Source organism: Candidatus Brachybacter algidus (assembly GCF_016707225.1).
GTDB classification, from domain to species: domain Bacteria; phylum Bacteroidota; class Bacteroidia; order Chitinophagales; family Saprospiraceae; genus Parvibacillus; species Parvibacillus algidus.
In genome coordinates, this window is record NZ_JADJID010000001.1 from 288,357 (window position 1) to 346,027 (window position 57,671).

General features: G+C 36.7%; 42 protein-coding genes and 3 pseudogenes (2 of these 45 cut by a window edge). 25 read left to right on the top strand and 20 right to left on the bottom strand.

Going from position 1 to position 57,671, the window contains the following annotated elements; all coding sequences use genetic code 11:
• From IPI15_RS01135 to IPI15_RS01145, 3 genes and pseudogenes are all read left to right on the top strand, one after another.
• A protein-coding gene (locus IPI15_RS01135; protein ID WP_287402637.1) for an OmpA family protein crosses the window boundary here: on the top strand, positions 1-1,181 show its 3' portion. Its footprint begins 553 nt before the window's first position; only the last 1,181 of its 1,734 coding nucleotides appear in the window; the start codon falls outside the window, past its left edge; it ends in the stop codon at positions 1,179-1,181.
• Positions 1,182-1,287: 106 nt separating this feature from the next.
• Positions 1,288-2,507, top strand: a pseudogene (locus IPI15_RS01140) (phosphoglycerate kinase).
• A 23-nt stretch (positions 2,508-2,530) separates the two neighbouring features.
• Positions 2,531-3,706 (top strand): M20 metallopeptidase family protein, encoded by a 1,176-nt coding sequence (locus IPI15_RS01145; RefSeq protein ID WP_287402640.1) that lies wholly within the window; start codon positions 2,531-2,533, stop codon positions 3,704-3,706.
• 10 nt (positions 3,707-3,716) lie between these two features.
• Here IPI15_RS01145 and IPI15_RS01150 read toward each other — a convergent pair whose 3' ends face one another.
• The 3 genes from IPI15_RS01150 to IPI15_RS01160 all read right to left on the bottom strand — a co-directional run bounded on the left by IPI15_RS01150 (position 3,717) and on the right by IPI15_RS01160 (position 7,562).
• On the bottom strand, positions 3,717-4,895 hold the full coding sequence (locus tag IPI15_RS01150) for a proline dehydrogenase family protein (RefSeq protein WP_287402642.1): 1,179 nt from the start codon (positions 4,893-4,895) through the stop codon (positions 3,717-3,719).
• Positions 4,896-5,018: 123 nt separating this feature from the next.
• On the bottom strand, positions 5,019-6,830 hold the full coding sequence (locus tag IPI15_RS01155; RefSeq protein WP_287402644.1) for a tetratricopeptide repeat-containing sensor histidine kinase: 1,812 nt from the start codon (positions 6,828-6,830) through the stop codon (positions 5,019-5,021).
• A 75-nt stretch (positions 6,831-6,905) separates the two neighbouring features.
• Positions 6,906-7,562, bottom strand: coding sequence for a response regulator (locus IPI15_RS01160; RefSeq protein ID WP_287402646.1), 657 nt, complete (start codon positions 7,560-7,562; stop codon positions 6,906-6,908).
• 135 nt (positions 7,563-7,697) lie between these two features.
• Here IPI15_RS01160 and der point away from each other — a divergent pair.
• The 4 genes and pseudogenes from der to IPI15_RS01185 all read left to right on the top strand — a co-directional run bounded on the left by der (position 7,698) and on the right by IPI15_RS01185 (position 11,739).
• Positions 7,698-8,999: pseudogene (gene der / locus IPI15_RS19725) on the top strand (ribosome biogenesis GTPase Der).
• Position 9,000: 1 nt separating this feature from the next.
• On the top strand, positions 9,001-9,552 hold the full coding sequence (rfbC, locus tag IPI15_RS01175; RefSeq protein WP_287402650.1) for a dTDP-4-dehydrorhamnose 3,5-epimerase: 552 nt from the start codon (positions 9,001-9,003) through the stop codon (positions 9,550-9,552).
• 21 nt (positions 9,553-9,573) lie between these two features.
• Positions 9,574-10,455, top strand: coding sequence for a dTDP-4-dehydrorhamnose reductase (gene rfbD / locus IPI15_RS01180; protein WP_287402652.1), 882 nt, complete (start codon positions 9,574-9,576; stop codon positions 10,453-10,455).
• A complete protein-coding gene (locus IPI15_RS01185) occupies positions 10,456-11,739 on the top strand; it encodes a glycosyltransferase (RefSeq protein ID WP_287402654.1) in 1,284 nt (427 codons plus the stop codon).
• 254 nt (positions 11,740-11,993) lie between these two features.
• On the opposite strand, the gene IPI15_RS01190 is transcribed toward IPI15_RS01185, so the two are convergent.
• Positions 11,994-12,113 carry a hypothetical protein gene (locus tag IPI15_RS01190; RefSeq protein WP_353738744.1) on the bottom strand — a complete coding sequence of 40 codons (120 nt, stop codon included), beginning with the start codon at positions 12,111-12,113 and terminating at the stop codon, positions 11,994-11,996.
• Between the two features lie 562 nt (positions 12,114-12,675).
• On the opposite strand from IPI15_RS01190, the gene IPI15_RS01195 reads away from it, so the two are divergent.
• From IPI15_RS01195 to IPI15_RS01245, 10 genes and pseudogenes are all read left to right on the top strand, one after another.
• Positions 12,676-13,665, top strand: a complete 990-nt coding sequence (locus tag IPI15_RS01195; RefSeq protein ID WP_287418886.1) for a hypothetical protein — start codon at positions 12,676-12,678, stop codon at positions 13,663-13,665.
• A 526-nt stretch (positions 13,666-14,191) separates the two neighbouring features.
• The gene (locus IPI15_RS01200) at positions 14,192-15,130 is read left to right on the top strand and encodes a hypothetical protein (RefSeq protein WP_287402662.1); all 939 of its coding nucleotides are present in this window, start codon (positions 14,192-14,194) and stop codon (positions 15,128-15,130) included.
• Positions 15,131-15,319: 189 nt separating this feature from the next.
• Positions 15,320-16,342 carry a hypothetical protein gene (locus IPI15_RS01205; RefSeq protein WP_287402664.1) on the top strand — a complete coding sequence of 341 codons (1,023 nt, stop codon included), beginning with the start codon at positions 15,320-15,322 and terminating at the stop codon, positions 16,340-16,342.
• Between the two features lie 85 nt (positions 16,343-16,427).
• Positions 16,428-17,114, top strand: coding sequence for an Rpn family recombination-promoting nuclease/putative transposase (locus IPI15_RS01210; RefSeq protein ID WP_287402665.1), 687 nt, complete (start codon positions 16,428-16,430; stop codon positions 17,112-17,114).
• 92 nt (positions 17,115-17,206) lie between these two features.
• The gene (locus tag IPI15_RS01215; protein ID WP_287402666.1) at positions 17,207-17,440 is read left to right on the top strand and encodes a hypothetical protein; all 234 of its coding nucleotides are present in this window, start codon (positions 17,207-17,209) and stop codon (positions 17,438-17,440) included.
• A 33-nt stretch (positions 17,441-17,473) separates the two neighbouring features.
• Positions 17,474-17,749, top strand: a complete 276-nt coding sequence (locus IPI15_RS01220; protein WP_287402667.1) for a hypothetical protein — start codon at positions 17,474-17,476, stop codon at positions 17,747-17,749.
• A 69-nt stretch (positions 17,750-17,818) separates the two neighbouring features.
• Entirely contained in the window at positions 17,819-18,064 is a 246-nt protein-coding gene (locus tag IPI15_RS01225; RefSeq protein WP_287402669.1) for a hypothetical protein, read from the top strand.
• 593 nt (positions 18,065-18,657) lie between these two features.
• Positions 18,658-19,951 (top strand): annotated as a pseudogene (locus IPI15_RS19730) (ATP-binding protein).
• 345 nt (positions 19,952-20,296) lie between these two features.
• Positions 20,297-21,313 (top strand): hypothetical protein, encoded by a 1,017-nt coding sequence (locus IPI15_RS01240; RefSeq protein ID WP_287418892.1) that lies wholly within the window; start codon positions 20,297-20,299, stop codon positions 21,311-21,313.
• A 250-nt stretch (positions 21,314-21,563) separates the two neighbouring features.
• Positions 21,564-22,769 carry a hypothetical protein gene (locus IPI15_RS01245; protein WP_287418894.1) on the top strand — a complete coding sequence of 402 codons (1,206 nt, stop codon included), beginning with the start codon at positions 21,564-21,566 and terminating at the stop codon, positions 22,767-22,769.
• 50 nt (positions 22,770-22,819) lie between these two features.
• Here IPI15_RS01245 and IPI15_RS01250 read toward each other — a convergent pair whose 3' ends face one another.
• Complete coding sequence (locus IPI15_RS01250) at positions 22,820-23,566, bottom strand: C40 family peptidase (protein WP_287418896.1); 747 nt, start codon at positions 23,564-23,566, stop codon at positions 22,820-22,822.
• Positions 23,567-23,901: 335 nt separating this feature from the next.
• Here IPI15_RS01250 and purL point away from each other — a divergent pair, with 335 nt between their 5' ends.
• On the top strand, positions 23,902-26,124 hold the full coding sequence (gene purL, locus IPI15_RS01255; protein ID WP_287418898.1) for a phosphoribosylformylglycinamidine synthase subunit PurL: 2,223 nt from the start codon (positions 23,902-23,904) through the stop codon (positions 26,122-26,124).
• Between the two features lie 29 nt (positions 26,125-26,153).
• Positions 26,154-27,266 carry a redoxin domain-containing protein gene (locus IPI15_RS01260; protein WP_287402682.1) on the top strand — a complete coding sequence of 371 codons (1,113 nt, stop codon included), beginning with the start codon at positions 26,154-26,156 and terminating at the stop codon, positions 27,264-27,266.
• A 141-nt stretch (positions 27,267-27,407) separates the two neighbouring features.
• Here IPI15_RS01260 and IPI15_RS01265 read toward each other — a convergent pair whose 3' ends face one another.
• Both IPI15_RS01265 and IPI15_RS01270 read right to left on the bottom strand, forming a co-directional pair.
• The gene (locus IPI15_RS01265) at positions 27,408-27,989 is read right to left on the bottom strand and encodes a Crp/Fnr family transcriptional regulator (protein WP_287402684.1); all 582 of its coding nucleotides are present in this window, start codon (positions 27,987-27,989) and stop codon (positions 27,408-27,410) included.
• Positions 27,977-28,603: a GNAT family N-acetyltransferase gene (locus IPI15_RS01270; RefSeq protein ID WP_287418900.1), complete on the bottom strand. Its 627-nt coding sequence runs from the start codon at positions 28,601-28,603 to the stop codon at positions 27,977-27,979. The genes IPI15_RS01265 and IPI15_RS01270 overlap by 13 nt, the downstream gene beginning before the upstream one ends.
• Positions 28,604-28,946: 343 nt before the next feature.
• On the opposite strand from IPI15_RS01270, the gene IPI15_RS01275 reads away from it, so the two are divergent.
• The 3 genes from IPI15_RS01275 (at position 28,947) to IPI15_RS01285 (ending at position 32,940) form a co-directional block, all read left to right on the top strand.
• A complete protein-coding gene (locus tag IPI15_RS01275) occupies positions 28,947-29,735 on the top strand; it encodes a hypothetical protein (RefSeq protein WP_287418901.1) in 789 nt (262 codons plus the stop codon).
• Positions 29,736-29,814: 79 nt separating this feature from the next.
• The gene (gene lipA / locus IPI15_RS01280; protein ID WP_287418903.1) at positions 29,815-30,714 is read left to right on the top strand and encodes a lipoyl synthase; all 900 of its coding nucleotides are present in this window, start codon (positions 29,815-29,817) and stop codon (positions 30,712-30,714) included.
• A 132-nt stretch (positions 30,715-30,846) separates the two neighbouring features.
• Positions 30,847-32,940, top strand: a complete 2,094-nt coding sequence (locus IPI15_RS01285) for a M3 family metallopeptidase (RefSeq protein ID WP_502711641.1) — start codon at positions 30,847-30,849, stop codon at positions 32,938-32,940.
• Between the two features lie 992 nt (positions 32,941-33,932).
• Here IPI15_RS01285 and IPI15_RS01290 read toward each other — a convergent pair.
• The 10 genes from IPI15_RS01290 to IPI15_RS01335 all read right to left on the bottom strand — a co-directional run bounded on the left by IPI15_RS01290 (position 33,933) and on the right by IPI15_RS01335 (position 44,525).
• Positions 33,933-35,357 carry a TlpA family protein disulfide reductase gene (locus IPI15_RS01290; protein ID WP_287402698.1) on the bottom strand — a complete coding sequence of 475 codons (1,425 nt, stop codon included), beginning with the start codon at positions 35,355-35,357 and terminating at the stop codon, positions 33,933-33,935.
• 81 nt (positions 35,358-35,438) lie between these two features.
• Positions 35,439-36,377, bottom strand: coding sequence for an aspartate carbamoyltransferase catalytic subunit (locus IPI15_RS01295; protein ID WP_287402701.1), 939 nt, complete (start codon positions 36,375-36,377; stop codon positions 35,439-35,441).
• Positions 36,374-36,931: a bifunctional pyr operon transcriptional regulator/uracil phosphoribosyltransferase PyrR gene (gene pyrR / locus IPI15_RS01300; RefSeq protein WP_287402704.1), complete on the bottom strand. Its 558-nt coding sequence runs from the start codon at positions 36,929-36,931 to the stop codon at positions 36,374-36,376. Before pyrR ends, IPI15_RS01295 begins: the two co-directional genes overlap by 4 nt.
• Before the next feature lie 106 nt (positions 36,932-37,037).
• A complete protein-coding gene (locus IPI15_RS01305) occupies positions 37,038-38,252 on the bottom strand; it encodes an NAD(P)-dependent oxidoreductase (protein ID WP_287418906.1) in 1,215 nt (404 codons plus the stop codon).
• Between the two features lie 59 nt (positions 38,253-38,311).
• On the bottom strand, positions 38,312-38,860 hold the full coding sequence (locus tag IPI15_RS01310) for an NADPH-dependent FMN reductase (protein ID WP_287402709.1): 549 nt from the start codon (positions 38,858-38,860) through the stop codon (positions 38,312-38,314).
• 30 nt (positions 38,861-38,890) lie between these two features.
• On the bottom strand, positions 38,891-39,925 hold the full coding sequence (locus IPI15_RS01315; protein ID WP_287402711.1) for an endonuclease/exonuclease/phosphatase family protein: 1,035 nt from the start codon (positions 39,923-39,925) through the stop codon (positions 38,891-38,893).
• Between the two features lie 111 nt (positions 39,926-40,036).
• Positions 40,037-40,552: a hypothetical protein gene (locus IPI15_RS01320; protein WP_287402712.1), complete on the bottom strand. Its 516-nt coding sequence runs from the start codon at positions 40,550-40,552 to the stop codon at positions 40,037-40,039.
• Between the two features lie 461 nt (positions 40,553-41,013).
• Positions 41,014-42,174, bottom strand: a complete 1,161-nt coding sequence (locus tag IPI15_RS01325) for a S1C family serine protease (RefSeq protein ID WP_287418908.1) — start codon at positions 42,172-42,174, stop codon at positions 41,014-41,016.
• 139 nt (positions 42,175-42,313) lie between these two features.
• The gene (locus IPI15_RS01330; RefSeq protein ID WP_353738759.1) at positions 42,314-43,027 is read right to left on the bottom strand and encodes an NUDIX hydrolase; all 714 of its coding nucleotides are present in this window, start codon (positions 43,025-43,027) and stop codon (positions 42,314-42,316) included.
• 25 nt (positions 43,028-43,052) lie between these two features.
• Complete coding sequence (locus IPI15_RS01335) at positions 43,053-44,525, bottom strand: glyceraldehyde-3-phosphate dehydrogenase (protein ID WP_287402716.1); 1,473 nt, start codon at positions 44,523-44,525, stop codon at positions 43,053-43,055.
• Positions 44,526-44,730: 205 nt separating this feature from the next.
• On the opposite strand from IPI15_RS01335, the gene IPI15_RS01340 reads away from it, so the two are divergent.
• On the top strand, positions 44,731-45,726 hold the full coding sequence (locus IPI15_RS01340; protein ID WP_287402718.1) for an amidohydrolase family protein: 996 nt from the start codon (positions 44,731-44,733) through the stop codon (positions 45,724-45,726).
• 93 nt (positions 45,727-45,819) lie between these two features.
• Here IPI15_RS01340 and IPI15_RS01345 read toward each other — a convergent pair whose 3' ends face one another.
• Positions 45,820-48,729 carry a S8 family serine peptidase gene (locus tag IPI15_RS01345; RefSeq protein ID WP_287418910.1) on the bottom strand — a complete coding sequence of 970 codons (2,910 nt, stop codon included), beginning with the start codon at positions 48,727-48,729 and terminating at the stop codon, positions 45,820-45,822.
• 380 nt (positions 48,730-49,109) lie between these two features.
• Here IPI15_RS01345 and IPI15_RS01350 point away from each other — a divergent pair, with 380 nt between their 5' ends.
• Both IPI15_RS01350 and cls read left to right on the top strand, forming a co-directional pair.
• Positions 49,110-49,397: a hypothetical protein gene (locus IPI15_RS01350; RefSeq protein WP_287402722.1), complete on the top strand. Its 288-nt coding sequence runs from the start codon at positions 49,110-49,112 to the stop codon at positions 49,395-49,397.
• Between the two features lie 127 nt (positions 49,398-49,524).
• Positions 49,525-51,006, top strand: a complete 1,482-nt coding sequence (cls, locus tag IPI15_RS01355) for a cardiolipin synthase (RefSeq protein ID WP_287402723.1) — start codon at positions 49,525-49,527, stop codon at positions 51,004-51,006.
• Positions 51,007-51,215: 209 nt separating this feature from the next.
• Here cls and IPI15_RS01360 read toward each other — a convergent pair whose 3' ends face one another.
• Positions 51,216-54,674, bottom strand: a complete 3,459-nt coding sequence (locus IPI15_RS01360; protein WP_287418912.1) for a T9SS type B sorting domain-containing protein — start codon at positions 54,672-54,674, stop codon at positions 51,216-51,218.
• Positions 54,643-57,671: the 3' portion of an autotransporter outer membrane beta-barrel domain-containing protein gene (locus IPI15_RS01365; RefSeq protein ID WP_287418914.1), read on the bottom strand. Its footprint extends 205 nt past the window's final position; only the last 3,029 of its 3,234 coding nucleotides appear in the window; its start codon lies off the right edge, out of view — the gene reads right to left on this strand; the stop codon is at positions 54,643-54,645. Before IPI15_RS01365 ends, IPI15_RS01360 begins: the two co-directional genes overlap by 32 nt.

Consider the following 57,671-nt stretch of genomic DNA (forward strand, 5'->3'; position numbering starts at 1 on the left):
AAGTGAACAACCAAAAAGGTGGTGCAATTATCAACTGGGAGTCATTGAATTTGAATGCAGATGATAAATATGCAGACAATGTTCAAAAAATTAAGGATGCAATGGATGATGATTATGAGACAGCTGTCGAAAACGAAAGAGGTGTTGGTGGATTTGCTGATAATGGAAAGATCGCAGTTCAAGTTCCTATTTCTATAGGAATCTCAAGAAAAATCAACAAAAGACTTAATATCGGTATCGAACATAAATTTATATGGGCTGATTATGATTCTTGGGACGGTTTTGTATACAGATCAGCACAAGATCAATCAAATGATAGTGACAAGGGTCAATATACTTCAGTAAGATTAGGTATCAATGTTGGTAGCTTTGACAAACGTACTGAACCACTTTATTGGTTGAATCCGTTAGATGGTGCTCTTAATGATGTTGCTGAACTTAAGCAAAGACCAAAATTTGACCTTACTGATACTGATGGTGACGGTGTGATCGATATGATCGATCAGGAGAAAGAATCTCCATCTGGAGCGGCTGTAGATACAAGAGGTATTACTTTGGATAGTGATAAAGACGGTATTGCTGATTACAAAGATGATGAGCCTTACTCTCCTCCTGGATACGAAGTTGACACTAGAGGTGTTGCAGTTATACCTGACAAACCGGTTACTGAGTCAAGATTAAATGAAGTATTGAAAAATGCTAAAAATGACTGGTGGTTGCCTATGATACATTTCGATTTGGATAAATATTATGTTAAACCAGAATTCTATCCTCAACTGAAATCAGTTGCTGAAGTAATGATGTCTCATCCTGATATGAAGATCGTTGCTACAGGTTTTACTGATACACGTCTAGGAGCTGATTATAATACAGTATTGTCATTTAACAGAGCTAAGGCTGCAGTTGATTACCTTGTAGGTACTTACAATATTCCAAGAGAAAGATTTGTTATCAACTATAATGGAATGGACGAGCCTATCATACCTAATCTTCCTACTTCACACAATATCACGAAGCAGAAAGAAATGCAACAATACATCAACCGTAGAGTTGAGTTTAGAGTAGCAACTCCTGAAGATAAAGATCAAGATGCTCCTACTGGACCGAATGCAGGACAAAACACTCCTGGTTCTTCTAGAAAAGGTGCCAAATATTCAGGTAATTCTAATTCAGGATATTAATCTGAATCAGATTATGATATAATAAAAAGGGAGTCTCATGGCTCCCTTTTTTTATTTAAACTACACCCTTTGTTTAATTTGATTTTACGCTTATATTTGAAAAAAAATAAAAATGTTCAAAGATATTGATCTGAAAGGCCACACAGTAATAGTTAGAGTTGATTTCAATGTACCTTTTGATGAAAATATGAAGGTGTCAGATGATACCAGAATTAAGGGTGCGATTCCAACTATTAAAGAATTGATTGATAGGAAAGCTAAAGTTATATTAATGAGCCATCTTGGAAGGCCCTTGAAAGACTTGAATGAAGACGGATCAGTTAAGAAAAAATACTCATTAGTCCATGTAGTAGATGCTCTAAAAAATAATCTGGGTATGGAAGTGACATTTATTGAAACTCCGGTTACAAATCCATCAATTTCTAAAGAGATAAGTGAGTCTAGCATTAAGAATGTTATACTTCTTGAAAATACCCGATATTATAAAGGAGAAGAAAAAGGTGATGAAGAGTTAGCAAAAACAATGGCTTCACTCGCTGATTTTTATGTCAATGATGCCTTTGGAGCTGCTCATAGAGAACATGCTTCTACTGCGACTATTGCCCGCCAATTCGATCCGACACATAAGTCTTTTGGACTTCTTATGGATAAGGAAGTAAGCAACATATCTAAAGTACTTGGCGATATTAACCGTCCTTTCTGTGCTATCGTAGGAGGCGCGAAGGTTTCTGATAAAATTGCACTCATAGAAAACCTGATGGATAAGGTCGATAAGATCATCATTGGTGGGGGAATGGCATTTACTTTCATAAAAGCTCAAGGAGGAAGTATAGGATCATCACTTTGTGAATTGGATAAGCTTGACTTGGCTTTGGAGTTATTTGCTAAAGCAAAAGTAAAAATGTCGAGTTAATTCTTCCAGTAGACTCCAAAATCACTCAGGGTTTTAGCAATGATGGACTTGCAATTACCTGCGATATTGATAAAATTCAAGACGACTGGATGGGCTTAGATATAGGTGATGCTTCTATAGCTCTTTTTGAAAAGGCAATACTGGAAAGTAAAACTATCCTATGGAATGGACCAATGGGCGTTTTTGAATTTCCTAATTTTGCTAAAGGCACATTAGCCATAGCGAACGCCTTGGCTAGAGCTACTGACAAAGGAGCCTACACATTAGTAGGAGGAGGAGATTCAGTCGCTGCAATTACTCAGGCAAAACTTGAAGATGATGTGAGTTTTGTGTCCACGGGTGGTGGTGCCATGTTGGAAATGATCGAAGGAAAAGAATTGCCGGGCATTATTGCAATGGGACAGACGAATTAGTTATAGTGTAAATCAAAACAAGATTGGATACAACAAACGATTTGCAGAAAAACTTAATTAGCTGGAGAAGACACCTTCACCGACATCCGGAATTATCCTTTGAAGAAAAAAACACTTCACTTTTCATTCAGGAATGGTTGAGAGAAAGAGATATTCCATTCACTTCAGGATGGGCAGGTCATGGAATAGTTGCTTCAGTCATCATTGATAAAGATGATCCAAAGTTTTATGCATTCCGCGCTGACATGGACGCCTTACCTATCCAGGAAGAAAACCCCAGGGAATATTGCTCTCAAACTCCAGGAATAATGCACGCCTGCGGTCATGATGTGCACACGACATGTTTGCTTGGAGCTATTGAATTGATCCTGAATAACAAAGATCAATTAAAATCAAATTTAAAATTTATATTCCAACCTGGTGAAGAAAAACTCCCGGGTGGCGCATCCATCATGCTCAAAGAAGGTGCTATCGATGTAAATAATTGCAAAGGAATATTCGGTCTGCATGTCCAGCCATCAATGGAAGTCGGAACTGTCGGTTTTCACTCAGGAATTTATATGGCTTCTTCAGATGAATTATACATTACTGTTAAAGGCAAAGGCGGACATGGTGCAATGCCACAGGACACGATCGATCCAATTTACATAGCATCCTCCATTATCATTGGCTTGCAGGAGATCATCAGTAGAAAAAGTCATCCAGCTTCTCCTTCCATTCTTACTATTGGTAAAATAAATAGTGTAGGCGGCGCTACGAATATCATACCCTCAGAAGTTAAACTAGAAGGCACTTTTCGGGCTATGGATGAAGCATGGAGAAAGAGAGCACATTTACTTATCAGAAAAACTTGCGAAGGAATAGCTGAAAGCTTCGGAGGTAGTGCGGAGGTTGATATTGTCCATGGATACCCTGTCCTGATCAATGATGAACATCTGGTCCAATCAGCAAAACAAATCGCTAGTCAGATTCTTGGAACAGAAAATGTGATAAACCTTGATATCAGAATGACTTCTGAAGATTTTGCTTGGTATACTCAGCAAATCCCGGGATGCTTTTTTAGATTGGGAACTGGAAATTCATCTAAGGGCATTACAAGTGGCGTACATACAGCCACTTTCGATGTTGATGAGGATTGTCTTATGATTGGTGCCAATACGCTTTCACTGATAGCTTTGAGCCTGAGTAGTGAATGTTGAAATTATAATTTTATAATTTTCTCCTCTTCACCTCACTATCGATGTACTGAAATTCCCTGCTCATGTCACCTGTGACCGAAGTATTCTCTTGTGCCCTCCGCATTAAATAGGGCATCACATCTTTCAATGGTCCATATGGCATGTATTTGGCAGTAGTAATGCCGGCATCAGCCAGATTAAAGGTAAGATGATCACTCATGCCGTATAATTGGCTTGTCATCACGTGTGGATGATCCCCTGATATACCCTTGTCCATTAAAAGCGAAGAATAAAGTGCTGAAGACTCAGCATTGTGCGTTGCGCAGCAAAAAGCAATTTCTTTAATGTTTTCAACACAGTAGATGATTGCTGCATTATAATCTCTATCGCAATCCACTTTAGAGTCTTGAATTGGAGATGGTAAGCCTAGTTTTGTCGCCCTGTTTCTTTCTTTTTCCATATAAGCCCCACGAACTGCTTTTGCACCAAGAATATAACCTTCCCTTTTGGCCTTTTCATGGGACTTCTTTAAAAAGTCTAAACTTACCTTGCGATACATTTGAAAAGTATTGTATACTACAGGCTTTTCTTTGTTATATCTTGCCATCATCTTATCCGTAATTTCATCAACTGTGTCCTGGATCCAGGTTTCTTCAGCGTCAATAAAGATGCTCATGTTATGATTCTGAGCATTGTGACAAATAGAATCAATCCTTTTGATTAGGTGATTAAATTCATCCTCTTCATTCGAATTTAGTTGCTCCTTCCTATCCATTTTCTCGAGTAATTCAAATCTGCCCAATCCGGTTAGCTTAGCACTTACTGTTGTAATATTAGGTTGTGTGGCAGCAAACTCGATAGAACGAATAGTGTGGTTCATCGTTAGATTAAAGTCTTCCTCAGAGTTTTTTGCCTCAGCTCCATAGTCCAGGATGGTGTAAACCCCTTTTGAAGCAAGTTTCTCAACTGCAGGCACACACTCCAAAAGTGTTCGACCACCGCAAAATTGAGCGAATAATGTATTTTTAAGTATTAATTGAGTAAAAGGAAAATTGACCTTCATGGCCCACATTCCAAGTTTTGTTCCTAAACTTACCAGCCAAGGTCTATTCATCTTGTCAAATAACCAGTGCATTCTTTTTAGTTCTGCATTCGTCTTAGTTGCAAATGCGATCTCTGTATTTGTAAAATCCGGTTGGCTTCTCTTCATTCCATTTATATTAAATTCATTTCTCAAATGAAATTCAAATATAGATAAGATATCAAACAGTTACTACAAAAATAACCGTTGACTTATTCAATTTAAAATTGTGGAAAATTTATATGTTTAATTTTAAATATTAAACAACGAAATATCTTTATGTTTAATCGCCTTGGTAGGTATTTCGACGACCATAATTGTTCCATTGCCAGGTGTTGAATCTACACTGAATTTACCCTTGAGGTATTGTGCCCTATATTCTACATTTTTAAGTCCCATGCCTTGATACTGAGTTTGATTATATGCAAATCCTTCGCCATCGTCCTCCACGGTAATCATCATGAGGTCTTCCAGGTAGTTGATCTGAATAATGATCTCCTGTGCTTTGGCATGTTTTATACTATTATTGACCAATTCTTGTACGATCCGGAACACAAATAGATCCAAGTCTTTATCCGAAATTCTATTTATCCCAAATGCCTGATATATGACAGTCGGTCCACCATCGAATGTATATTTCTCTATCAATTCTTCTAAAGCAGTATGAAGGCCGTATTTAGAAAGTGTAATGGGCATCATATCTCGTGAGATCTTTCTCACTTCTTCGCATGCATCGTCGATCATCTCCTTGGCCTTTTTCATAGCAGGGCTGATTCCGTTTATTTCCTTGCCTTGACTTGCACTCATCTGGAGCTTTATCGTACTTAACATTGCACCCAAACTGTCATGCAGGTCTTTCCCAATCCTGTTTCTTTCAGCCTCCTGACCCATTAGCATCGACTCCATCGCTTTGATCTGACTATCTTTTTCTATTTCTTTGAGTTGTTGATCCTGGAGCTCGTTGCGCTGCTGGCTTATGATTTGATTGGTTTTAAAGCGGTTTGTATAATTACGGTAAGTCAAATATACAGCGAGGATCGTGGCAAGAAATGCAAAGATCAATATATATATCATTACCCGCTGTTGCTTTCCGTTCAAGGTTTTCAGCTCATTTTCATTCTCAAGTTGTTTGATGACTAGATCTTTATTCTCGGAGTCGAATTTTTGGGCAATCTCCTGGCTTGACTTTAAGATCTCTGTATTCTTGACATTATTGACTACAGTCATATACTTCTCAAGTACACTTATTACCTTTTCTTTACTTCCTGTTTCAATATAAACTAACGATAAAATCTTGTACAATTCAGGTAAGTCTTGTTCCTTTCCCTGTTTTAGAAGGCCAGATTCTGCTCTTTCCAGATACAATTCTGCATTACGAAAGTCCTTTTTTTCGAAATAGATCTTTCCTAAATAAAAATCATTGAAAGCATTGGTGCTGTCTTTAAGGAAAGATTCAGCTAGTTTTTGATTTCGGAAGGCGATCTTTAATGCTCTGTCATAATTTTTCTCCTTAAGATCATTTTGGATCAGGTTGTTATTATTTTGCATAATAAGATTGGTATCTCGGAGGATATCATTTGCTATTTCAAGCGTCTTAATATAACATAGTCTGGCATCAACATGCTGATTGTCATTAGTGTATGCCAATCCAAGTTGATTCATGGCAATGGCATATGGCCTGTACATCTTATTTTCAAGGTAAAAATCCGTTGCTTCCTTCAGATTATTAATAGCAAACTTGTAATTGTATAAATTGAGATAGAGAACGCCCAGCTTTTCAAGCATGGCATAATATTCTACATCTTTTCCAAGTGTTTTATAAATCGCAGAACTTTTTTGATAGTAACTAACTGCACTATCCGGTCTTGATTCGACCTCATATGCTTCAGCTAGCTTTTTAAAAAGAATTGCTGCCTGTTCGTTTTGGGAATTCTTAACCTTCTTAATTGAAACGATTAATTCATTTTTAATCGAATCGGTATTATTAACTGGTAAGGCATTTTGACTCAAAACGCACCATGGTATGCAGAAGGATAAAATTATCAGAACACTTATTGTCCTCATTTTATTTTTTTGTAATGTAAATCAAACTTAATATTCAAAAGATGGGGCGTAATAGAAAGAGTGAATATTAATTCGCTAAACAAGGCTATTCTCGAGCGCCACTCTGACCAGACCGGCACTGTTTCTTACCCCAAGTTTTGACATTAGGTTACTTCTGTGTGTCTCTACTGTGTGCAAACTTATAAATAACATATTGGCGATCTCCTGAGCTGTATGCTCCTTGATGATAAGGCCAAGGATCTCTTTCTCTCGCTTGGAGATCTTTACTTGAAGGATGTCCATGTTATTGCCCTGATTTTTCTTTGCGAAACTGTTCATCATGGTCTGGGTCACTGACTGGCTATAATATTGACTGCCATTAAACACGGTCTGCATGGCCTGGACCAACTCTTCGTGATCTGTATTTTTCAGCACATAGCCGGATGCACCTTCTTTTAACACTTCTTTGATATACTCGGCATTATTGTACATGCTCAATATCAATATCTTGATAGCTGGATACTTTTTCTTGATTTGCTTAGTCAATTCCAGTCCATTCAGGTTGGGTAGATTTATATCAAGTAAAATAATGTCTATATTGGGATTCTTCTCAATAGCGCCCATGACATCCTGCCCATCGAAAATTGTCTCAACTATTTTTATCTCAGCTGAATTGGAGAAAATAGCCTGAACACCTTCCACAAACATCTTGTGATCATCTACGATCATTACCTGAATCTTAGGCTTCGCCATGTAAATTTATATATTAATAAGTTGTGTAAATAAAGTTCGAATGAGCTTAATGAATGGCAATTTACGGTCTTTTTTGATTTATTATATATATTTTTCCTTAATTTATTCTACTTTCGCAGTTGATAACGCACTTTCATGAGTAATATTGTAGCTATAGTAGGCAGACCGAATGTCGGTAAATCCACCCTTTTTAACAGACTGATCGGTAAGAAACAGGCCATCATCGACGATGTGAGTGGCGTCACAAGAGATCGGCAATATGGCGAAGCTGATTGGAATGGTAAGTCTTTTATCGTCGTAGATACTGGAGGTTTCGTTCAAGGAAGTGATGATGTTTTCGAAAAAGCCATCCGCGACCAAGTCCATATCGCCATAGAAGAAGCAGGAGCGATCATTTTTATGGTAGATTTTGAAACAGGTGAAACCGACCTGGATAGTAAAGTAGCCAAGATGCTGCGCCAATCCAATAAGAATGTCATCTTAGTCGTAAATAAGATAGACAATGCCGCCAGATTCATTGAAGCACAGGAATTCTGGGGTATGGGATTCAAGCATACGCACTTCCTTTCTTCCATCTCAGGTAGTGGTACAGGGTAGATCCTTGATGATCTGATGCCGATGATCACTGACCCGGAGACCTTGAACACGGACCTTCCTAAGATCGCAATTATTGGACAACCAAATGTAGGTAAATCATCCTATACCAACGTTTTATTAGGTGAAGAACGCAATATTGTGACGGACATCGCCGGAACTACGCGTGATTCGATCCACACCCGCTATAATTTATTCAACAAAGAATTTTATATCATAGATACTGCCGGTATCAGAAAGAAACAAAAGGTCAATGAGGATCTGGAGTTCTATTCTGTGATGCGCGCCATTCGAGCTATAGAAGAGGCTGACGTTTGTGCTTTATTGATAGATGCACAGACAGGTATCGAGGCACAGGATATGAGTATATTCCGGTTAGTCCAAAAAAGAAATAAAGGTATCGCCATATTTGTCAATAAATGGGATCTCGTAGATAAAGAAACCAATACTGCACGTGATTTTGAAGCTGAAGTAAAAGAACGATTGGCACCATTTAATGATGTTCCCGTCATTTTCATATCAGCTTTGGAAAAGACAAGGATCTTCAAGTCTATCGAAGTGCTCTTGGACATATATGAGAATAAGCAGAAAAAGATCATGACGTCCAAACTCAACGATGTCATGTTGCCAATTATTGAAAAGACGCCACCACCTTCTTACAGAGGTAAGATGATCAAGATCAAATACATCACACAACTGCACGCATCTCACCCTGTGTTTGGATTTTTCTGCAACTATCCGGATCACATATTGGAAAGTTACAAGCAGTTTTTGGAGAATCAAATGCGTAAGAACTTTGACTTCAGTGGTGTTAAGATCAGCATTGTATTTAAAGAGAAATAACATGCTTTTTTCAACCACTGACATAGAAGGAGTCCTGATATATGAGCCGAAGGTAATCAATGATGAACGGGGATACTTTTTCGAAAGCTTCAGGTCGAGTTATTTCGAAGATTTGGGCATCACAAGACCTTTTATACAAGACAATCAGGCTTTTTCAACCAAAGGGGCATTAAGAGGACTACACTATCAGACAGGAGCATATGCACAAGCAAAACTAGTTAGAGTTTTACTGGGTGAAGTGCTGGATGTGGTAGTAGATATCAGGCCGGAATCAAAGACATTTGGCCAGCATTATAAAATCATTTTATCAGGAGATAATCATAAGCAGTTATATGTTCCAAGAGGCTTTGCTCACGGTTACCTTGTCTTGTCAGAAAATGCCATCTTCTGTTATAAATGTGATAATTATTACAGCAAATCGCACGAAGGAGGGCTAAGATACGACGATCCAAATGTGGGCATAGATTGGGGCTTTCCTGCTAATGAATTAAATGTGAGTGAGAAGGATCTGATTTTACCCACTTTAGGAACACATATTTCAATAGATCAATAAAACAACGATAAACTTCAATACATGGCAACAATAGGTGTCACCGGTGCAGCAGGACAATTAGGACAGGAACTTGCCCTGCTTTCTCAATATTACCCGAAACATGATTTTGTGTTTTTCGATTCTGAAGAACTCGACATCACTGACTGGCTTCAGCTGGATGATGAACTTGAAGAATATGATCTGGACTTCATGATTAATTGCGCAGCTTACACCAAGGTCGATCTGGCAGAAACAGAATCAGAAAAAGCATATCTAGTCAATCAGGAAGGCCCAAAAAACTTAGCTAAATACTGCGAAGAAAATGACATTACGCTCGTGCATTTTTCATCAGATTACGTATATCACAATGACTTTGGTCGCCCGCTGAAAGAAGAAGATGTTACGTCACCAAAAGGTGTATATGCTAAGTCAAAGCTGGCAGGGGAGGAGGAGATCCGAAAAATGTGTGACAATCATTTGATCTTCCGGACATCATGGGTGTATTCGAGCTTCGGTACTAATTTCGTCAAGAATATCCTGAATGCGACCAATAGCAAAACGGAGTTTAATGTAGTTTTTGATCAAATTGGTTGCCCGACATATGCGAGGGATCTTGCAGACAGGGTATTGAAGATAGTCGATGGCATATCAAATAAATTATACAACATCGAAGAGGTAAGAGGTACTTACAATATTGCCAATAGTGGCGTGACGAGCTGGTATGACTTCACCAAACAAATATTCCACTTAGAAGGAAAGAGCTGTACAGTTCATCCTATTTTGTCTGCTTCATACCAGGCTGCTGCAGAGCGTCCGGCTTATTCGGTGTTCGATCAGACAAAGTTGAAAGAGCGTTTTAACCTTGAAATGCCTTATTGGTCAGCCAGTTTGCACAAATGTTTAAAAGCATTAAAGGAAGATTAAATGGTCATCGTATGTTTCGGTCCGGGCCCTGTATTTAAAGGTGGAATAGCCAATTACAATACATCGCTTGCAAAGGCTTTTGATAAAAGGAGTGATTGTGAAGTGCACATTGTCTCGTGGACGCAGCAGTATCCTGCTATTATCCCAAGAGAATTCAAAGATCTTGCAAGTAAAAAAGATCAATTGGAAGGTACTAATATCAAGGTACATTACCTGACCAATTACAACAATCCGTTGACCTGGACCAATACTGCGAATGAGATCATCAAACTAAAACCTGATGTGGTTATATTTCAATGGGCGATAGCGATTCAGGGGCTCCCACTTGGTTTTATAGCAAAAAAATTAAATAAAGCCGGCGTTAAAACCGTGTTTGATCTGCACTTTGTAATTCAGAAAGAGCATAGTTCGATCGATAAAAGATTCACAAAATTTGCGTTAAAAAATGGTAAGAATTTCATCACCCATGCCCTCAAAACATTCAATGAATTAAAGGAAGTTTTTCCCGAAACCAATTTTCAATTATTTGATAAAAATGAAGTTATTGAAACTGAAAAATTGAGATCGAATGGTCAATTACCTGTGATCAATTTATATCATCCGGTGTATGATATGTTCAAGCCGGTGCCGAATTATGACATCGAAACATTCAAGGCGGTGCATGGATTGAAAAAACATGTATTTCTATTTTTTGGATTTATTCGAAAATACAAAGGTCTTCATAACGTTATTCCTGCATTTAATTTATTGGCTCAAAAAAGAGATGATGTATCATTGATTATTTGCGGTGAATCCTTTTGGAAAACTTTGGATAAATCAAAATTATCGACTCGTATCAAAACAGGACTTTTCGGGTTGGCAAAAAAGATCTTCCTCAAAAAGTCAGATGACGAAAGTGAGTACAATCCACTTGCCTTAATTGAAGAATTAGGAATACAGGATAAAGTCGCTGTATTTAATTCGTTTGTACCAAATGAAGAAGTGCACAAATACTTCCAGGTGAGTGATGCTGTTATATTATTTTATGATTATGCCACGCCGTCCGGAGTAGAATCTATTGGTTACAACTTTCAGATGCCCATCCTTGCTACGCGTGTAGGACACTTTCCGGAGACAGTTGTCGATGGCTACAATGGTTACCTGGCCGCTTCTGATGATATCGAAGACATGGCTGCAACGATGGAGCGTTTTCTAGTGCATCCTATTGACAGGGCGAATGTGGCGGAGACGAGTAAGGATATGAGTTGGGAGAATTATGCGAAGAGGGTGGTGGAGTTGGTGTGAATCGACCTGGTTCATTTAAGATTTTAATTTCTAAAAAACTAATATTTTTCTCCAAATTCTTTAAATACCCAAACATAAATATAAAAACAAAATAAAGTTAGAACTTCCCCTCTTGAGGGGTGGCCAAAGGCCGGGGTGTCAATAACAATTTATATAATTAAGAACAAGTTGGATTTATTAGAATAATTACAATTGGTAGTATTGACAAACATGGTAATATATTATTAGGTATTAGTTATACATTTCTTCTTTCTTCAAGACATAATCGTTGAAAAGTTAGTTTCCAGCACTTTTGAAAGCTGAGTAATATAGACAGCCCACATAGCCGTCTCCCCCATCTCCATCCTTTGTAAAGCTGATTTTGAGATGTGCAACTTGCTGCTTAACTGCTCGAGTGACCATCCTTTTTCTTTTCATAGTTGGCGTATTTTGGCTCCTATTTTTTTGTTCATAATTTGTTTGAAGATTATATATTGTAAAGTATAATGTAGGCTAAGTGTGGTGTTGCTGCAAATATAAGCGATAATATTTGAGAATATGCCATATTATTTATAACTATTTTTTCAAATTTCCCAATAATAAGGAAATTTATTTGTAAGAAAAGAAATACCTTAGCGTTATAGAAAGGAAATCATCAAGGATTTCAAACACTTAAACTAAAAGATATTAAATTGATAATCATTTTTGATTGGCAAGTCACATGTATTATATGGTAATTCCATCAATGCCAACTTGAAACTTTTGCTAAGGTGGAGTGTGAATGTAACGGATAGTTTATTTAATTAAATTTTATAAAAATGAAAACAATTATTTTATGAGTTTTAGATCCTTTGCAAGAATTTTCTACATTCAATCTAAAAGATATTTCTGGAGGAAGAAGTGTTGTTTGGAGGGATGGTTCCTCAGCCTCTTATTTGGGCAGAACTTCAAGTATTGATGAAGAGCAAGTTACCACTTACTCCTCACTTCAAGAAGCTTATGATGAAGGCTGTGGAGGGCCATAATAGCAAAATGGTTGTACTGGTGGAGTATACGACTGTGGTGATGGAACACCATTATTTTAGAATATTTTTCTATATTATTCTATTTTCTGTGACAAGTATCAATTGCTGGTCACAGAATTTTACGAATTATTATAACGATAGAAATGAAGCTATTCATAATTATTATGAAGGGAAATTAGAAAAAGCCGATAGTCTTCTTACGGTAGCATTTAAAAAAGTTAAACCGTTAGGTAAAGACGTATATTTTGCAGCAGTTGTAAGTGCTAAAATGAAAAATATACAAAAAACAAGAGATTTGCTAAAATTTTCTTGTGTACTTAATGGTATTTCATTGAAATGGTTAAAGGAAGATTCTGCAATTTTTAGTAATGTTTTTACAAATTTTGAATTTAATAGATTATTAGATACAATTGTAATAACTACCAATTTAAATTATTATTTGTATGAAAATAGTAAATTTAATACGATGAATTACAATTTTTTTGATTCTCTTTTATTTATGGACCAAAAATATCGAAGCGATTTTAAAGATTCCACAAATATAACAGAGGAGCAAAAATTGAAGTTGATGAAAGTAAATGATGACATAGTTCAAAAAAAGTTGATGGATTATGTTGAAGAATATGGGTGGCCAGACTATTCTGAATTATTAACTACTATTCTTATTCATTTTTCAGAAGAAAATTACTTAAAATATAAAACTATTCTTTTGCGTGAAGTGAAAATAGGTCATCTGGACCCTTTTTGGTATGCCAGAATGTGCGATAGATTGGAAAAGATACTTTATAACAACGATTGTACTTATGGTATATGGACGAAATCCAAATGTGGTAAAGATATAATAAGAACGAATAGATTGCAAATTGGATTGAGCCTTTATTATGAGGGGCCGTTTAGGACATTCAAATTAGTTAAGAAATGATCTTAATATGTGCAAATAAAGATGACTATAATATAAAACAGGTTTGTGAATGGTTGCTTTACCTAGGTCATAAATTTATTTTGTTGTTTAAAGGAGAAGATCATATTAAAATTATCAAAATAAGCATTCACGAAGGTACTTTTGTTTTTCAAATAAATAACAGCAAGGTATCAACGTCTATATCTGCAATTAAAAGACCTCATAAAAAGTATTTCAGTAAATCACTATATTCAACTACTTACAGATGTTAAAAAAAATTCTAATAAACGATACCTGGCATTTTAGTGAATTTACTAACTATACACAAAAACTCATAAAAAAATTTGGCATGTAAATTGTATAATACGTAAATTAAAGAAAGTTAGGGTTTAACATCTAACATTTTTATTTCAATCCAAATTTAACCCAAAAAGAGGGGAAATTGACTGCCGAAACTTGAATAAATAACTTTATACCCTTTAATGAATTATTTTCAAAAGTATCAACAATGCTGATCTCCCTTTTAAATTCTATATTAATTACATTCATGTTGACTTTTTCGGAAAGCAAAGAGAGTGATTACTTCTACTTAATAAATAAAGCAGAGATTGCTATTTGTGATGGTCAATTAGTTGATGCATATAAATACTACAATCAGGCAAATGAAATCCACCAATTATTTACAAGGGATCTATACAATAATTGGCTTCTTGAAGTGAAATTAGGTAAAAACCTTGAAGGTAAAAAGTCACTAAACGTTTTGCTTCAGACAGTGGATAAAAACATCTTTTTAATTAATAAGAGGATGAAATTTGTATGGGAAATTCCCTATTGGAAAAATTACAGAGATTCAATACAGCTGATCATCTTGGAAGTTGATCGTTTGGCTTTGGAAGTTGAAGAATTAATGATAAGTGATCAGGCTATTCGTCAGGGTAATCTGGCATACCAAAATGATTCTATTAATACATTAATTAAAAAGGTAGATTCAATAAATTTAATGAAGCTGATAACTCTATATGGCAAATATTCTTATCCTCACGATGATTCTATTGGGAGCAATAGTCCTTGGGGTGATCTTCCAGGACATATTATTTTGATTCACAATTATCAGTGGCGCAGGGACTGGATGGATAAGGTGTTGGAAAGGAAAATTTCTGAAGGTAAGTTGGATCCAAGGCGTTTTGTTCCGGTTAATGGTCGTTTGAATAAATATTATGCAAGTCAATTTCTAAGAATAACTGGGAATGACACTCTAGCATTCATGATAAAAATGGATGACATATCCTTGAAAAGCGATATTGATAGTGCCAGAGCAAAATTTAACCTTGAAACTACCGATGAAAACAGGAAAAAAATCAGTTTTAATTTGGTGAATATTGAATATGCTTTTTACAATCAGAATGAGGTGCCTTGGATACCGGAAGAAATCATGCCGGAATTAAGACCATATGTTATTGAATTGCCTGCAGCAAATGGACGATAATTGAAGGCATGTCTGCCATTATGGAGTGTTTTCTTGAGTATCCGATCGACAGGGCTAATTTGGCACAGACGAGTAAGGATATTCACGATTGGAAAATTTTTGGAGGAGAGTGGATGGATTGGTTTTATTTTTATCTTTACTTTATCCAATCATATTTTCTTCTAATTCCTAGTAAATCAGCAAAATACAATGAGAGCATATACTTTTACTTCAGTTATAATTTTGTATTTTACAATCAATGGTTATACACAAGGGCCGATATGCAATAACTATGAGAACTTTTGGAAAGGAGAATCTTGTTTTTACAATGATCAAAAAGATAGTGCGATAATATACTATAGTAAAGCTTATAATAATTCTCGGTTTGGAAATGTTGCTAATAGCCTGAATACAATTTCTAAAGCAGTTGAATGTGATAGTTTTGATTTTGCAAAAAAGGTGCTGAAAGTCAGTCTAATAAAAGGACTTTTGGATACGAGTTATTATGCAAAATATTTTAAAGAGCATCCTGAAGTGGGTTTAAGTACCATTTTTGATGTTGTCCCAAGAGATGAATATTTTAGTATTAGTAAAAACTATAATGAAAATTTAAATTTTGTTTATATCAAAGTGCTGACAGATCTGGTTTCTTTGGATCAGAAAATAAGAGAAAGCCGGGATGAATTTGATAAATATTCGAAAATTGTAGGTGCTTTAACATTTGATGCGATTTTGAAATTAATAAAGTTTAATGGTAATAAAATGCTGTCATATGAACAGTTAGGAATGGAGGGAAGTGATGCACTTAAAACTTTACTAATTCATTTTGAATTGGATCAATTGCTGGCTATTTCACCTTTTATAATAAAGGCTATCAAGAATGGAGAATTTTGGGCGAATGAAAATTACCTGTATCAATTGGAACGCTCCAGTATTGACGAGAATGTCCTTTTAAAAATGAATTCTCAGCGAGATTCAATCATAACTTATGGTCATAATAACTTAATGGACCAATCTCTTAAAATTTATTACAGCAATTATGGAACATTGGATTATTACATCGATCAGAAAGTAGGTGGAGTGTGGTGGCCTTTAAATCCTGATGTTGACCGGGAGGAGGTTGATATTTTAAGGAATAACCTTGGGCTTCAAACGTTGAATGAATTATTCATTTCAAAGCCATTTGTTAAGGTAATTTCTATTGAAGATTTTATTCGCTATTCAAAGCGGTAGCACTCAAAGCAATATCAAATTTTAATTTCAAGATCAATCTTCTTATTGCATAATTTTATTTATCTTTGAGGAAATTCACTTCACCATGGATAACCCAAAGCTTGGTCGCTATATAGACCCACTAACCGACTTCGGATTTAAGTATTTATTTAGTAATGAGCCACACAAGGATTTGCTCATAAGTTTTCTCAATAGTGTCTTTCAGGGTAGGAAAATAATCAAGGACCTCAAAATAGGAGCAACAGAACAAATTGCCGACTTCTCCAAACATCGCGGTGTGACGGTTGATTTGTATTGTACCGGGAAGGATGGAGAGCGGTTTATAATTGAAATGCAAAGAGGCAGTCAGGAATACTTTAAGGACAGGAGTATTTATTATACATCGCGGGTTATCAATCGGCTAGTTGGCAAAAAGCGCAAATGGAATTACGAATTACCGGAAGTATATTTTATTGGAATCATGGATTTTCGGTTCAATGATAACCCAGATAGAAATTACTTTCATGATATACACTTGACAGACAGGACGAGTGGGCAAGAATTTTATGAAAAGTTGGGCTACATTTACATAGAATTGCCTAATTTTGACAAAGAATTTACGACAACCGATCGTATTGAAGATATTTCGGAACTTGATAAGTGGATATATGTGTTGAAACATTTGAGCCACTTGAATAAGGCTCCGGGATTTTTAAACAAACTGATATTTAAGAAGTTATACGATACGGAATTGTATATTTTATCAATATATTTCCGTATAATACCGAGCTGAAAGTCGTTTGTCCATTTTAATGGACTATTACGAATTTCTATTCGGTGTTATTTAAGATAGCAGAGATTGTAAATTTAAAAAATGAAGAACTCATGAGTTACGAATCAAGCCGGAAGGCACAATGGGATTATGACAATTCAATAGCTTATGCTGAAAAGAAGGCTACGGAGAGAGGAATGGAGAGAGGAATCGAGAAAGCGAATGCAGCAGTAGTAAAAAATATGATTCAAAAATCTGGCCTATCTAATGAGCAGATCTCAGAAATTGTGGAAATAAGTATTGAGTATGTTCAGAAAATTCGAGAAGAACTGGGGAGACAGGATTAAAATAGTATTATAGTTAACCAGTATTAAGGATCATTGTATTCAAAAGAATCGTTCGGTATTAATAATGAATTGAATAAGAAGAGTATATCGTTGATGATGGCACAATGGGATTACGACAATTCAATAGCTTATGCTGAAAAGAAGGCATTAATTAAAAGCAGGGAAGAAGGATTTCATGAAGCAAAATTAAGTTTTGTAAAAAGTATGATTTTGAAATTAAACTTTTCAGATGAGCAGATCGCCAAGTCTTTGGATATAAGTCTAGAGTTTGTTCAAAAAATTAGAGCGGAATTAAGGAGAAAGGAATGAACAGTAATATAGTATTATAGTTAACCAGTGTCATATTTTTTGTGTCCTAGAAGTTTTAATAATGGTGAAATGAAAATTAAGATTATATCGAGTCAGGTGGCAGAATGGTATTATGAAACTTCTAAAGCTTATGCTGAAAGGAAGGCGTATGAAAGAGGATTTTCAATTGGATTTGAGGAGGGTTTCAGAAGAGCGAAAACTAGCATGGTCAAAAATATGATTATGAAATTTGACTTTTCAGATAGGAATATAGTTGATATAGCCGAAGTAAGCATGGAGTTTGTTCAAAAAATTAGAGCGGAATTGAATAAATAAAAATCCTCCATTCTATATAGAAAAATTATGAATCAGATCATGCTCAAACTTCTACTTAGCATATTCTTTCTATCAATTTTCTCGGTTATGTGCTCAGCCCAGGAATTCAAATTGGATTCTACAAATTCTTTCCTTATGTAAACGATTTTGATGGTCTGCAAGGGATTTCCATTAAAAAAATACAAAAAACTATCAATTATAATCCTTAAGCTTCTAAGTTGATTATGTCATTGATAATCAATTGTATAAATGTATAATTATTAATATATACATTAATCTAAAACATTGATTGTTAAACATTTAAATCAATTTTCCATTTGCTTCAATTTATTAAAATGGTTTCATTTGCTAGGCTCAACCATCGAAGTTTCCTTCTGACTTCTGATTTCTGACTTCTGACTTCTACCTTAGATTGAGTAATAGCAAGACTTTTAGAATATATTTATAACACCGAAACTTTAGTTATAATCCATTCATTCCTTCGAAAAAGTGTTCACAATTACATTTATTCATTTGAAAAAGTGTGGCGAAACACATTTATTCGTTTGAAAAAGTGTATTTTTGCCTTTTTAATGCAATATTCAGCGAATTTCATGAAGAGATATTTATTTCAAAAATTGGTGGATTGGAAAAATTCAACAAACAGAAAACCATTAATCATTCAAGGCGCAAGACAGGTTGGTAAAACATGGTTGATGAAGGAATTTGGACGTCAGGAATTCGAGCAAGTAGTGTATTTGAACTTTGAAAGCAGTGCCAGGTTAAAAGATTTGTTTATATCTGATTTCAATGTGGAGCGAATCCTCGCTGTTATTGAACTTGAAACTAATATTAGAGTTGAGCCTCACAATACATTATTGATTTTTGATGAAATACAGGAAGTTGAAAAAGGACTGACAGCTTTGAAATATTTTTATGAAAATGCACCTGAGTATTATATTATTTCAGCCGGGTCATTACTCGGCATATCATTGCAAAAAAACAATTCATTTCCTGTTGGGAAGGTTGATTTCATGAAGCTTTTCCCTATGAGCTTTTTTTGAATTTCTTAAAAATATTGGAGAACAAAGACTTTTGGATATTCTGATACTAAAGAAATGGAACATTATAGCCTCTTTTCATGAAAAATTGGTGAAGTTGTTAAGATTGTATTATTTCATAGGAGGAATGCCGGAAGCAGTTTCGAATTATATTAAATATAAAAATCTAGATGATGTAAGGGCCATTCAAAAAACCATATTAATAGGCTACCAAAATGATTTTGCAAAATATGCTCCAATAGAAATTGTACCAAAAATACGGCTGGTTTGGAATGCACTATTAAGCCAATTGGCTAAGGAGAACAAAAAATTTATATATGGACAAATAAGAAAAGGATCAAGGGCAAAGGATTTTGAAACTGCCATCAATTGGCTTGTCGATGCAGGATTGATAATGAAAGTGTCACGAGTTGAAAAACCTACAATACCATTAAATGCTTATGCGGACTATGATTCATTCAAATTATATATGCTGGATGTAGGGTTATTAAATGCCGCCGCGAATCTGGACAAACAGATTCTACTCGAAAAAAATAATATACTTACAGAATTTAAAGGAGCTTTGACTGAACAATACGTATGTCAGCAACTAAACAATAAAATAGACATATATTATTGGACAGCTGCCAATGCGACTTCTGAAATTGATGTTGTATTGCAACAAAGCAACGAAATAATTCCGGTGGAGGTAAAAGCAGAAGAAAACCTAAAGGCTAAGAGTTTGAAAGTATTTGTCGAGAGATATCAAACCCAAAATGCCATAAGAACTTCGATGAGTCCCTATAGGAAGGAAGATTGGCTTACAAATATTCCATTATATTCAATTGAATTAATAGTAGAAAACTAGAATTTGGGAAAGATAATTATGTGTGTATTACTAATTGCACAACAACTTACATATTTTATAAAAAGATGGATACTAATATAGTGGTTGATTTTTATTTAGTAGATTCCTCCCTTCGGTCGGAATGACAGAATCCTTGTCCTGAGGGGGTATAAAATGGGGTGGCGCAGCCACCCCATTTTATACCCCAATCCCATCGACATAACGTCATTCCGAGCGAAGCGAGGAATCTTTATGTGCTAAGTCTTTTCTTTTTCGGCTTTGTGCAATTTGATATGCACGATAATTATTCAATTAATTATATGTTTTAATTATTTAGTAACTTGGTCAACCAAACATCAAACTACTATGAAAATACTAATATCATTATTCCTGATTTATTTCAATCTTAGCCCGCTATTCTCCCAGCTCAATCCCAAACTCAACACTTACTACCAATCTCTATACACAGCAGAAGACTTTATCCTAACCAATCAGTTCGATAGCTCCATATATTATTATGAGAAGGCATTTGCAATGTTCCCGGAGAATTTTGTTACTGATCTGAACAACGCCCTCATCTGTGCCATTGAAGCTGACAGGTATGAACTGACAGGAAAGTACATTGTTGAATTATTGAAGCAGGGTGTTCCAAGAAGTTATTTTGAAAAGAAGCACTACTTCAGTAGGTTTGTAGATTCTCAGATTTTTGATGTTATGTATGAGCCATTTGAGACTAAGATTGATTCTTTCAAAATAAAATTGATTGATAGCATGTTGGTGACAGATCAATATCCTAGGGTGAATAATATGCCGGATTCAGCTATTCTGGCGATAGATATGATAAATGAAAAGATATTGGAAGACAAAATTTTTACTGATGGACTTCTTCCAAAATCTTATGAAGTTGGGGTGCAAATTTATGGGGACACTATCCTAGTTACACCAAATCTTCACATTTTAATGATTCACCAAGTCAGAGATGATCTTGAAAAATACGGTAAGTTTTATATTAATAACCTCGAGCACCATAACATAAATCCTTTAACATATTTTTCCCAAGCACAAACATTTGGGGAGAGAAGCGATACAACAAATTTGGGTTGTGAAGGAAGAATATTCGCAGTGATCGAATCATTCGGTGAGGATGCTTTCACATGTTGCTGCAATTTAAAAGATCAGGTCAATAAAAATCGGGCGAAATATTATCTGGAGGATCTTGACCGCGCAATAAAAAAATACAGATTCTCCAAAACAACTAAGTTGCCTTTCATGCTTCAAAAACATGTTTATGGAAAGTGGGAATTTCCCGATGATAAAAAACTTGAGGATGCTATTAATAAAAGACTTTCTGACCCGAATTATGTGAGGTTCTTGGAGGAGTAAGCTATACTCTGGGATCAAAAATTAAAGGAATGCTTTTAATTCAAGAATTTTTCATTCGTGAAAATTCGTGAAATTCCTGACAAAAACAAAATAGTAATTTAGTGGCATAATGCAATATTCGCCAACTTCTAAATTTGAGTGATAAAAGGCAATCAGCTTCTGCAATTTTATAACACTCATCAAGTAATTCATTTCTTTTTCTACTTTTGCACCAACTAAGCACTGATTTTACATTGTCTAAAAAAACTCTATGACCACATCGATTATCATAGCTGTATGTATCCTCATGCTTATAGCATATCTTTTCGACCTTAGTACTGCTAAGACAAAGATCCTATCTGTCATTTTATTATTGCTCTTGGGTTGGGCGATGCGGCAAGGTTGTTATCTGTTAGGAGTCGAAACACCTGATTTTGCATCTTTATTGCCGGTGATTGGTAATATAGGTTTATTGCTCATAGTATTAGAAGGTTCACTGGAACTAGAGTTTGACCGTTCCAAAATACCTTTGGTCAAGAAATCATTTTATTCATCAATTGTTCCTATCATTCTTTTAGCGCTGATTTTGACTGCTTTATTTAGTTATTATGGAAACAATGATTGGCGGGCATCCTTATTAAGTGCCATACCATTGTGTGTCATTAGTAGCGCGATAGCGATACCAACAGTTAGGTATTTTGATAAAGCATCCAGAGAATTTGTAGTCTATGAAAGCAGTTTTTCTGACATAATAGGTGTTTTGTTTTTCAATTTCGTAATATATAATGAGGTCATTGATGTATTTTCATTTTTGGATTTTGGAAAGGAGATACTGGTAATGTTGGTGCTTTCATTTGTGTTTACCATTCTGCTTGCATACTTGCTTAATAAGATCGAAAATCATGTGAAATTCACTCCGATGATTATCATCATCATCATGATCTACTTCATCTCTAAATATCTGCATCTGCCCGGCTTATTGTTTATACTCATTCTTGGATTATTTCTAGGTAATCTTGAAAGATTGGATTCTGTAAAATGGATACATAAGCTTAACCCTGAAATGCTGCACAATGAAGCTATGCGACTTAAAGAAATTGTTATCGAAGCAACATTTTTAGTGAGAGCATTTTTCTTTTTATTGTTTGGTTTTTTATTGGAAACAAAGGAAATATTGAATTTACAGACACTTCCATGGTCATTGTCAATCTTTGGATTAATTGTATTGATTCGATTTATGGTATTGAAAATTCTAAAAATACCAATTTCACCAGTGGGATTTATTGCACCACGTGGACTCATCACTATCCTATTATTTCTAAGTTTGCCAGCTAGTCAGACCATTGGTATAGTGAATAAATCTCTGATTGTCCAAGTAATTATTTTTACATCTTTATTCATGATGGTTGGTGCAATAAAAAGTGGGAAAAGCGATAATTCTTCTGAAGAGAATATAGAAGAGCAATTGCAAGGTTAGACCTATAATATGATTGGTCTTTAAAGAGGGAGCAAACTAAATTCTAGGCCTTAGGCAAACCTTCTAATACTGTAAAGACGATGGCTAATCAAATCGGTATCCCTATTTAAAATTCCTTCTAGTATAAAACCATCTAGCCTCACGCAGCCACTGGCATGCCAGATCGAATCAGTCGATGAAAGTATTCCTACGTGCACGACCTTATTGTTTTCATTTGCGAAAAATGCAACATCACCTGCCCTATGACTTCCGAAAGTGATCAGATCACCAGCCATCTCTTGCTGAGAGGCATTTCTTGGAAGATCTATACTGAATGGTTTATGAATGAGTTGCATTAGTCCACTGCAATCCATGCCTAATATTGTTTTACCACCCCACAAATATGGCGCATTCTCAAACTTACTGACTAATTCAAGTATCTTGGATACTTCGTACATTTTCCTTTCTGCGGATTGATTTTTAATTATCGTTTTTTCAGCATTGCCAAGTTTTGAACCAAATGGTAAATATTTTAATCCATCTGATGTCTGCACAGGGGCTAAAAGGTCCATGAATAATAAGGATTTTGGTTCAGAAGCGATCACAAAATGTTTTTTATCTGTCCAGCCATCATATTTGTCATCTTCATTGCGGATGCGGATCCAATCCTTCTGGCCTAATTCCAGCACTGTTGCACTTTCTCCGTATAATATCTGACTTTCCAGTTCGGCGGTTTCAGAAGGATTGGCACGCAGTGGTGCCATCGGTGTATTGCATTGCAGCAGCATATCTGGAAGGAAGGATAGGTAGATGGACATGAGGATTATTTATTCAGTGTGCAAATTACGAAAAATATACTTCTGGGACGCTGTGCGGATCGCGCTGCGTCCCAATGGGTCATGACCCATTGGATGGAAGGATCCCTGCGGGGATCCTTCCAACTTCATGCGCTAGCGCATGAATGTCTCTGTGGGCTGATCCAACTGGTCCAATTGGTGCAATCACAACTGGTTAACTCTAATACTCTAATACTCTAATACTCTAATACTATCCACTCTAATACTTTATTCTAGCACACTTTTCTAAAATTTATATATATATTCTTACTTTATCGTACTACATTTGCAGGAAATATCCACAAGAAACAAATTACATGGCAGAAGTAAACGTTGAGACAGCTAAAAACCTGGGCTTAACCGCAGAAGAATTTGAAAAAATCATTGAAATAATGGGTCGTGAACCCAATTTTAATGAACTGAGTATTTATTCTGTCATGTGGTCAGAACATTGTTCTTACAAAAACTCTATCAAGTACCTCAAAACATTACCAAGAGAAGGCAAAAAATTACTTGTAGCAGCAGGGGAGGAGAATGCAGGTTTGGTGGACATCGGTGATGGACTTGCCTGTGCCTTCAAGATCGAAAGTCACAATCATCCTTCTGCCTTAGAACCTTATCAGGGTGCAGCTACAGGAGTAGGAGGTATTCACAGAGATATATTTACGATGGGCGCACGTCCTATTGCAGCGCTTAATTCATTGAGATTCGGAGATCTTTCATTGGCACATACCAGAAGATTAGTCAAAGGAGTGGTCCATGGCATCGGAGATTATGGCAACTGTCTGGGTGTTCCAACTATTGGTGGTGAGACTTACTTTCATCCATGTTATAATCAAAACATCCTTGTCAATGCCATGAGTATTGGGGTGATGAAGGCTGGAGATACTGTCTCAGCCATCGCGAAAGGGGCCGGTAATAGGGTATTTATAGTAGGTGCGGCTACAGGTAAGGACGGTATTCACGGAGCTACATTTGCTTCTGCAGACTTAACTGAAGATAGTGCAGAAGACCTTCCATCTGTACAGGTAGGTGATCCATTTCAGGAAAAATTATTATTAGAAGCATCTCTGGAAGCTATAGCCACAGGCGCTATGGTCGGAATGCAGGACATGGGTGCCGCAGGTATCATTTGTTCAACTTCGGAGATGAGTGCAAAAGGAGAAGCAGGAATGCGCATCGATCTATCAAAAGTGCCAAAGCGCCAACAAAATATGGCACCTTGGGAGTTATTGCTTTCTGAAAGTCAGGAAAGAATGTTGATCGTATGCAAACAAGGACAGGAAGCCATCTTGCAAGCTGTATTTGACAAATGGGATCTGCCTTGTGATGACATCGGTGAAGTTACTGACACAGGAATGCTTGAGTTTTTCATGGACGGCGAACTAGTAGCGGAAGTAAACGCATACAGCCTTGTCTTAGGCGGTGGTGCTCCGGTATATGACAGACCATATTCAAAACCTGACTACTTAAAGAAAAATACTGAATTTGATATTTCAAATATCCCTGAACCACAAGATCTTGTTGCCGTCGCCAAGCAAATGAGCTTGTTGCCAAATTTAGTTTCAAAGCATTGGATATCTGAGCAATACGATTCTATGGTTAGAACTAATACTATGGCCGTCGGAAGTAAGTCTGATGCAAGTGTTATTAGAATCAAAGATACTAGAAAAGCATTAGCTGCCACGATAGATTGCAACTCAACTTATGTATATAGTGATCCTTATATTGGGTCCAAAATAGCCGTGATGGAAGCTGCACGAAATATCGTTTGCACAGGTGGCAAACCTCTTGCCATCACGAATTGTCTGAACTTTGGTAACCCCTACAATGAAGGTGTTTATTACCAATTTGTAGAAGTGATCAGAGGTATGGGTGAAGCTTGCAGATTGTTAGATACTCCTGTGACTGGCGGGAATGTTAGTTTTTATAATCAATCAGTCATTGGAAATACTACCGAGCCTATTTATCCAACGCCATCTATTGGAATGGTCGGTATCATTGAAGATGTGGATCATTTTACCTCACTGGATTTCAAAAATGAAGGCGACGTTATCTATTTATTAGGAAATCAAAAGGAAGATATCAACTCTTCAGAATATCTTAGAGAAGTTCATGGTGTTCATTCATCCCCACCACCTCATTTCAATGAAGTGGAAGAAATGGCTTTGCAAGCGGCTGTAATTGAAATTATTGAAGGTGGATTAATTAATTCGGCACATGATACAGCTGACGGTGGATTATTTCAATCCTTATTAGAATCTTCATTTACTCATGATTTGGGCTTTGACATATCATTAACTGATGGGATTAGAATGGATGCTGCATTATTCGGAGAAGCCCAATCACGCATTGTTTTAAGCTTAAATTCTGACAAATCATCATCTATTGAAGAGATATGCCAAAGGCATTCAGTTCCTTGTAAGAGAATAGGATCAGTAAGAAAAGATCATATGTCCATCAACAATATTAACTTTGGCACGTTGTCTGAATACAAAAAAACTTTTAATTCACGTTTGAAAGAACTGATTGAGCAATAAATAAAATCTAAAATTCAATTTCTATTACGATGCGTAAAAACATATTATTTTATTTTCTGGCATTTTCAATGACTCTTGTCGTAGGATGCGCGGCTATCAGTGCTACTAAAGGCTTCACGCTTACAGGAGAGATTAAGGATGCTGCTAATATGGAGGCTAGCCTCGATAAACTTGGGATGCAAAACAATGCTATTCCGGTAGCAAAAGCTAAAATTGATGCACAAGGAAAATTTACCATAACGAATGACGAGGTACTTACTCCCGGTGTTTATAAATTGACTATTGGTGCTAAGATTGCTCCAATCATACTAAATGGCAAGGAAAAGGAAGTGACGATCAAAGGTACACTTAATTCTTTTGACGACTTAAGTTTTACAATCACAGGAGCTAAGGGTTCAGAAGAGTTTGCAAATGCAATTAAAGGTCTAATGAACAAAACACTTGACGATGTAGCGGCTAAAAAAGCAATTGAAAATGCAACCAATCCTTATGCTGCGATGCAAATAGCTATGATCACGCTTAGAAAGCCTGCAGATGTAGAGACACATAAAGCTGTATTGGAAAGATTAAAAGCATTTGACCCAACTTCAGATTTTATAGGTGGCTACCAATCAATGATCAATCAATTGACTGCACCTCAGCAACAACCGGGCCAAGGAAGCGGCATAAGTGTCGGCCAAATGGCACCTGACATTAAATTGGCAAATCCTGAAGGAAAAGAGATCGCACTTTCTTCATTGAAGGGCAAAATCGTTCTGCTTGATTTCTGGGCGAGCTGGTGTGGACCTTGCCGTCAGGCGAATCCTCATGTAGTTGAGATATACAACAAATACAAAGATAAAGGATTTACTGTTTATAGTGTTTCTCTTGATGGAGTTGATGAGCGTAATAAAGCTCAAATGTCACCAGAACAGTATCAAGCACAAATGGATGCTTCTAAATCAAAATGGTTGGCCGCAATCACTCAGGATAAACTTGCCTGGACGAGTCATGTAAGTGATCTTAAGAAATGGGGAAGTTCTGCGGCACAACAATATGGTGTTAATTCCATACCACAAACCTTCCTGATTGGAAAAGATGGCAAGATCGTGGCAGTTAATCCAAGAAATACACTCGAAGAGGAATTACTCAAAGTCCTTTAAGACTTTCTGTATTTATTAAAAAAAAGCATCCTGCAACACAGGATGCTTTTTTTATTTGTAAATGCCTTTAGTGTTTTTCCTAAAATTGTTCAGAGATCATACTTTGATTTTAGGGTTGATGATTTATTAAACTTTTTATGGTTAGTGCTGGGTGGCAAGCTTCTTTCTAACTTTGCTTAGGAATTCAGGAGAAATACCGATGAATGATGCGATATAAATCTGAGGTATCCGATTAACAAATTTAGGATATGTATCCATGAAGTCCAGATATTTTTCAGTGGCAGATTTAGATAGAATTGTAATTAAACGATCCTGATATTTAGCTACATTATTTTGTAACATGATTCTAAATATCCTTTCAAATTTGGGTATTTGGACCAATAACTTTTCTTTAGAGGCAGAACTTAGTTCTAAAACAGTGCAGGGTTCTATTGTTTCCAAATAAATCTTTGTTGGTGTATGGTTTGTCGCACTATCTAAATCGCCAACCCAATAGTCTTCAATGGCAAGCATAAGTGTCACCTCAATACCTTGAGGGTCCACATAATACTTTCTTATACAGCCACTTACTATGAATGTCTCAAAAGTGCATATATCTCCTGGTTTTAGAAGAAAATGCCTTTTAGGCAGTTTTTTAAGGACAAGGAAAGATTTAAACTGACTAACCTCTTCATCTGTAAAGTGTACATTTTTTGAAATATTCTCTTCTATCAGTTTAAACATTTGCTGGGGTGTTTATTTATTAAAGAAATTAAATGTTGTTTGACATGACTCTCCCATTCAGTTTTTAGAATGCTAAAAACGATACTATCACGTCGCAATCCATCGGAAGTAATATAATTGCTTCTTAAAATGCCTTCTTCTGTACAACCAATTTTTTTCATAGCTGCTATACTTCTTGAATTTCTGCTATCTGCCATGAACTGTACTCTTTCGAATCCTAATGTATGAAAGGCAAATTCAAGTAAAAGATATTTACAGTTGACATTGATGCCTGTGCCTTGAAATTCTTTGCCATACCAGGTATAGCCAATTTGAGTCTTCTGATTCTGTACATCTATATCATAAAATCTTGTACTTCCTGCATAAGAATTGGTTAATTTGTCTATTACAATAAACGGAAGCTGAGTATTCGCACTTTTTCCCTCAAGAGCATTATTAATATAGTTGATTAAGGCGTCGCGACCATTAGCATGTACTAATGTAAATTTCCAAATATCCAATTCGTTTTCTGAAAAAGGGAGGAGTTGTTCGAAATCGTGCAATGACAATGGCTTGAGAATTACTCTTTCATTCTCGAGGATAGTATTTCCGACTTCAAAAAAATTTATTTTCAACTAAAAAGATGTACTGAATGCCTCTCAATTAAAATTCACCAAAAATTGAAAGAGCAAAAGTGTTTACAAAAATTTACAAAATTCTATTAACTGATGCAATATTAAATAAAATTATAAATTCAGGAAGAATTTTCCATATTAAATTTTAATAATTTTTAATATGTTTAGACTAAATTCCATTTCAATGTCTACACGATGTCTTTTTATACATTGTAGTTGAAATCATTTAATTGATCTCATGAACTTTACAGCTATTTGAATCGTTCAATTTCTATTGCGTATCGAATTATTGTGTTATATTTATTCAATAATTAGATTTAATCACATTCCTAATTAAATGATTTTGTCCAGATATTATTTTATCGTTTCAATGATTATTATTTTGGCCGGGACTATTGTCGGTCAGGAATCGATTCAATCGACCTTTGTTTTGCCTCAGACAAAAGGAGTTATATATAATCGTGAACACAATATAGATCTGCGTATCAACACAAACGGATATACTTTAGGATTGACAAAAGGCAAGATCAAAACATTCTACAAAACTAGTACCTTCTTTTTTGATATAACTCTTCACAAAGACCCGCGAGAGAATCGCCAGAACAATAAAGTGATTTTCGCTAGAACCAATGAAACCTCTACTCCATTTGTTTACGGAAAAGTAAATTCACTATATTCTTTGAAGGCTGGGAAGGGTATTAAAAGATATTGGTCAGATAAAGCTTCTAAAAGAGGCGTAATGGTTGGATATATAGTGGAAGGTGGATTGACTTTAGGAATATTGCAACCATATTATCTCAAAGTTGCTGAAATTGATGCCGAAACCGGTCTTCCATCTCTCAAAGAGATCACTTATAGTGGTGGGAATGAAGCTAAGTATCTTGATAATTCAAGAATCTTTGGCAGATCTAATATTTTTAAAGGAATTCTTGAATCTACACTTGTGCCAGGTGTTCATTTTCAAACTGGTATACATTGCGATTTTGGAAAATATGATAATTTTATAAAAGCTCTTGAAGTTGGCACAATGATTAATGTTTTTACTCAACCCATTGAGCTCATGGTCAATCAGCCCAAAAGACCATTTTTGGTGAACTTTTACCTATCACTTCAGTTTGGTAAAAGAGTATAATAGCGCTTAGTATATTTTGTTTTAAGATCGTTATAATGACTTCTAGGCATTTGTTACTTTTGCATTTTAAATATTAATAATGATAGAGCTTCCAATAATTTCAAATCTTCCTCAACCTGAAGTTGCTGTCACTGAAAGAAAAAGAGAGAAAAAACCCGATTGGCTGCGCGTTAAATTACCTACAGGAGAAAAATATAGACATGTTCGATCTCTTGTAGATCAATACAAACTTCATACAATTTGTCAGAGCGGTAATTGTCCAAACATGGGAGAATGTTGGGGTGAGGGAACAGCGACATTTATGATACTTGGCGACGTTTGTACAAGATCGTGTACTTTTTGTGCAGTAAAAACCGGGAGGCCTCCTGAATATGATGAGGAAGAACCCATCAGAGTAGCCCAGGCAATATATTTAATGCAGGTCAAACATGCAGTTATTACTTCAGTCAACAGGGATGAACTAAAAGACAAGGGAGCTGAGATTTGGTATCAAACAGTAGTTTCTGTCAAAAACTTATGCCCTACTACAACGATTGAAACATTGATCCCGGATGTGAAAGCAGATTGGTCTGCGCTCGACAGAATGATCACAGGTGGTCAGGAATTAGTGTCTCATAACTTAGAGACTGTCAGGTCACTATATAGACGAGTAAGGCCTCAAGCTAAATATGATAGAAGTCTTGAACAGATAAAACGTACCAAAGAAGCAGGTCTTCGCACCAAATCAGGGATTATGCTTGGCTTGGGTGAAACTAAAGATGAAGTTTTGGTAGCTATGGATGACCTCAGGGCGCATGATTGTGATGTAATTACATTAGGTCAGTATCTTCAACCGACTAAGATGCATATTGAAGTTGCCGAATATATACATCCTGATATTTTTGCTTTTTATAAAGAAGAAGGCGACAAAAGGGGTTTCTCTTTCGTGGAGAGTGGTCCATTAGTAAGGTCATCCTATCATGCAGAAAGGCATATTTAAGATTTTCCTCATTAAATTATAGTATCCATTAAATTTTATTTTAAAACCAGAAAAAAAGGCTAGACTATGTTTAAGACATTATCATTATTAAGTGTATTTACCATTTTTGGTTTTTTCTTCAATGATATATATATGAATCAAAATAATCTTATTCCAACTACATTCGTTTCATCCGAAAATGTTTCAGAAGATCAGAATCCTTTGCTTCAGCCGTGGTCAGGAAATTATGGTGGTTATCCTGCATTTGATAAAGTAAAAATTAAAGATTTTTTACCTGCTTTCGAAGTTGCAATGAAAGAAGGACTTAATGAAATTGAAAAAATTGCGAATAATCCAGCTCCTCCAACTTTCGAAAATACGATGCTTGAATTGGAAAAGTCCGGTCACTCTATTTCCAGGCTTATTGCCATTTATGGTGTTTGGAGCTCAACAATGAATAGTGATGAGTTTCAAAATGTCGAAACAATTATTGAGCCAAAGCTTTCTGAATATTCAGATAAAATAGCCCAGAATTCAAAGCTTTTTAAAAGAATAGAAAAGATCTATAATTCGGAAGAGTATAAAACATTGAGTCTTGAGGCCCAAAGACTTACTTATCTAAAATACTCAGGATTGGTCAGAAACGGAGCAAGATTGAACGAGACTGATAAGGCGAAGCTATCTAATTATAATCAAGCATTAGCGGCTTTATATACTAAGTTTAGCCAAAATTTACTTTCAGATGAAAATGATAAAATCGTAGTTATAGAGAATAAGACAGACCTGAAAGGTCTTTCAAAAGATCTTGTCGATGCCGCTGCATCTGCCGGTGTAGGGGTAAACAAAGGAAAATGGGTTATCAACAATACACGTTCTTCAGTTGATCCATTTCTGACCTATGCAGAGAATAGAGATTTGCGAGAAAAAGTTTGGAGGATGTTTATAAGTCGTGGAGATAATGGAGATAAAAATGATAACAATTCCACGATCGTTGAAATTTTGAAAATCAGAGCATTACGAGCCAAACTCCTTGGTTTTAAAACGCATGCGGATTGGCGTCTCGATAATTCGATGGCTAAAACACCCGAAAATGCTATGAAATTGATGATGGACGTATGGAAACCGGCTATTCTTAAGGTGAAAGAAGAAGTAGCTGATATGCAAGCCATCGCTGATAAGGAAGGTAAAAATATTAAAATTGAACCTTGGGACTATAGATATTATGCTGAAAAAGTGAGACTTGCAAAGTACGATCTGGATCAAAATCAGGTCAAGGAATATCTTCAACTGGATAAATTGAAAGAAGGTATGTTTTGGGTCGCTGGACAAATTTTCAACATGAGCTTTTCCAAACTTGAAAATATCCCCGTTTATCATCCGGATGTAGAAGTTTGGGAAGTAAAAAATAAATTAACCGGCAAACATATTGGTTTATGGTACTTTGATCCTTACGCACGTGCAGGTAAAAGGTCAGGGGCCTGGATGAATGCCTTTCGTGATCAGGAAAGAGTGTCTGGCGACATCCCTACAATAGTTTCCAACAATGCTAATTTTGTCAAAGGTCGCCCCGGAGAGCCAGTCCTTATTTCTTGGGATGATGCATCTACTTTATTTCATGAATTTGGGCATGCCTTGCACGGATTATCTTCAAGAGTAATCTACCCAACGCTTTCCGGAACTAATGTTTTTACGGATTATGTTGAATTTCCATCTCAATTGCTTGAATATTGGTTGTCCACACCTGAAGTACTTCAGAATTATGCGTTGCACTACAAAACAGGTAACCCTATTCCTGAGGAACTCGTTAAAAAGATTCATGCAGCTTCCACATTTAATGAAGGATTCGCAACTACGGAATATCTTTCATCTGCATTGATCGATATGAAACTTCATCTGGCAGAAGTTCCAACAACTGATCCTGATAAGTTCGAAAAAGAAACACTAGAATCTCTTGGCATGCCTAAAGAGATAGTAATGAGACATCGCACGCCACAATTCGGTCATATTTTCAGTAGCGATCAATATTCGGCTGGATACTATAGTTACTTATGGGCAGATGTCTTGACAGCTGATGCCTACCAAGCATTTATCGAAGGGAAAGGTCCGTATGACGAATCTGTTGCTAAAAGTTTGACTGATAACGTATTTTCTGTTGGAAATACTATAGATCCAGCAGATGGATACAAACAATTCAGAGGCAGGGAACCTAAGACTGAAGCTTTGATGAAGAAGAGAGGGTTGAATTAGAAGTTAGAAATCAGAAGTCAGAAATCAGAAGTCAGAAATCAGTTGTCAGTGGTCTGAAACTAGAAACTAGATTCAATATATTTGAGAAATAATATTAATATGTAATATTTTATATGCATAATTAACTAATAGATAAGTCTTAATACTCAATTTACAAAATTTTAGTCGCGACTTCCCCTCTTCAGCTAGGGTTTATACATAAGTATTTTTTCAATAAATGGATTAATTAGAATATTAATATAATTGTTTGTTATTGAGCTACTTATGAGCAAAATTAATTTTGCAGACACCCGAACGTAGGTTAACCTACGCTCAGCAATACGTAGCAAATGAACTACAATAATTTAAAGTTAAAACTTAGATTGTGAGGCTCGGCGTAGGTTAACCTACGTCGGGGTGTCACCAAAGTTTACTTTGAAATAAACAAAAAAGATGTGTATAAAACCTAGCCTATTGAGGGGTTGGCCAAAGGTCGGGGTGTCTTTTCTTTGGTTTATACAAGCTATTTAAAAATTCTAAAAACTCATTTGAATATTTATCTTCTAACTACCAAATTAGAATTTGAAGTAATGAATGAACTTGGGGCACACTGCCTTCCTTTGTCTTCAGGCAGCGATTATTAATAAGTTATTTTTTTGAGAAAATAATTGAGCCCAATTCAAGGTTGATTGAACATCTTATACGAAATCGAATTATATAATTGGTCTTGTTTACTTTGACGTTTCGTATCACACCAGCCATGGGTTTCAAACGAGGCTATTATTATCCTGGAATATTCAGAGTTAATCTTTTCTTTAATTGAATGAGCCAAAAATGAATTGAAAAAATATGCTTGTCTAATTTTCCTTGTCCGAGAATTACAATTCGAAGTTTGCCAAGTAAATCACTAGTGCACTTAAAAACTGGCGCCCTGCTGCACTTTACTGATTAACTCTAATACTATCCACTCTAATACTATCCACTCTAATACTTACCCTCTCTAATACTTTTCCCTACTCCTCCTTCCCTTTATTCTTATCATATTCGATGATCTTACCCATGACTTCATCGAGTTGTTCTGCACCAATACCTTTTGAAAGGATCTTTTTGTCTTTGTCCAGAATAAAAAACTGAGGAGTGGACTTAATATTATAGATGATTTTAAAATTAGACATTAATACAGGGTCATAAACATTGACAAAGTGCTCCATATGTTTTTTCTCAACACCTTTCCAGCAATCTTTTGCTTCGTCAAGTAGACCGGTACAAATTGCAAAGATTTTCACACCCTGATCCTTATATTTATTGTCGAAGTCTATGACATGCGGTATAGCTTTCTCGCAGTGTGAACAGTCAGGTGCCCAAAAGAAAAGCACCGTATAAGGCGATTGTATATCATGTACCTTGATGTCGGTGCTATCTTTCTGATTAAGAAAGGTAAGATTGGGAGCGTATCTTCCAAGTAGCGTAGGGCGCACATCATTGGCAGCATCTTTCATCTTTTGAAGATTGGCCTTATCTACCCATGGAGCTTCACCTTTTGAATAATATTTATCAATAAGATGCACATAAACGGCATCCATTCCAACAAACTTACTTTTGAGGTAATAATTGAAATAGTGACTAAGATAGAACTTGAATGCATCAGGGATCTCTTTCGTTTTTGCCAACACTATATCCAGTGATTTAATGATAGAATCCGGTTGCTGATAAGTTATGTTTTGAATAAAGCCATCGACCTTCTGGAAATAAACAGGCGAGCGGAATAGCCTTTCATCTTTGAAGTCTACATTGTCAAGATAATGGGATTTGTAGAAGTTGTATCCTTTGATTTTTGAAGCCATGTCAGCATCAGGAGCATATTCTGGAAGTGGAGGTTCTTTCGAGGATTTGATAAGCACAGCAGTAAATGATTGTGGATATTTCGTAACAAATTCATCTTGCATACTAAAAACACTCTTATCAATTGCTTCGACTTTTTTACTTATAGCTTTAGCTACTGTCGTATCACTCGCCTCTCGCATCAGACGTCTTAATGAATCAGCCATTGGTTTTTGGCTTGATAGATAGTGGATATAATTGAAAAAGATAGTGTTATCCTCTGAGTTTTTTGCTTTCAACTTACCAGTTAATCTGGCAGCATCAGCTTCTACACTAAAAAATCTATTGTTTTTATCAACAAGAAACTGAAAGACATTTTTTTGTGGCAATAGGACAGCCATATAAACACCCGGGTCAAGATCCTTACTACTTTTGAAAGTAAAGTTGCCTGTTTTTGATATAGCTGTATCTTTTACAAATTGCTTATCACCCATGTAGTAACCTAACAATAAGGTGTCGTATTTGTAATTAGCCAATTTGATATCGATTTTATATCCTGACTGGCTGAAGGCTGAAAGGGTGATACTACAGCATAGAAGTATAAGTAATGTGCGCATCTTGTGCATTTGCTTTAATTAGAAATTGATGTAAATTAACGCAAAGATTGACATATAAAGTCTTAACGTTTTGCAAAACTATCAGGAAACTCTTGTTGCAAGCAAAAACAGTGCAGCCATTCTGATTGCAACTCCATTTTCTACTTGCTGAAGGATGATTGATGCCGGGCTATCAGCGACGTCACTGGTCATTTCTACGCCCCTGTTAATAGGTCCTGGATGCATAATTACAATATCCTTGCCTATCTTGTCCAACAATTTTTTATTGATACCAAAATACTGTGAATATTCCCTTAAAGAAGGAAAGTATTTAATGTCTTGTCGCTCAAGTTGAATTCGTAAGACATTGGCCACATCGCACCAGCGTAAAGTTTCTTCCAAATTATAGGATACTTCTACGCCAAGTTCTATAATGTGTCTGGGTATTAATGTTGGAGGACCGCAAACTCTGACGTGCGCTCCTAGTTTTTTTAAACAAAATATATTGCTCAATGCCACTCTTGAGTGTATAATGTCACCGATAATCGCGATTTTTTTTCCTTTTAGATCACCAATTTGTTCGATCATGGAATACGCATCTAACAATGCCTGCGTCGGATGTTCATGAGTGCCATCTCCCGCATTCAAAATGGAAGCACCTATTTTTTTTGAAAGATAAGCACATGCCCCGGGAGCCGGATGTCTCATGACGATCATGTCCACCTTCATGGAAAGAATGTTGTTAACTGTGTCCAGCAGCGTTTCACCCTTAGTAACAGAAGATGCCGATGCTGAAAAGTTTATAATGTCTGCAGAGAGTCTTTTTTCAGCTAATTCAAAAGAGATCCTTGTTCTTGTACTATTTTCAAAAAATAGATTTGCCACAGTAATATCTCTTAGAGAAGGTACCTTTTTAACAGGCCTGTTGAGCACTTCTTTGAAATTATTAGCAGTGGAAAAAATCAGTTCGATGTCTTGAACGGTCAAGTCTTTAATGCCAAGCAAATGTTTTGAACTTAACTGGCCTGGACTTTCACTCATATCGAATCTGATTTAAATGGATAAATAAATACTGAAGAAGATGTTTTGTTTTCATTCCACCTTAACTTAACATATGCTTCATCGAGCGCATCAACTGTCAAGCCAAGATAATTAGCCTGAATCGGAAAATCTCTATTAAAACGCCTATCCACAAAAGATAATAGTTCAATGTGGGCAGGGCGGCCATAATTTGTTAAAGCAGATATACCTGCATGAACAGATCTACCTGTAAAAAGTACGTCGTCCACCATAAGGACTTTTTTGCCCTCAACAATAAAATTCATTTTGGTTTCACTGGCCATCAGGATTTTGGTACGATCCCTGTAATCATCTCTGTAAAATGTAATATCTAATTGGCCATATTCAATAGCAGGTACTTTAAAATCCCGGATTAACATGTCTACGAGGCAATTAGAAAGTATGGTGCCACGAGGCTGCAGGCCTATGATACAGGCATTCTCAAACTGATCATAATTTTCCATCAATTGATGGCATAGCCTTCTCAGGACTATATCGAATTTCTGATGGGAAATAATTTCTCTACCTTCTTGCATTACAGCTTCAAAGATATGAGTTAATTGTTAATTGTTAATTATAAATTATGATTTATAATTCAGTTATAGATTCTAGACACAAGATCCTAGAGATTAGACTTGATTACTAACCGGCTGCTTCATGGACATACTCATTCAAATACATGAAATGTGGCGTCAGAGCTCCATCTTTAGCAATAGTAGCATAGTCTAAAATCTTGCTATTTTCTGCCATTAATTCTGGAATAATAACCTTGATAAATTGATCGCCAAAATATCTTGATGCGTCCCTAGGTAATTCGTTTGGAAGATTGTCAATAGACATCACATCAATACTGGTTTCTTTATAAGGAGCTGTTATTTCAAAAGACTCAGTATCTATACCGAAGACTGGTTCATCTATCGTACTTGCCTTTAAAGTAGTAGGAACGGAGGATTCAGGTGCTATGTCGCAGGTGATATCGCCAATTACCTCAATATTAAAGGAAGCATCAGCTATTTCTTCCATCGTAAAGAACGCCGGCGCCCTGGTATCCCAATATATGCAATTCAGAAAAATATTTGCTTTTTCAGCATAAGGTTTGAATATAGAAACATAATTCTGTGGATTCTGGTAGAAATCTTTCTTGACGAAGATTTTATTATCCTTATGTTTAACATAATCAGCAGAAGTTAGATGCGTAAATACAGCTGTTTCAAAATCCTCCTGTTTTAGAAATTCTAATGGACTCACTTCTTGAATGTTCATATCCTTCAAAGCCGAAATTGCTCCGTAGGCCACCCTGCCGCTGCCGGTAAGTACGATTTTAACAGGTGGCAAAGTTGTTTGGTGGTAAATTGTTCTTGCTTGTTCAAAGTCATGAAGGTCCTTTAGCCTGGGCCAGTCAAAGAGTCCGGTCCTTTGTCCATAAGTCCACAAACCATTATGTGCTCCGACGATTCCTGCGTATTTACCAAAGGCAATTAATCTGCCACCGTGGTCATCTACTAGTGTTTCATAATCAATAAGTGTGATGTTTTTTTGAAGGATGGCCTGTAATAACTTCCTATTGTGTGCCTGTTTTTTGATAGTATGTGAAAAAAAGAAATATTTTTTATGAGGCATAAGGTCTTTAATTGGAACTTCCTTGACACCAAGAATAATGTCACTTTGAGAAATATCTTGCATTACCGGTACACCTGAAGCAAAATATTCTTCATCTGTATAGCATCTATGAGAGGAAGGTTGGACGACGATATCAAAATTATAAGGATTGCCCATGAGCAACTTACATTGCTTTGGTGTGAGCGCCACTCTGTCATCATGTGGCACTTTGCCTTCACACAATATTCCTATTTTCATTAGTCCTGTTTATGAAATGCATTGATCGTGAATTAGAGGATCAGATGCATAAATTCTGTTTATGGTCGGGTGACAGTTTTCAGAAGCCACAAAAACTCTTCCGTAAATTTATCTATTGCCAACTGAAATTTTGGATCCAATAGTACACCCTCCTCATCAAATTTTGTATGCATATGCGGTACGACCATCATATAAGGAGACATAAGCCCAAAGTGTGCACCGATCAATAGTTGTAGCTGCTGTGCAGCACGCATACCTCCCAATGCACCATCTGATGCAGAGACAATTGCACATGGTTTGCGGTGCATTTTAGGGAAATGATTTAACAAATTTTTCAATACTGGAGTATAACTTCCATTGTATTCTGGTGTGAGCAAAATAAAACCATCCGTGCGATAGATATCGTCCACCAATTCTTTCAAATGTTCGGGGGCTGAGCCATCGTTTTTGTAAGTTGCAATATCCATTGGGATTTCGAACTTATTTGCCTCTATAATATTTATTTCATCCTCAAGCAAAATCTGATGCAGGTGATTTTTTAGAAATTTGGCTATTCTTATTGATATACTTTTACTGCTTTGACTTCCTGCTAAAATTGATATGATCATATATTTTTTATCTAAATAAAATTGTGGGTATTAAAGTTTTTTTACGAATGAAAGATATACAGGAAAGTGATCACTATATCCGAAATTGTATGAATCACCTGAAAAGGTTCGTTGGGGATAGCCTTTATATTTACCACTTTTCTCAGTAATAAATTTTTCGTTGAAGACCCTAGCCTTATAATAATTATAACCTGTGGTGTCAGATATCCATCCCGGTGATACGATTACCTGATCGAAAAGACTCCACGCATCCTGATAGGCAGTGGTGCCAATTCCTTTTTTATAAAAATCAACATACGGATTGTACATCTCATCAGCATTTAAGTCCTTTTTGCTTCCTTTAGCTTTGAGAGATTTGACAAGTGATTTGTCTGTTGGGTCATCATTTAAGTCTCCCATTACGATGACTTTGGCTCCCGGATTTACAGCGAGTATTGAATCTTTGACAGATTTACAAATAGCAGCGCCTTGCATTCTGAGTGGTTCAGAGGCAGAGCCACCCCTTCGCGATGGCCAGTGATTGACCAGGATATGAATAGTATCACCATCCATTATACCTGCCGCATAAAGTGTTTGCCTGGTATATATTTTTTCGCCTTCTGAATTATAAATAGGGAGATTAATGGGTTTGCTGCTGATAGGAGTGAAATATTTGGGCTGATATAGCAAACCAACATCTATACCTCTGAAATCTTCTGATTCATAGTGGATTATATGTAGATCCATATCTTTTAATAGTGGTTGGGCAACCAGATCTTCCAATACTTTCCTGTTTTCCACTTCTGCGACACCAAGCATTGCGATGCCATCAGGACTCACATCTTTTCCCAGCATTGAAATTACGGTAGACAATCGGGTAAGTTTATCCGTATACATTGCTGTATTATAAAGCTTTGTACCTTTTGGTGTAAATTCCTCATCCAGTTTGCCGGGGGTATCCAGCGTGTCAAATAAATTCTCAAGGTTGTAAAACCCTATGTTGACAACTTTATATTGATCCTGGCAAAAGGCAGAAAAAGACATCAAGGATATAAAAAGAAAAAGAAATACTGCTTGTAATTTCACTTTGTGTATCGGTTGTTATTGGGCGCAAAGATACACTTTGCAAAGTTAAATTAAGATGAAATGTAGCTACGTTTAATGTATTCCAAATTGTTAAGTTGATAACTATCTTTTCTAAACATTATCATCTTTCGTAAAATTCGCTTTTCTTATCCTGAAAAACAAAAAATAGTAGAGTAGGAGAAGGACAAAGAAAAAAGCAATTTTCAAAATTAAATTCTTTTTATCAACCTCTATTGTCGAAGAAATAAATATATCTGCTATAAAGTATAAAAAGAAAGGGATCGTAAACAAGCCCATTTGCCACCTTAACTTTCGTTGATTATCTCTGATCTTGTTGATACTTTCTCGAATAATATCTCCATCCATATTAGAAATGTCTTCAGGCATGTTTTTCATACCAGCCTTCTCTCTGGTGAGTCTGTAGAACATAAATAAAACCGATACGACTGCCAAGATCAGAAGTAAGTAGCTCAACGTATTATCAGGAGGTGTAAACAAAACATTTAAAAACAATAAAACAAATAATGCAATAATGAGCGTATTTAGAATTTTAAAAGTATTAAATCTGCTGGCTCTTAATGTATCAGCATATATGTTGTGCAAATATTCATTCTGTTGTGTGGACATGTTCCTTCATTTATTTAAAACAAAAATAGTCAAAAATGGCCATTAAATATATAACGAAATAATTAATGATAAAGATATTAGAAGTCAGAAGTCAGAAGTCAGAGGTCAGTAATCAGACACTTGATATTCTGGGCTAGATGTTTTTGAATGGTGGATAATAGTTAATCTGTAATGCTTAGTTTCAAAAATTAAAAGATAACATGGTGAGTTAAATGTAAAATGTAAAAAGTAAAATGCAGTTTTGGAGATTTCCCCCTGTTGAAGCTAGGGTTTTATATATCTTTTCAAAAGGCATTAAAATAGTCTTCACCTTCTAACATTCTCACACTCTCACTTCTTCACACTTTCCCCTTTTCACAAAAAAAAACTGCCTGTCGCATAACGCTACAGGCAGCTCAGATCAAAAACAAAACGAAAACTTATTTTACAAAAAATATTCTTTAACTCGAGATATTATACTATTAAGAACGCAATTTGACCTGCAATTGTTTACTTTGACCACCTCTTTTGAAGGCTACAGAGATCACATCTTCAGGTTTTAACTTTGTCATAACAGCTTTTAAATCATCAATGGTATTTATTGCTTTATTATTTATACCGGTAATAACATCATTTGGAAGTAATCCGGAATATTGTGCAGAACCACCATTGAATAACTCCAATAGTAAGACACCGCTTTTGACATCTATTCCATATTCTTCCTTATTCTCGTCGGACATGTCCTGCACATTGGCTACCTGAACACCAAGTGTTGCTTTTGCTCCAAGATTAGGTCCGGTATAATTCCCTTTGTTCTTCATAATATTTTCTACGATCGGAATTATCTGGTTGACAGGGATAGCAAATGCATATCCGGCATAAGTTCCTGTAGGAGAAGCAATTGCAGTATTAATACCTATCAAATTGCCATTTACATCCACAAGTGCGCCACCGCTATTTCCCGGGTTTACTGCAGCATCTGTCTGGATAAAGTTTTCAACTGCATCCTTTTCATGAATGACGTCTATAGACCTCCCTTTAGCAGAAATAATGCCAGCAGTAACTGTAGATGTTAAATCAAATGGATTTCCCACAGCCAATGCCCATTCTCCTACTTTGACATCGTCAGAATTACCATATGTGATCGGATGAAGGTCATCCGCAATGATCTTGATCACAGCTACATCCGCTTTTGGATATGTCCCAACTTTTTTTGCCATAAATGTGCGTCCATCATGAAGAGTTACTTCAAGTTCATCCGCAAAACTTACCACGTGATTATTAGTGACAATATAGCCATCCTCCGATATAATCACTCCTGAACCTGAACCTTGTGCAGGACCTCGCTGGCTAAAGAAAAAGGAAAATGGGTCATTTCTTTGCTCTTGTAACTGTCTATTGTAAGCACTTTCGCGGCTTTCAGCAGCTTTAATATGCACCACAGCTTCCAAAGATTTACTTGCTGCCAACGTAAAATCGAAAGGAACATTGACAGGCGCGTAGCTTACTTGTTTTGCTACTGGCATTTCGGTTTTTACTAAAGACTCTTTAGGATTGTTTTTTTCCTCGTAATATTTAAGACCTCCTACTGTCGCAGCTCCACCGATGAGGCCTGCTACTAATAGTGAAAAGAATTGCTTCATGTTTATAATATTTACTTGTATGAGTTAATGACTTATTTTTTGAAATTCAAATAAAATTTCAAAATCAATACTCTAACGCAGAGAATTCATTTCTAGTTAAAGCAGTAAATCAAGATTAACAAAAAATTAACTGAGATTGTTACACAAAGTTACCCTTGATGTCCTGCTGCCTATATTTCTCTGAATTAAATTTGAATAATTTAGCGGGTCTATGAGGGACATCTGATTCTAATTCCTTCATATCTATTAGCAAGCCGGTGCCCATTACTTTCTTTCTAAAATTACGACGATCTAAATCTACCATCAGCACAGATTCATACAAAAGCTGAAGCGATCGCATAGAAAATTTTTCAGGTAAGAGGTTAAAGCCAATAGGTTCTGCCTTTATTCTTTCCTGAAGTCTTATTAAGCATGTATTTAGAATCTCGTTATGGTCAAAAGCCATATTTCCCACCTGGTGTATCGAATGCCAGTGCAGCTCATGATCCTGTACTGCTAAATTAATATGATTAATATTCACGAGTGTGTAGTATGCTACGGATACCACTCTTCCTGATGGATGTCTGTTGACATTTCCAAAGCAAAGTACTTGTTCCAGGAATAGATTTTGGAGTCCGGTCCTTTCGAATAAAACCCTGTCAGCAGCTTGGTTTATAGCTTCATCTTTTGTTACCAGATCTCCAAGTAATGACCATTTACCTTCATATAAAGGATAGTCACTCTTAATGAGTAGGACTTTTAAGGATTCATGATCAAGTCCAAATATGACACAGTCAACAGATATTGCTGTAAAAAAATCATCTGTCGAAGGAAATGGAGACCGTTCGGTTCTTATTTTGTCTAGAGTCTTGATTTCTTTTTATTTTTATTTGGAGTGATCAATAGTAAGTCTTCCTTCTTACCTGGCCAACATGCTTTGCTACTCTAACTACCTGACAGGTATAACCATATTCATTGTCATACCACGCATATACCGTCGCAGTCTTACCATCATTGGACACGATCGTCGATGGACCGTCTATGACACAGGCTGTAGTCATACCTACGCCGTTGCTGGATACGTATTCCGGAGAGTTTGAATATTGTATCTGCTCTGCAAGAGGTCCAGTTAATGAGGCTTCTTTGAGCAGGCTATTCACCTCGTCTACAGACGCAGTTCTATTGAAAGTAACGTTGATTATTGCAAGTGAAACATTTGGTGTTGGCACTCTTACGGCATTCCCTGTGATCTTACCATCCAAGGATGGAAGTACGGCGGTGATGGCTTCTGCAGCACCCGTACTCGTGATAACCATATTGATAGCAGCTGCTCTGCCACGACGTGGTTTTTTGTGGAAATTATCCAAAAGATTCTGATCACTTGTATATGAATGTATTGTTTCCACATGCCCTTTTTCTATGCCGAATGCATCGTCAAGAATCTTGATAGGTGGCACAATAGCATTTGTGGTACAGGATGCAGCGCATAATATTGTATCGTTTACTATATCCAAAGATTCATGGTTGACACCGTAGACGATATTTGGAATTTTCTTGCCCGGGGCGGTAAGTAATACATGGCTGACACCAGGGCGAAGATGTTCTGCGAGTTCTTCTTTAGTCCTGAAAACTCCCGTATTGTCGATGACTATAGCGTTATTAATTCCATAATCAGTATAATTTATTTCTGATGGCTTGTTGAAATATAGAAGGAGGACACGATTCCCATTTATTATCAATTCCGAACCATCTTCATTTACATTGACTGACCCCCCAAATTCACCATGTACGCTGTCACTACTTAACAGTGCTGCCCGTTTTTCTGCATCCAGCTTTCTGTCTTTCATCTGTGGGCGGATGACAATAGCTTTTAATCGTAATTGTTCTCCTTTGCCGGTTTGAGCCACCAACCTTCTTGCTGCAAGTCTTCCTATTCTACCAAATCCATATAAAATAATATCCTTCGGTTGAATATTTTCAGACTGTGCTCCTTGTGCTGTTTGAAGTCTGTCTGCAACAAATTCTTTAATATTAGGGTACTTAGCTTGTTCCTGTTTCCATTGCAAAGCAAGTGTACCGATATCCAATCTAGCTTGTTTGAAATCAGGAATAGCTATGATCTCATTAACAATAGCCATCGTATCCTCTATGGTTACTAATTCGTTTCCATAATTTGTGGCGGTTTGATGTTCATTGAGTAATTGGCTAGGACGTGTATCGTAAACGTCCTTTCTGAAAAGAACTAATTCAACTGATCTGTCAAATCTTAATTCTCCGGCTTTTCTGAGTAATTCGAGAGCAAGTTTTTCCTTTTTTCTCCAATTTTGTAACTCAGATTCATTCCGTTCTTTAAAGCTTAAATTATTTTCCATAGGTTGCGATATCTCAGAATTATTTTAACGCACAATATATAAAATTTGTCATTGTAATTTCATAATTCAGCATATTTAATAAAATAATATGGAGTGAAATAATGTATTAACCAAATAATTATCGGTATTTGACAATGAAAGATCTTAGCAAAATTTAAAATCCTTCTACTTTTTCTTTCCTATCTTTAATCTATAAATAGAATATATGTGTCATATAGACATACACACTCATATCATGCCCCCTTCCATTCCCAAATGGGTTGATAAGTTTGGGTATGAAGGATTTGTTCATCTTATTCCCCAGACCAATTGTCAGGCAGACATGATGATAGGGGACAAATTTTTCAGGAAAGTCGATCAGAATAGTTGGGATCCAAATACCCGGAAAAAGGAAATGATTGAAACGGGCATCAGTAAGCAAGTATTATCTACTGTACCTGTACTATTTAATTACTGGGCTAAGGGAGAACATTGTCTTCAGACGAGCATGTTTTACAATGACCATATCGCTGAGGTTTGTTTGAAGCATCCTGAAAATTACTATGGAATTGGAACGCTCCCTATGCAGGATCCTGATCTGGCCTGCAGAGAATTAGAAAGATGCATGAAAGTACTGGGAATGAAAGGCATTGAAATAGGAACTCATATCAATGATTGGAATTTGAATGACAAAGTATTATGGCCTGTTTATGCAAAAGCTGAGGAATTAGGGGCCTGTATTTTTGTCCATCCATGGGATATGATGGGTGAAAAAAATATGAGCCGTTATTGGTTGCCATGGTTGGTTGGCATGCCCGCTGAATCTTCCCTCGCTATCTGCTCCTTGATATTTGGCGGTGTTTTTGAAGCTTTTCCTAAGTTGAGATTTGCGTTTGCCCATGGTGCCGGATCTTTTCCATTCACTATAGGTAGGATAAAGCATGGCTTTGACGTCCGCCCGGACTTGGTAGCGATTGACAATGATATTTCACCGGAAAAGTATTTGGGAAAGTTTTGGATCGACTCTCTTGTGCATGATATCCATGCGCTGGAATACAACCTTCGATTATTTGGAGAAGATAAGATTGCTTTCGGGTCGGATTATCCTTTCCCCCTTGGTGATCTCACTGGAGGTAAATTTATCAATGAATCAGGACTTTCTGAAGTAACAAAGAAAAAAATCATGTCAACCAATGCGTTATCCTGGCTGGGATGCAATTAACCTTGATTACATCTTCAAAAAGCAAGTCTGAAACTTTAGTATTTAGTTATCATAACAAAAAAGGCGATCATAAATTTGATCGCCTTTTTTATCTTATTGTTTTATCAACTTGGAAGTTTTTATTCCATCCTTATCTGTGAGCGTCAGTATATACATGCCTGGAGGAAGATTGGCATTTGTATCCAGGTCAAAGTAATGATCGCCGGTAGTTAATTTTAGAGCTCTGTCTATAACGGTATTTCCTTTTGAATCTATCAGCCTCAACCTAGAATCTGTAGTTTTCCTTGACGTAAGAATTACATTAATCCTTTCGCCAAATGGATTTGGAAACACCTTCCATGTGATATCATTGTCAAGCGTATTGGAAGCCATTGAGCAATCAGTTTTGAAATGAATTGTCTTGAAAAAACTGGTGTCAGTTTGACAAACAGTAATCACACCGAATTCATATTCTTTACATTCTTTTAATCCCTGAAGCGTAATACTTCTGGCAGTATCACTCAGATAAGTATAATCACCCCCCGGTAACTCACGATATCTGTAAGCATAAGCTATTACATCGTCTTCAGGATCTTCCCAGCTCAGATCGATGGTAGTGAATGTTTTGTTTGTTTGAAAAACACTGTCTATTTGATCACATTCATTGACCAATACAGGATACACATTTACACAATAGTCTTCTACCTCACCCTGGTCGCCATTGCAAGGCTGCGCTGTAGCAAGGAAGGTAAGCATCATTCTCATTTTGTACGTACCCGGGTCCAATGAACCATTGAAATCCATATTATAATTTATCGAAGTATTGTTGACTCCTATTACTTGCGTAAATAAGTTTTCAGAGGTTTCAAATGTTCCATTTTTATTGATGTCTATAAAGATCCTTATGCGGCCATTCTGACCTGGAAGTTTTTTTACATCTACTGTATTTGGGAATACACCATATTCCGGTAAACTTATATTTAGAAAATCTCCAAAGTTGATATAACCACGGTTTAAGCCAGATTCAGCTAAGGCGCCATTAATTACGGTTCTGTCGATATAGCCAAATAATGCTGTAGCATCTGTAGTACAGACATTTGTCTCACACGTAGATGGGCACTGTGTGAATATTCTAAATGTATCGCTGGTGATTGTATCGCCTGCAACACAAATCACAGTGGCAAATACTTCATAAAATGCACAAGATTCAAGACCATTAATAGTCATGCTGTCACTTGTTGCCTCCAGAGTACTATAATTCAAATCTCCATCTTTTATGTAATGGATTATACTGTTTTCATTTTGGTTAAGGTCTACGTTTTCAACAGTAATCGTTCCTTCTGAATTCGAAGCTATGGTAATACCTAAGAATGGCTGGCAGCATCTTTCTGATTGAAAAGTAGTTGAGATGCCCCATAAGCTTGTATCATTAGGTTCACAGATACTTTGTAGCTGAAATTCATACAGCGTGCACGTAAGCGGAAGCAGCACGTCGAGTGGAGAGTCTACATTATTCAATACAATCCAATCAACACTGTCTAATGGACGATATCTTATATTTGTTTGCAATTGGCTGTCATCAAATGTCAATCTATAGGTATCATCCGTAAGATATTCAAACGTTTGAACTGAACCCGGTTGACAAGCTGAACAAGCTAAGCTCATTACATTAAGGGCTTTAGCCATATTAGACCTACCACTGGATAGCACCTTGTCTGCGTAAGAAGGAAACACATCCACCCCTTGAAGGATGGCATTTTTTACTGTCAACGCGAACGCTGTAGGATCAGATTTCATTAGTTGACCGATTCCTTCGCAAGGATATGAATATAATAAGGCAACCATTCCCGCTACCAATGGCGAAGAAAAGGAAGTTCCTGTGGTGGTGGTATATCTGTTATTCGATCTTGTAGTTACAATGTTTACTCCGGGAGCACCAAGGTCTATAGATACTACGCCATATCCACAAGCAGCATAAGCGTCTTTATTATTTGTACGACCTACACTTATGAGATAAGGGCTTGTGCAGCCGGTAGGTAGATCGCCATCAACGTCAACGTTTACATTACTGTTTGAAGTAGCTGCTACACTTAATATACCTGCTGCACCCATGACATCATAAAAATTACACCAGATTGGAGCATCAGCGGGTTTGCCGTAATCAATACCCCAAGAAGAGTTGACGGAGACTACGAATGCGCCTTCGGATCCATTTGTATTATTGTATAATATTCTGCTTTGTAAAGGATAGTCGTAGCTTTCTATTACGGAAGATTCTTCAGTACCGGCATAGACTACATTCATCATCTTGACATTCCAGTTGATTCCAGAGACACCTATACCATTATTGCCGACAGCACCGATCATGCCATTGACATTCACTCCATGCCCACCTTCATTAACATTACTATCATTATTCTGAAAGTTCCAGCCATGGACATCATCGATAAAACCATTGCCATCATCATCAATATTATTACCTGGGATCTCTTTACTATTAAACCAAATATTAGCTGCTAAGTCCTCATGTTCATAGTTTGTGCCATCATCCACTATGCAGACAACGATTGTATCACCATTGGCAGTCTTCCCTCCGGTAGTAGTTTCCCAAGCTGTTTCAGCGGAAATATCTGCACCTTGAATACCGCCATCCTGACCAGTATTTTTCCACTGCCACTGATCTTTATATCTTGGGTCATCAGTTCCTACATCTCTCTTGGAAACAATATGATTAAGTTGTGCGAGTGCTACTGCAGAAAGATTTTTTATAAAACTTAATTCTTGCTTTTCTTTCCCAGTGGTTGAAATGACTTTTATCAGATAAACTGGTTCAGAAGCAGAAAGCCTTTTGTATTCATCTATGATTACATCTCTGCCATTGCCTGAATATTGCTGTACAAACGTTTCGAAACTTGAGTTCTTTTGTAAAAGGATGATAAACTCTCCAGCCTTAAAGGTTGCCTCCTGGCTAAAAAGACTCACAGAAATGAAAATTAGGAATAATGTGGTAATACGTTTATACATATAAAAATGTTTTTAAAATATGAACTAAAGCTTAATAGCGCAAAAACCTCAATCAATAAATTATCCAAAAAGATTTTCAAATATACACGGATTTTTAGAAAAAATGTGTAGTCCAGATTAAAGCATGAAAACAGGGATTTATTTATTGGTATTCATAATTTGATATGATGTCCGATGAGAAGAAAAAATTGTTGGTCTATGGCCGAATGTAAATCCATACTTGACCGAATGAATTTGATCAAAATGACAGTCAGTTCAGTATTTTTTGGTAGAATAATGATCGATTAAAATATTTGTTTTGCTTAAAGTGTTAAAATTCGAAATATATGAATGGGTCAGGCAATAAAAAATATTAAAAGTAAGTATTAATAAAAGCATTTATGGAAAGAAGAAAAAAGTTCCAAAATGAAAATTTGTACTTTAAAATAATTGATTTAATGACAGATACCATCATCCCATTTGCAAAATTTTCAAATGATACATTATTACAAGCCAGAAGTATGAGACATTTATTAAAAATTGCAAGTGCAATAACATTATTTGGTATCCTATTATTTTTTGTTTCCAAGAAAAGCAATTCAGAAAAAGAAGTGATCATAAAAGTCAAGGCTTCAAAAACTGCGTCTTACAGTAACAACTGCTTCGCCACATACGATAATTTAGTTTAGAAAGGATCACACCTCTCAGTTACCAGGTCTAATTTAGTTATTGGATTAATTTTTTTTCATTTATACCAATCTATTTACATCTAATCAATATTAATGGGTTATATTCAACCTACTAATATTATTGAATATGTTGTTATCTTTTCTGGGAAATATCAATTCTGATTGGCAGAATTTACTTTATTATGGAAGTATCGTAGTAGTAGTTCTAATTTATTTTGGAGTTATAACTACCTTGCTCATAGAGAACCGGGACCCTGTAAAATCACTTGCCTACATCATGATTTTCCTATTGTTACCTGGTGTAGGGCTAATAGTATATTTTTTGATAGGCAGAGATCACAGAAAGCAGAAAAAATTTACACTGAAGGGCTCACGGGATCTAATGCGTTTGAGAGAATTTATAGATGTTTACAAAGAATATTTTATTCATGTCCGTCAAGAATTAGAGAATAAATTCGGTGATAAAAGTTTTATATCAGACCTCTTTTTATATACAAAGCAATCAATCCTTACAGAAAACAATGATGTTTCAATTCTTGAAAATGGCGAAGAGAAATATAAAAAATTGTTGGAGGATATTAATAATGCAACCCATCATATTCATATAGAGTATTACATTTTTGATCATGATGAGACAGGAATGGAAATAGCCAAAGCATTGGTGGAAAAGGCCTCGGAAGGTGTGTTAGTAAGATTTATATATGATGATTTTGGAAGTAACAATATCGGTGATATTCCCGAAGTTCTCGAAAATGGAAATGTTGAGGTGATTCCCTTTGATCCATTGTGGATGAAATTATATACCAATGCAAACTATAGAAATCATAGAAAAATAGTGGTGATCGATGGGACAATTGGATATGTGGGAGGTATCAATGTTTCAAATAAGTATGACAATACTAAGAAAAACTCAGTTTTCTGGCGGGATACACATATTAGAATAGAAGGCAATGCAGTGAATTTGTTACAAATGCAATTTCTGCTGAGCTATAAATATGCTTCTGGTGAATTGACTTTTCCTATAGAATTTCCCTACTTTAATTATAATCAGAATAAGGGTGACGCTTTTATTGATATTGTAGGCAGTGGTCCAGATAGCAACGAACCATATAATATGTTAGGGATCATTTCGGCTATCAATACTGCAAAAAGTGAGATCAACATTACAAACCCTTATTTTATTCCTAATGCACAGATCATAACTGCGTTAGAAGTTGCTTCGCTATCAGGAAAGAAAGTCAAATTGATTGTACCTAAGGAGGCAGATTCTAAGTTTGTGCAATTCGCTATGAACTCTTACATGAAGAAGATGCTTGAAGTTGGCGTAGAAGTTTATGTTTATAAAAAAGGTTTTATTCATGCTAAAACCATTACCGTTGATGATGATATTTCAATAGTAGGTACAGTTAACTTTGACAATCGTAGCTTTTTCATCAATTTTGAAATTGCAGCCTTTGTTTATGACAAAAAAGTAAATTCCGGGCTTAGAGAATTGTTTGAAAATGACATGGAAGATTGTGATAAATTAATACTTTCTGAATGGCAGAAGAGACCTATCGGTACAAAATTTATGGAAAGTCTTTGCAGATTGCTGACTCCTTTGTTGTGATTAAGTCTCACCAAGTTTTGAATTTTTACACTGTAGGGACAGGTAGCGACTTGTCACTACAGTGTAAAAATTCAAAAATTAATTGAAAATCATGTATTCTGAATAATTTATTAAAAAGGTATTGAATTGAGGAAATATTGAGTGTATTACCTTAAGGATGAATTAAATGTGCATTTTTGACACCAGTCATAAAAAGCCTTATTAAGTTATCATTTAATTACTGTAACATCTCCTTTGAATATTTTTATATCACCATCTGTGAGCTCAACTTCTACGAAATAGACAAATACCATTGGGTTTTCCTCTTTTCCTTTGAATGTTCCATTCCAGCCAAGTTCTTCCTTATTTGGTTCGAAATTATTTCTTTCGAATACTAATCCGCCCCACCTATTAAATATGCGGAGAGTTTTGACTGATTTAATATTTTCATCAGCAAACACTGTGAATCCATCATTTATTCCATCATGATTTGGAGAAATCACATTAGGGATAAATACATTGATCTTTTTTCGGATTCTTACCTCTATTATTCCTTCATCCATGCAACCTTGACTATCCATTACGACAACCTTATATGTTACATTTGAATCCGGTTTGGCAGTTGGATCCGGACAGTCATCGCAAGAGAGCCAGGTAGCAGGTGTCCATGATATAGTCTCATAATCACCCAAAATATCAGTTTTAAGGACTACACTCTCCCCCTTATCAATAATATATATTGGATTAATATTTAATTCAACAGAACTATTGAACTTAAATTCAATTTGTTTTGTGACGATACAGCCTTTAGAATCAGTTAGAATTACATCATATATTCCAAAGTCCAACATCTCAAATGTGGCAGGGAGAGAAGTAACAGGAGATTTTTTTTCACCGTTGATCGTGATCTGATAAGGTAAAGTTAAATTACTGGTCTGATAAAGGACAAAAGAGTTATTATCATCATCTGAACATGCAGAAGATTTAATAGTCCAAAATGCTTCGCTAATCGGTAATGTTGCAATTTTGAAATCAAGAGTTGTCTGACAATCAAACCCGGGACTTTGAATTATGAGTTGGTAATCATTAGGTTCAATATTGTCAATTGATAAGTTCGCGGTAAATGTTAAACCATTGTCGATAGAATATAACAGGTTTTGGCCTGCCAATACCGTTATCTTAAGACTCCCTAAAGGTTTGTTACAAGAGGGTTGGGTGACGAGGAGTAATACTTCTGGCTGTGGTTTTAAAATTATATTTTTTTGATCTGTGGCGCTCAGACATGGTCCAGCACCATCAGGATCCACAGTTGTATAAGTAACTACTATAGTTCCATTCATAAGGTCCTGTGGAGAAGGAGTATAGATCGCATTTTTTATATTAGAATTATTGAAATTCCCAGATCCATTTGTGGTCCATGAACCGTTTGCAATTCCTGAAATTATTGGATTTAATTGTACCGGATTTAATTGACATATAGTCGTATCAGGTCCTACATTTACGGTGACGTTGTTTGTACAGTCACAATTGGCTACATTAATAGTTATTGAGTCTATTGAAACGCAAGTCCCAACGTTTGCCTTATAAAATATTTTGTGTGTACCTACACCTGCTATCATTGGATCAAACTGATTGCCGGATATTCCATTACCAGTAAATATTCCTCCGGTAGGAGTAACCGTTAGCGTAATAGGTAGATCGTCCAAACAAAGATCTGCAACACTTTGAAATACAATGACAGGAGGAGTATTTATTGTGATCTTCATAGTATTGGAAGCGGGATTGCAAGGGCCTATTCCATCAGGATCTTCGGTAGTCAGCGTAATAATAACTGAACCATTTAACACATCATTTAGTCCGGGAGCATAGCTGGTATTCAATGAATTTGCGTTACCAAATATCCCATCTCCGGCAGTAGTCCAGGTAGCACTATTTGCGTTTGAGATGATACCCACCAAAGAAAAAGTTGACCCCTTGCACGCTGCTTGATCGATACCTGCATCCGAAGTAGCTTGATTTGGACAGGCGCAGTCATTGACCTTAAAACTTGTAATAGCTTGGTTAGTACATGGAGAAGTGCCAACTATGTAGGTTATAGTCTGAGTGCCTATCATACTTGGATTGAAGGAAGTAATTGCATTTACCAGATCTCCGTTTAAGTAATATGAACCACCGGCCGGACTACCTATATTTAAGACTATTGCAGGATCGCCAATGCAAAAATCTGCCAGTGTTCCTATTGAAACAGCAGGTAGATCAATAACATTCACTACAATATCATCACTGCCGTCACATCCTCCGCTACTCACATCGTAAGACAATGTAAAGCTTCCGATTCCTGCAATAGCGGGATCAAAGGTATTGCCTGTTACTCCGATACCTGACCACGTTCCACCGCCTGGATTTCCTGTAAGGGTAACAGGATTAGCGCTGATACACAGATCATTCACAGGATTGGCAACAACGGAAAGCATCGCTTGAAAAGTAATGACAGTCTGATCAGTGGCTGCTGAGCAGGGTCCTGCCCCATCAGGATCCGATGCTGTTAAGGTTAAAGTTACTGAACCTGCAAGTATATCTGCCGGACTTGCATTATAAATAGTGAGTGCCATATTCGGATCATCAAAAAATCCGGTGCCGTTGGTGCTCCACAAAGGAGTTGTATTTACTGTTCCATTAAGCAGAATTAATTGATTGCCGCAGACTTTTAGGTCACTACCTGCATTTGCCATAGCAGGATTAGGGCAATTGCAATCAGTTACAACTATTTGAATGTCTTCGCTTGCTGTGCAATTATTTGAATTAATGAAAGTATAATTGATAGTGTGTGTGCCAGGTCCAGCTGTAGAGGGATCAAAACTATTGCCTGTAACTCCATTTCCTGACCATAAACCACCAATAGGAGTGGCTGAAAGTATTACACTTGGATCACCATCGCATAATTGACTTACCGGTGAAATATTAATCACAAGGAAATCAAAGGTAATGACCACTTGATCCCCAGCACTTACACAAGGACCAATTCCGTCAGGATCAGCATCTGTTAAAGTTAGAATTACTGAACCAAAATTAATATCTGCCTGACTTGGCGTATAAGTAGTGTTTACATCATTGATATTTGAAAAGGTACCACTGCCTGAAGTGGACCATGTTCCTGCATGGTTAGCAGTACCGGAAAGTATTGCGGCATCACCTGCACAGACTATATCGTCTGGTCCTGCATTGGCGAAAGCCGGATCCGCACATCCACAATCAAGCACAAGAATCGCTAAAGTTTCAGCATCAGAACAATTGTTTGCATCCGTATACTCATATATTAATTGTGCAGTACCAACACCAGCCACAGAAGGGTCAAAAATATTTCCTGTGACGCCGGTTCCCGTCCAAATTCCTCCTGGAGGCGTTGCTGACAATGTAATTGGAGCATCCGTCAAACAGATATCAGCCACGGGATCGATATTTACTACAACTGTAGTGAAAGTTAGGACAATTTGATCACTGGCAGAACTGCAAGGACCTACACCATCCGGATCGGTAGCAGTTAACGTTAATGTGACTGTTCCTGCCAGGAAATCAGCAGTACTGGGAGTATATGTTGTAATGGCGGAATTAGGGTTTGCAAATATTCCGCTTCCACTTGTTGACCAAATTGCTGTACTACTTAACACTACCGGTGAGCGCTGCATCATCACCATTGCAAATAATTAAATCCATACCAGCATCAGCTATCGCAGGATTTGCACAACCACAATCCGAAACAACAATACTTGTGGAATTGCTTCCCATACAACCATTCGCATCTGTATAGTTATAAGTTACTTGCCATGATCCGACACCTGCCAGTAGTGGATCAAATGTATTACCAATTACTCCTGTCCCAGACCAGATTCCTCCTGAAGGACTGCCTGATAATGTTACCGCAGGGTCATTTAAACATTGAGTTGGCACTGGAGTAATACTTACTGCAGGATTAGAATAAAGTGTAATGCCTAAATTGTTGGGAATATTGATAATTCCCGGGCAGCCAGTATTAGCATCTTCTAATGAAGTTACAGTAATATTTAATACGCCAGGAGGAACAAATGATGGAATGGTAATAGTATTGGTGGCAGCATTATAGGATGGGAAAAGCCCAGAGTAACAAAAAGTAAAGTTATTAGAAGCTGATAGTGCATTATCGCTAAAGTTATAACCAAAAAATGGGCTGGTTATTAAGAAATCTACGTTGTATAGTCCTGAACCTCCGCTGATATTGAAGGAAACATTCTCACATTCTCCGGGGCAAAGGCCTGCTGTGCCGCTGAGGGTAATGCTTGGATTTGAATTTATGCTTACAGTAACTGTGTTAGGTGGATTAATGATACCTGGACATGTAGTAAAATTGTTATCAACAATTAAGGTGGCAGAAATTATAAAATCACCTTGGCTAACTGTATTTGGAATATTTAGGGTGTTAGTTGCAGCATTATAGGATGATGTGGCTCCACCATAACATACATTAATGTTTTCTCCATTTGTAATGGACGGATCCATAAAATTATAGTTGAAAGTACCGTCAGTGATATTAAAGGATAATTGATATGTGCCGCCGGTTCCACCTGTTATGAGGATTGAAAAAGTTCCACATTCGTTTATACATAGATCTATATCTCCAGCAATAGAAATCGTTGGTTGCTGAACAATATCAAGGATAAAAAAATCATCAACGGATGAACAGGGGCCAGCTCCATCCGGATCAGGTGCCGTGAGCGTAATAGTAACTGTCCCGCCGGCAATATCCAATGGACCTGGATTATAATTTGTTGTCAAGGCTGCATCGTTATCAAAGGTACCGTCGCCAGAGGTAGTCCATGTAAAAATAGCTGAATTAACCACTGTTCCACTTACTATAGGAATTTCATTCGCGCATATTTGTTGATCTGGACCTGCGTCCACCATTATTGGGTTTAAGCATCCACAATCAGAAACTAAGATGGAGGTATTGGCAGTATTGCTGCATCCATTTCCATCCGTAAAAGAATAAGTAATCAACCAGTTTCCCGAACCTGCTGCGGCAGGATCGAATGAGTTGCCGCTCACTCCAGTTCCAGTCCATGTGCCGCCTGCCGGAGATCCGGTAAGTGTGATTGCAGCATCAATAGTGCAGAGTGGACCAGCCGGGTTAACACTAACTGAAGGTAATGTATTTATCAATATACTTATAGTCTGACCAGAAGCACATTGACCTATGTCAGGTGTAAAAATATAGCTTGAACTTCCGGTTACGTTTGTATTTATAGCCGGTGGAGACCAGGTTCCATTGACCATATTCGGAGAAGTAGTAACCAGAACAGGTGGCGTTGAATTTTGACAAAATGGACCTAGAGCGCCGAAGTCGGGTACAGTTTGTGGATCAATTGTAATCGACAAGGTCGTAGTTGACGCACACTGTCCGGCAGTGGGTGTAAAGGTGTAAGTAGTGGTCATTGTATTGTCAATAGCAGGAGACCAGGTACCATTTACTCCGTTAATGGAAGTAGTTGGAAGGGCTGGTATCGCAGCGCCAGCGCAATAACTTGGTGGTGGTGTAAAAGTAGGAATGGTGGGTTGGTTAATTGTAATCGACAAGGTAGTATTCGAAGCACATAGTCCGGGAGTGGGTGTAAATGTGTAAGTCGTGGTCATTGTATTGTCAATAGCAGGAGACCAAGTACCATTTATACCATTAAGGGAAGTAGTTGGAAGGGCTGGTATCGCAGTGCCTGCACAATAACTTGGAGGTGGTGTAAAAGTAGGTAAGGTGGGTTGGTTAATTGTTATAGCCAGAGTAGTAGTTGAAGCACAAAGTCCGGGAGTTGGTGTAAAAGTGTAAGTAGTGGTCATTGTATTGTCAATAGCAGGAGACCAGGATCCATTTATTCCATTAAGGGAGGTAGTTGGAAGAGCCGGAATCACAGCGCCCGCGCAATAACTTGGAGGTGGTGTAAAAGTAGGAATGGTGGGTTGGTTAACTGTTATTGCCAGAGTAGTAGTTGAAGCACATAGACCGGGAGTAGGTGTAAAAGTGTAAGTGGTGGTCATTGTATTGTCAATAGCAGGAGACCAGGATCCATTTATTCCATTAAGGGAGGTAGTTGGAAGAGCCGGAATCACAGCGCCCGCGCAATAACTTGGAGGTGGTGTAAAAGTAGGTATGGTGGGTTGGTTGATTGTAATAGTCAAGGTCGTAGGTGAAGCACATAGACCTGGAGTGGGTGTAAAAGTGTAAATAGTGGTGGTTGTGTTGTCTATGGCGGGACTCCAAGTTCCTGTATAACCATTATTAGAGGTGGTAGGCAGGGCGGGTATTGGATCTCCGGCGCAATAAGACGGGTATGGAGTAAAGGTAGGTGAAGCAGCAGCATTTACGACTACTGTCATTGTAGTAGGGTTGAAACAAATAGTATTGGTTGGATTGAAGGTATATACTATGCTACCTGACATAGCAGTGCTAATTGTCGAAGGTGTCCAGGTTCCTGCATTTCCTTCTATTGAAGTACCAGGCAATACTGCTGGGGATTGGCCAACACAATATGGACCAAGTTGGGTAAACGTAGGAGTTGTTTTAGGCATATATGAGACCTGAACATCATCTATCCAATAAATTTCATCAGGCGTTTGACTGCCAATCATAAACCTTAAGCTAAGTGTATTTCCAGTTAATACAT

Coding starts and splice junctions, on each gene's coding strand:
- IPI15_RS01340 (WP_287402718.1), top strand. CDS start 44,731: ATGTGTCATATAGACATACACACTCATATCATGCCCCCTTCCATTCCC.
- IPI15_RS01245 (WP_287418894.1), top strand. CDS start 21,564: ATGACCACATCGATTATCATAGCTGTATGTATCCTCATGCTTATAGCA.
- rfbC (WP_287402650.1), top strand. CDS start 9,001: ATGCTTTTTTCAACCACTGACATAGAAGGAGTCCTGATATATGAGCCG.
- IPI15_RS01320 (WP_287402712.1), bottom strand. CDS start 40,552: ATGTCCACACAACAGAATGAATATTTGCACAACATATATGCTGATACA.
- rfbD (WP_287402652.1), top strand. CDS start 9,574: ATGGCAACAATAGGTGTCACCGGTGCAGCAGGACAATTAGGACAGGAA.
- IPI15_RS01185 (WP_287402654.1), top strand. CDS start 10,456: ATGGTCATCGTATGTTTCGGTCCGGGCCCTGTATTTAAAGGTGGAATA.
- IPI15_RS01265 (WP_287402684.1), bottom strand. CDS start 27,989: ATGTTTAAACTGATAGAAGAGAATATTTCAAAAAATGTACACTTTACA.
- IPI15_RS01345 (WP_287418910.1), bottom strand. CDS start 48,729: ATGTATAAACGTATTACCACATTATTCCTAATTTTCATTTCTGTGAGT.
- IPI15_RS01240 (WP_287418892.1), top strand. CDS start 20,297: ATGAAAATACTAATATCATTATTCCTGATTTATTTCAATCTTAGCCCG.
- IPI15_RS01360 (WP_287418912.1), bottom strand. CDS start 54,674: ATGATGCAGCGCTCACCGGTAGTGTTAAGTAGTACAGCAATTTGGTCA.
- IPI15_RS01195 (WP_287418886.1), top strand. CDS start 12,676: ATGAAGAGCAAGTTACCACTTACTCCTCACTTCAAGAAGCTTATGATG.
- IPI15_RS01305 (WP_287418906.1), bottom strand. CDS start 38,252: ATGAAAATAGGAATATTGTGTGAAGGCAAAGTGCCACATGATGACAGA.
- IPI15_RS01210 (WP_287402665.1), top strand. CDS start 16,428: ATGGATAACCCAAAGCTTGGTCGCTATATAGACCCACTAACCGACTTC.
- IPI15_RS01310 (WP_287402709.1), bottom strand. CDS start 38,860: ATGATCATATCAATTTTAGCAGGAAGTCAAAGCAGTAAAAGTATATCA.
- IPI15_RS01225 (WP_287402669.1), top strand. CDS start 17,819: ATGAAAATTAAGATTATATCGAGTCAGGTGGCAGAATGGTATTATGAA.
- lipA (WP_287418903.1), top strand. CDS start 29,815: ATGATAGAGCTTCCAATAATTTCAAATCTTCCTCAACCTGAAGTTGCT.
- IPI15_RS01325 (WP_287418908.1), bottom strand. CDS start 42,174: ATGAAGCAATTCTTTTCACTATTAGTAGCAGGCCTCATCGGTGGAGCT.
- IPI15_RS01295 (WP_287402701.1), bottom strand. CDS start 36,377: ATGAGTGAAAGTCCAGGCCAGTTAAGTTCAAAACATTTGCTTGGCATT.
- IPI15_RS01335 (WP_287402716.1), bottom strand. CDS start 44,525: ATGGAAAATAATTTAAGCTTTAAAGAACGGAATGAATCTGAGTTACAA.
- IPI15_RS01155 (WP_287402644.1), bottom strand. CDS start 6,830: ATGAGGACAATAAGTGTTCTGATAATTTTATCCTTCTGCATACCATGG.
- IPI15_RS01350 (WP_287402722.1), top strand. CDS start 49,110: ATGGAAAGAAGAAAAAAGTTCCAAAATGAAAATTTGTACTTTAAAATA.
- IPI15_RS01160 (WP_287402646.1), bottom strand. CDS start 7,562: ATGGCGAAGCCTAAGATTCAGGTAATGATCGTAGATGATCACAAGATG.
- IPI15_RS01285 (WP_502711641.1), top strand. CDS start 30,847: ATGAATCAAAATAATCTTATTCCAACTACATTCGTTTCATCCGAAAAT.
- pyrR (WP_287402704.1), bottom strand. CDS start 36,931: ATGCAAGAAGGTAGAGAAATTATTTCCCATCAGAAATTCGATATAGTC.
- IPI15_RS01260 (WP_287402682.1), top strand. CDS start 26,154: ATGCGTAAAAACATATTATTTTATTTTCTGGCATTTTCAATGACTCTT.
- IPI15_RS01290 (WP_287402698.1), bottom strand. CDS start 35,357: ATGCGCACATTACTTATACTTCTATGCTGTAGTATCACCCTTTCAGCC.
- cls (WP_287402723.1), top strand. CDS start 49,525: ATGTTGTTATCTTTTCTGGGAAATATCAATTCTGATTGGCAGAATTTA.
- IPI15_RS01205 (WP_287402664.1), top strand. CDS start 15,320: ATGAGAGCATATACTTTTACTTCAGTTATAATTTTGTATTTTACAATC.
- IPI15_RS01150 (WP_287402642.1), bottom strand. CDS start 4,895: ATGAAGAGAAGCCAACCGGATTTTACAAATACAGAGATCGCATTTGCA.
- IPI15_RS01215 (WP_287402666.1), top strand. CDS start 17,207: ATGAGTTACGAATCAAGCCGGAAGGCACAATGGGATTATGACAATTCA.
- IPI15_RS01250 (WP_287418896.1), bottom strand. CDS start 23,566: ATGTCCATCTACCTATCCTTCCTTCCAGATATGCTGCTGCAATGCAAT.
- purL (WP_287418898.1), top strand. CDS start 23,902: ATGGCAGAAGTAAACGTTGAGACAGCTAAAAACCTGGGCTTAACCGCA.
- IPI15_RS01200 (WP_287402662.1), top strand. CDS start 14,192: ATGTTGACTTTTTCGGAAAGCAAAGAGAGTGATTACTTCTACTTAATA.